Raw genomic sequence first — 57,671 nt, forward strand, 5'->3', positions numbered from 1 at the left:
TCATCCCAGTTTTGCCCTTGGTTGGCAGGGGCATTGATTAAAATAAACCAATTTTCTCCACCTGGAGGGGCATCCACAGGAGCTATTTTGCTGGAAATATGAAGGTATACCGTAGGGTCATCCAACAAGGTTTTGTCGGCAAATAGCGCTTTGAATTCTTCTTGATATTGCTCAGAAAAGAAGATATTATGGACGCCTAATTCATCCCATTGTTTGTTCATCCCCCAATAAAAAATAATGCCAGAACTCGATTTTTCTTGTTGAAGAAGCCTTTGGGGTTGAATTTGATCTGGGAGTAATTGTTGATAAGAGGGCCTTATATCCATGTTACTTGCCAGAATGTCAAATGGATATTTTCCTTTAGCCGTTTCTAAACCCACCGCTTGATTATTTTCACAAAGTATCCGATTGACCTTTTCATTGAAATGAAATTGTACACCTAGATCTTGGGCAAGTTGGTACAAGGATTGGGTAATGGAAATCATGCCTCCTTGAGGGAAAAAGGCTCCTATATTATATTCTAAATGAGGAATGATGGATAAAGTTGCAGGTGTTTGGTAAGGGTCTGAACCATTATACGTGGCATATCGGTCGAATAATTGAACCGTTTTAGGGTTTTTAAAGCGGTTTTTGTGCAATTGGTGCATGGTGGAAAACATGCCTAAACGAGGAATGTTCCAATACCCTTTCCAGGCCTTTTTACTGAGCCAGGTACTAGCTTGATGTAAGGAATTTTCGAGGAAAAGTTCGGAAATGATTTGGTATTTTTCTTGTAAACCTAAAATGAAATCATGTACGTTTTTCTCGTTTTCACCCAAATTTTTGGCGATTTCATGGGCTGTATCTGCGGGGTTTTCCAGGGTACAAAGGCGGGTATGGTCTTCCCAAAAATAGCGGCAAACTTCAGGTAATCGACTATAGTTAAAATAGTCTCTTGGGTCTTTATTGGCTAAGGTGAATAATTCATCCACCAGATGCGGAAGGGTAAATAAAGAAGGGCCCGCATCAAACCGAAAGCCTTTGATTTGGAATTCAGACAACTTCCCGCCAGGAAAGGAGTTAGCCTCAAATACTTGGACTTGATGACCTAAACAAGCCATGCGAATAGCAAAAGCCAACCCCCCAACCCCCGATCCTACAACCCCAGCTTGTTTCATAGTCATTATATTTCTGCAAATGGCCTAACTTATTAAAAGGACAAAATGTTTAAAACGGATATTTTCCGTAATTTTGCACAAATTTTTTTAATCTGAGAATAAACTATGCTACGCACTCATACGAATGGCGAATTACGATTGGATCATGTTGGGCAAGAAGTTACCTTATGTGGTTGGATACAGCGAACAAGGGATAAAGGGGGAATGATTTGGGTTGATTTACGTGATCGCTATGGTATCACGCAGCTGATGTTAGAGGAAGGTAAATCAAGTACAGAAGCTTTAGCCATGGCTCGTAATTTAGGTAGAGAGTTTGTTGTGGAGGCCAAAGGTGTCGTGGTGGAGAGATTAGCCAAAAATGATAAGTTAGCCACTGGGGATATAGAGATTAAGGTGAGTCAGATAAAAGTCCTTAATCCAGCTAAATTGCCTCCATTTTTGATTGAAGATGAGACAGATGGTGGGGAGGATATACGTATGAAATACCGTTACTTGGACCTTCGCCGTGCTCCTATTCGTGAAAGTTTGCGTTTACGCCATACGGTTGCCAAAGAAGTTCGTCGTTATTTGGATGACGCGGATTTCATTGAAGTGGAAACGCCTGTTTTGATTAAATCTACCCCAGAAGGAGCACGTGATTTCGTTGTGCCTTCACGTATGAACCCAGGTGAATTTTATGCTTTACCACAGTCTCCACAAACATTTAAGCAACTCTTGATGGTTTCGGGTTTTGACCGTTATTATCAATTAGTGAAGTGTTTTCGGGATGAGGATTTGCGAGCTGATAGACAGCCTGAATTTACGCAAATCGACTGCGAGATGTCTTTCGTGGAGCAAGAAGATATTTTAAACATGTTTGAAGGTTTGATCCGTCATTTGTTTTTACAAGTGAAAGGATTGGATATCGGAGAAGTATCTCGGATGACCTATGCCCATGCAATGAAATATTATGGTTCTGATAAACCAGATATCCGTTTTGATATGCATTTTGTGGAATTGAAAGGGGAAGAAAATGACCTGACATCGGGTAAAGATTTCCAAGTATTTGATTCGGCATCGCATGTGGTTGGTATTTGTGTGAAAGGTGCGGCTGAATATACGCGCAAGCAAGTAGATGAGTTAACGGATTTTGTTCGTCGCCCCCAGATTGGTGCAAAAGGATTAATTTATGTTCGTCATCAAGCAGATGGATTGAAATCATCCGTAGATAAATTTTATGGAGAAGAGGATTTGAAGAAATGGTCTGCGGCCTTTCAATCGGAGCCTGGAGATTTGATGTTGATTTTAAGTGGAGAAGGGGATAAGGTGCGAAAGCAATTGAATGAGTTGAGGTTAGAAATGGGGACTCGTATGGGATTGCGTGATCCAAATAATTATAAGGTACATTGGGTGGTTGATTTTCCTTTATTGGAATATAGTGAAGAAGAAAATCGCTGGTTTGCGATGCACCATCCATTTACAAGCCCTAAGCCAGAGGATATTTCATTGATGTTGGCAGGTGATTTGGGCAAAGTAAGAGCTAATGCCTATGATTTAGTGGTGAATGGAGTAGAAGTAGGTGGAGGATCTATTCGTATCTTTCAAAAAGAGCTTCAATCAACGATGTTTGAGGTTCTTGGATTTACAGAAGAAGAAGCTAAAGCGCAATTTGGCTTTTTATTAGATGCATTTGAGTATGGTGCCCCTCCTCATGGCGGATTAGCCTTTGGATTTGACCGCTTATGCTCTTTGTTTGGAGGTTCTGAATCGATTCGAGATTACATCGCATTCCCTAAAAATAATGCAGGTAGGGATGTGATGATAGACTCACCATCACCCCTTGCCCCTGCACAATTAAGGGAACTAAAAATTAAGACGGATTTATAATTCTTCGTCGAAATTGTAAGAGAACACTGAACTTTGCCATTCATTTGGATTAATGTTCAAGATTTCTTTAATCTCACCATGATGCATATCGAATACCCAGCCGTGAAGGTATGGGTATTCGAATTTTTTCCAAGCTTTCTGTACAATCGTCGTTTTCGCTAAGTTGAGCACTTGTTCTTTTACGTTCAATTCAACTAATCGATCAAACTGCTCTTTTTCGCTAGGGAGTTCCTGAATTTCAGTGAAATTCTTTTCATAAACTTCCTTGATGTTTCTAAGCCATTTATTGATTAGACCATAATCTTTATTGGTCATAGCTGCACGTACACCCCCGCAATTATAATGCCCGCATACAATCACATGTTTTACTTGTAATACCTCCACGGCATATTGTAACACAGAAAGCAAATTCATGTCGGTATGTACCACCATATTGGCCACATTTCTATGGACAAATATGTCGCCAGGGTTAGCATGGGTGATTTCCTCGGCAGGAACCCGACTGTCCGCACAGCCAATCCAAAGAAAAAGGGGTTTTTGGTCTTTGGAGAGGTTGTCAAAATAATGTTCATCAACGGCCAATCTTTCAGAGGCCCAAGCTTTATTACTTAATAGGAGTTTTTTATATTCTTTCATGTTTATTTTCTTTTGATTTCGGCCTCTATGCCTCTTTCGTGTGCTGTATTGATAAATTCTTGAATGAGTAATTTAATATCATGGTCCATGAAATGAACTTTTGTGGTGTCTATGTACACCTCAGAGCCCGATGGAATCTTTCGGAAAGTTTCTTTCAAAGCCATTTTATGTAAAAAGGTTACGTCTTTTTGGAATTTAATCAAAATTTCATTTTGACTAGTAAAAACCGAAAATACGGAGGAATAATTGGTTACAATGACAAAACCAATGCCCACGATTGTTCCAATAAAAATGCCCCATAGTAAGTCGACCAATACGACCACGATAATGGTTATTAAAAATGGTATCCATTGTTTCCAACCCTCAGAAATGACTTTTTGGAACTGGCTAGGATGGGCTAGTTTATATCCCGTGTAAAGTAATATGCTGGCTAAGCAAGCCAAAGGGATTTCATTCAAATATTGAGGCAATAGTAAAACCGCCAATAACAAGAGAATTCCATGAAAGAAACCTGACATTTTACTCTTTCCTCCGGCGTAGACATTGGTCGAAGAACGAACAATCACGGATGTAATAGGTAAACCTCCTAAAAAGCCAGAAAAGATGTTTCCCATCCCCTGAGCTAAAAGTTCCCGATCAGCAGAAGAAATTCTTTTGGCAGGATCTAGGGAGTCAGTGGCTTCTAATGATAATAGAGATTCTAAGCTGGCAACTAATGCTAATGTAATGGCTAGGCTATACACTTTAGGGTTGCTTAGAAATTCCCAATCCGGGAAAACCATGGCTTGTCCAATTTCGGCAAGATTAGAAAAAAGAGGTAAGCCCACCATGTGTTCTTTGGAATTACCTAAATACCAATCTGGCATCCAAACGGTATAGGCGCTATTGATGAGAACACCTAAGATAACCACAAATAAGGAAGCAGGCATTTGGCTGAGTAAGGGTATTTTTTTACTAAGGGGTGTCCATGAAAACAATAAAATTAATCCACCAAGAGCAATAATCAATGCCCCAGGATTGATGGATAAAAGCGAACCTACTAATTCACTAAAGGTATTTTGTCCATCAGCACTTTGGTTAAACTCAAACTCCCCAATGAAGTCTAAATCATCTCCAATGGCATGGGGAATCTGTTTTAAAATGATGACAATACCAATGGCCACAAGCATCCCACGGATGACAGATGAAGGGAAAAAACTCCCCAATTTGCCCATTTTGGCCAGCCCTAATACCATTTGGATGATACCTGCTAAAATAATAACGACTAAAAAACCAGCAAAAGAGCCAATATCTACAATGGCATTAGCCACAATGATGGTTAGACCTGCAGCTGGTCCACTGACAGATAATTGAGAACCGGAGACCCATGAAACGATGGTTCCACCAATGATACCAGCAATTAATCCGGCAAGTAAAGGTGCCCCAGAGGCCAAAGCAATACCTAGGCATAGTGGTAGAGCGACCAGAAAGACCGCAATTCCTGATTTCCAATCCCCTTCTGCGAAGGATTGAAGATAATTTTTGAATGACATATACGTGTGGTTTGATTAAAATCTACAATAAATAAAAATGGAGATTAACCACGCATATCTGGAGGAGGGGAAAAGCTTTGTAAATGAGGATGGGTCAACCTAAATGGTTGAAAAACATGGGGATCCTGAATGGATTCTGAGTAAAATGTGAATTTTGAATCTTCGTGTTTGGAGAAAATGGATAAGCCATGCTGCGAGTCACCTTCCTCTTCTTCTTCCTCTTCTTCGCAAAGCTCAACCCATGGGGCCATGAACATTTTTGATTCTAAATTGTCTGTTTTAATGGTTGTTTTTGAAACAGGTATAGTGGACACTGCCGTAATGGAATTAAGCTGCGAGTAAACCGTAGCTACCATCAAGAAGGCAAAGGCCAATAAAGTAAAACCTAGCTGTTTCATTAGTCAAATTTCTGGGTACTTTGAAAGATAATTTTAGCTTGATTATCTCTCTCTTGCACTAGAACTGGCACAAAGTTATCAAATTTATCCTTTCCATAGCGCCATTCTTTTTTTAATCTTCCGCCACTTCCTTTTTCATGATATTCTCTCCAGCGACCTACCTTGACACTATCATCTAATTTCCCCTCTTCCTTGAGGAGGCCATTGGGATAAAAAGACAAAAATTGCCCAGCTATTTTGCCATATACTTTAGGGATAACTTCTTTTATCTTTTTTTGTTCTTTATCATAATAGGAAATGATGGATTCAGCCGGAAAGCCTTTCTTGTAATATTGTTTATTCTCTAGCTCAAACTCTTGACCGTAATTTTCCCAGCGACCATCTTTCACTCCCATATAAAAATCCCCTTCTTCCACTAAATTTTCATGGATAAATTTTCGGTATGGACCATGACAAATTTGGGCATTTTTACTGTCTTTGATCGGGGAATTAACCACCCTGGATTGAGCAGGATCATACCACCATATTTCCTGGCTATAAGGACTTACAGCTTCATCTTCTACGTATTTTACTACATTTAACTCTTCCACCGTAGCTCTATTGCCACTACCGTAAGTTCCTATTCGGCGTTCGGTTTTGACGCCAAGGTATTCATCTTTAATCTCAACTTTTTTCTTTTTCTGGCTATTTTTTGATTTCGAACCTATGTTTTGTATCCCCAATTCAGATAAAATGGCCTTACTTTCTTTTTTCCAATTGGCACTCTCATCTTTGGTTTTACCCACCAAATCGGAAATACTTTGCACCGTACTTTTATTGCTTTGGCTACTATCGATGGCAGGCTTTTTACTTGTTTGCAAGGCACTATTTTGTGCCCAACTTGGAAAAAATCCAAGTAATAATACACTCACGCCTAGAAGTAGGTAAGATTTAATCATGTGAAATGGAACGATAGCACTGCAAAATTATTTCGCAAATTAAGAATTTAAATAATTAGAACCTGCTTTTATGTATTTTTGCACTCTTATGCAGCTTGTATTATTTAAATATTGAATGAATTGGAAAAAGTAGCTAAAATATATGTTGCCGGGCATCGAGGCATGGTGGGTTCGTCCATCGTTCGTCAACTAATTTTACAAGGATATACGAATTTGATTCTGCGTACTTCTGCCGAGTTAGATTTGCGGAATCAAGCGGCCGTGGATGCTTTTTTTGCTCAAGAAAAACCTGATTATGTTTTTTTGGCTGCTGCCAAAGTAGGAGGAATTGTTGCTAACAATACCTATCGTGCTGATTTTTTATATGAAAACCTAGCCATCCAAAATCACGTCATTCACGCTTCTTTTGTTCAAAAGGTTAAAAAATTAATGTTTTTGGGTTCTTCTTGTATTTATCCTAAAATGGCCCCACAGCCTTTGAAAGAATCCTACTTATTGAGTGGTTTTTTAGAGCCTACTAATGAACCCTATGCCATTGCTAAAATTGCCGGAATTAAAATGTGTGAAGCTTATCGAGCTCAATATGGATGTCAGTTTATTTCCGTTATGCCTACCAATTTATATGGCATGAATGATAATTATGAGTTAGAGAATTCACATGTTTTACCCGCCATGATTCGGAAGTTTCATGAGGCGAAAGAACGGGGGGATAGTTCCATTACACTCTGGGGTACAGGTTCACCCAAAAGAGAGTTTTTATACGCAGATGACCTGGCCAAGGCTTGTTTGTATTTAATGGAAAATTACAATCAATCGGAATTTATTAATATAGGTACCGGTGAAGATGTCAGTATTTTGGAATTAGCGGAGATGGTTAAAAAAATCACGGGCTATCAAGGAACAATTCACTGGGATACCTCTAGGCCGGATGGTACTCCTAGAAAACTCATGGATGTATCCAAATTGCATGACTTAGGCTGGAAACATGAAGTAGAGTTAGCTGATGGGATTCAATTAGCCTATCAAGATTTTTTACAAAACCCTAAATCGAGGAAATAGGAAGGATGCACGTGAAAGAGTGGTTTAGTACCTGGTTTGATTCCCCTTATTACCATATTTTATATGCCCAACGAGATGAGGTGGAGGCTGCGGCATTTATTAGCTCGCTACAAACAAAATTAAAGCTTCAACCAGGCGCCCAAGTACTGGATGTTGCTTGTGGAAAAGGCAGACATGCCATTACACTGCATGATTTAGGATTAGATGTTAAAGCGTTTGATCTATCACCTTCCAATATTGAGCAAGCTCAAGCATTTGCTACCGACAACCTTTCATTTTTTGTTCATGATCTAAGGAATGCCTTGCCACCCACATGGCAGTATGATGCCATCTTTAATTTCTTTACCAGCTTTGGGTATTTTGATTCACAAGAAGAGAATCAACAAGCATTCAAGGTACTGAGTGATGTTCTGAAAACTCAAGGGGTTTTTGTCTTGGATTTTTTCAATCCAAGCTACGTCATTGCCCATTTGATAGAAGAGGAAAGCTTGGTCAGAGGAGGTATTCATTTTCAGATTAGACGTTGGGAATCTGAGGGATATTTATTTAAATCCATCGATTTTGAAGATCAAGGGGAGGCTTATCATTTTGAGGAGCGGGTGGAGTTGATATCCAAAAATGATTTTATAGCCTATGCTGCCAAAGCCGGATTACATTTGGTGGATTTGCTTGGAGATTATAAATTAGGTTCTTTTGATGAAAAGAACTCTACCCGTATGATTTTCGTCTGGGTGAAAAAATAGGCCCCATGGATTTTTTTAATGCATTATGGACTTCCGAAATGCCTGATGGGCATTTTGAAACAAGCCTTCAGGCTATTCCTTTTCATACCCTTCGATCGGATAGAGTACTTATCCAAGTTAGCTATTCATCGCTCAATTACAAGGATGCGCTATCGGCAAATGGACACAAAGGAATCACTCGAGATTTTCCCCATATTCCTGGTATTGATGCCGTAGGGAAAGTGATTCAAGATCCAAGCCAAACGTATGCTCCTGGACAAGAAGTGATTGTTACGGGATTTGATTTAGGCATGAATACCCATGGAGGTTTAGCCGAATATATAGCTGTGCCTGCCAACTGGATAATACCCTTACCTCATGGAATGTCTGCTCTCAAAGCCATGCAATGGGGCACGGCTGGTTTAACAGCTGGCATGGCTCTTGCTGCTCTTTGGCATCATGGAGTTCGACCTAATCAGGGTGAAATAGGGGTAACAGGTGCAACAGGCGGGCTAGGATTAATTTCCATTTTATTGCTGAAACACCTTGGTTTTCAAGTGGCGGCTATTACAGGCAAAATGGACCAATATGAGTTTTTGAAGCAAATGGGAGTAGATCGAATTATCGATCGGGAGGAATTTTTATCCGAAAAACCTCGCGCACTTTATCCCATGCAATTTGCAGGTGCAATTGATGTTGTTGGAGGAGAAGTCCTTAGTAAGATTATCAAAAGTTTACATTTTGGTGGTGCAGTTTCTGCATGCGGCATGGCATCAAGTGTCGAATTACCTATGCAGATATATCCATTTATATTACGAGGAGCCAATTTACTAGGCATCTATTCGGCAGATTCTCCTTTGGAAAAGAAACAAGAAATTTGGGATAAATTAGCCAATGACTGGAATATCCCATTGGAAGCTATTTCCCGTACGATTACATTGAAAGAAGCCCCTGCTTTTTTGACTAAAATTCGAGAAGGTAATCACATTGGTCGAACAGTCGTTCGAATCAAGCCCTAATATTTCATGAATTTTACGGGAGATTGAGTAGGGTAATCCGCCATTCTCAATAAATATGATCCGGAAGGTAAACTTCTAACATCAAGGCTAAAACTATTGTCTGAAATAACAGAAGAACTAATGATTTTTTCCAGAACTTTTTTGCCCTGTAAATCCCAAATCTCAATATGGTATTCATCAGGTATTGGTTGATCAGGCAAGCCTAGTTGGATATATTCTTTCGTCGGATTAGGGAAAAGCGTTAATTGTTGATAAGGGCTCTCCTTTTTAGTGGCTAATATGACCACGTTGATATAATCAGAAACCGCTAAACAACCATTAATATCCGTTACTTGTACTTGATATGCCCCTGATTGAACTGGAATATAGCTAGCTTGACTGGCTCCGGTTATCGCTGTAATGCCATAATACCACTGATAGACACTGGCATTGGTAGGAGCTTGTAAAATACCTGTATTATAAGTGACTGCAGGAGTAGGTACTGTGCCAATATTAATGGTTAAGGCCTGAGTGGTGACAGGGCAAGATCCTCCATAACTTGCTACCATGTCAAATTTCCCTTTTGTGGTAGCTTTATAGGTTAAACTTGTCGCACCTGTTATCGCTTTTCCATTTAAATACCATTGAATCAGGGTGTTGTCTGAAGCCTTTCCTTGAATAGTAACATTAGCACCTTGACAAACGGTCAGGTCACCAAATGGACTAATTGAAGCTATAGGGGCATCTTTGACACTAACGACCACATTGGCCCTTGGGCTTGGACAGCCGAGCGATTTGAATTTCATGTCATAGAAATAGTAATAACCAGACGTAATGATGCCATTATTAAATAAGGCACCTGGAATAGTTAAGATATTGGGAATCGCATAGGGGAATCCGATATTGGCTGGCGCATCTACGGTGTCTGACTTACTGCGGTTACTGCGATAAATGGAGGCCCCATCTAAGCAGGTTTGACTTAGGTAATAGGTCCCAGCATTTGGAATTTGTAAATTAAGAGTAACAAGGACTCCCTCGTCTTTTTTATCATCTACCAGCTGCCCTGTACTTCCGCCACTGCTAATCGTCCTAGAAGCTTTAACTGATTTGGTAATGCTAGAGACAACATTTCCAGTTTCTTTATGGATGACTTCAAAGGTGATTCTACCAGGGGTTCCTACATAAATGCGGGCACTTTCAAAGATAATGGGCACTTTAGCTTCAACAATAACGGTCGGCCCAAATGTGGTATAATAGGTACCTCCTCCAAATTCTGATTTTGTTTTAGGACCAATTCCTCCACTGAAATCATTATAGGCAGCAGTATATTTACTGTTACCAGGCACCTTGATGCTTAATCCTGAACCTATTAAAGAATTGTCACTGTTATACCAAAGCGGTGTCCCAGAAGTGGCTGACAATGTCAATTCGGTTAATCCTGCACATTGGATTCCACTCACAACAGGTGCATTAGGATTTTCTATGGTTTTATTGACCGTATACGTGTTATTTGCCGTATTTTGATCCGTAGCTAATAAAGTATTTAATTCAAAAGAATAAGTTTGTCCTGCCTGTAAATTGAAGTTTCCACTAATGGTTTCCTCCACGTCTTTACCAGATATAATTTCGGTAATTGTCCCTGAAAATATGCCTACTTGAATTCCATTTTGTAGAATTTTTAATTCATAAGGAACATTCATTTGATCTTTCAGGCCTTGGTTTTTGATAACAATACTTAGGCTACTGCTAGAGGAAGAAGCACAAAAACTACCTGTGGGTGAGGTAATGGCTAATGCACTGATGTCATTGGAAGCATTGGCAGTTAGAATGACATATTCTTCGCTTTCTCCGCTACTAATGTTTCCACATGAAGCCGCTAGAGTAGAGTTGTTGCCTAATTCAGTAACTACTCTCATACGATAATATTGGCCAGTTTCAGTGGCCGGGAAATTTGTGGCATTGCCTGAAAATGAAGTTGCCGTAAGTATACCACTATCCAAAATCATTTCTCCAATATCATCAAAGTCTCCATCTTGGTTCCAATCCACAAAAACCTTAGTTTGCTTGGATTGAGAAGTACTGTATTTTAATTCAATGGGAATTTTTGATCCAATTTCAACAGGAATTGCATTTTGTGTAAAATCCTGGCTGCTTGAAACACTGTTGCTAAAAGTTCCTACGGTGAATTTTTCTAAGGTATTGCTTTTGTTTTGGACCGTGATAGCACAATAGGCTTTGCCACCCATTCCTGAAATTAATAGGGCATAATCTTGCTTGGTGTTTTTCAATGTGCCTTTATGCGACACAGTTAAACTATAAGTCTTACCAGGCACCACATTATTGACCAAAATCTGCTCAATATTATCTCGGATATTATCACCGGCCACTGCAGCTTTGGTGGGATTATCTGGATCTAATATAAAAGGCAATAATTGGCCATCTTCTGCCTGTAAACGAATATCCAAGTCATTCATTAACATGGGAATTCGAGAGTTAAGACTTGAAGGGATAATGGGTAACACTTTTCCATTACTACCTTCATAGGCCGGGTCTGTCCAGGCAATGCTTACGTGAAGCTGGCCTTTCCCAGAAGCAATTAAATCCATTTTTCTAGTAGCGCCGTTGGCGAGGGTCTCTTCGGAGATTATATAGGATTTGTCTTTGTTTTGAAGCATTTTTCCCGCTTTCTCCATATCCAACAATCCCCATCCACTGGTATAATCTGGACCAGATTGTCCTACATCAAATGCCGTATGTGTTACTAAACCTCGTAAAGTAGAGGCCCACATGAATTTTTTATTCAATTGTAGGTAGAGTTGTTGCAATAAGAACAAAGAACCAGACACCTGAGGAGTGGCCATGGATGTGCCGCTCATTCGTTCATAGTCTGTATTGCTTAAAAATCCAGTGGAGAACAAATCTTTGCCAATTCCGATGATTTCGGGTTTTATTCTCCCGTCATCTGTTGGGCCACGACTAGAAAAGCTGGTGATGGTAACATCACTAGCTTTGACCGGGGGGGAGGCGAGGGGTTCTGCTGCTCCCACGGAAAGCATATTTTTAGCTGTAGCTGGACTAGCCACGGTATTAAATCCTGTATTTGTGGCTCTTACCACATTGGAAGAGTCTTTTGTGCCACCTATGAGGTAATATTGCCCCACGGGAGGGCCATTTTCATCAGCACTATTGCCTGCGGCTGCTACCATCAAATAATAAGGGGAATTAAAGGCAATTTTATCTTTGGCCTGGGCATCATCATCATAAAATCCAAACACATAATCTTCGGATACACTCATTTTATCATCTCCATACCAGCGGTATTTATTCACATCTGAATCAAAACTCCAACCGGCTATGGCACCATAGGAATGATTACTAATGAGGAGGTTAGGTGATGCCGCACTGATTTTGGCATCATCATTTTGAAAGTCCCAGGATTTTAAAGTCGCTTCAAAAGCCATTCCTCTAGCCTCTGGATTAAAGATTCCGGAGGCAATCATCGTACCACCTACGTGGGTGGAGTGCTCACCGTACGTGATGGTCTTTTCTTGAGCTAAAACCCTTCCTGTTAATTCTTGATGGGTCAATCGAACGGTTTGTTCATCCCAAACGGCTAATTTGCCATATAAGCTATCTGATTTTCCTGTCAAGTTGAGCCCTAATGAGCCTCCTGAATAAAATTGATTGGTTTTCGTAGCGATGGAAGCCATTTTATTAGAAAAAACGCCTTTGTAAATAGGTCTTCCATTTGGATTGATGCTCTGAAGATAAATGGATCTTTTTCCAATTTTCGCTGAAGTAGCAATGCCTTTTTCAGCAGCTAGTTTTTGAACTTTGAGATATAAACTATCCTTTTGAGAACTGAATTGATTGGCAAAGTTTAATATGGCTTTTCTTCTTTCTATTGGATATAATTCACCTTGCCCAAAAATCATGTGAGATGCACCAAGAAAAAGAATGATTGCCGAAAAAAACGTTAATAAAGGTTTCGTTCTCAAATTGTTAGTGGATATGAATTCCGAAAATACTATAAATTATTTGATTTGCACTCGAAAGGTTTTCCGATGAAAATGACACGGGCCATGGGCTAATATCGCTTTCCTATGCTGTATGGTAGGATAGCCGGCATTTCTCTCCCAACCATACTCTGGATATTCTAATGACAGTTTTTCCATTAATGCATCTCGATAAGTTTTGGCTAAAATGGACGCAGCTGCTATAGAGAAAAACGTAGAATCACCTTTTACGATGCAAGTATGAGGGATTAATGGGTAGCTGATAAACCGATTTCCGTCGACCAAAAGATGGTCTGGACGATGTTTTAATTGATCAATAGCTAGGTGCATGGCCAAAACACTAGCTTTGTAAATATTGATCTTGTCGATGGTTGGAGCATCCACTTCCGCAACAGCAAAGTCAATGGCGGCACTTTCAACATCCTTTTTAAGTTGTATTCTTTGTCGGGCATTCAATTGCTTGGAATCAGTTAAAAGGGGATGGTGAAAATCCAAAGGTAAAATAACGGCAGCTGCTACGACAGGGCCAGCTAAACAGCCTCGACCAGCCTCATCAAGACCAGCTTCAAAACCTATATTTGAAAAATAGGGAAGAAGTGTCGACATTTGTTAGTAAAATTAAATTAGTGTTCTTTAAAACGTTCTTAGTACACAAAATTGATGAATAATTCTCTAAGCTATTTCATTCGCCCCAAAATTTATCTTTTGGCGATTTTTTTATTGGCTTTGAACCATCCTGGTATGGCTCAAGTGGATAAAACAAAAAAAATATTTCATCTGGCCGTTAAATCTGTTCGATTTAGTGGAGATGTGGCTAGTAAGGAGGCGTTTTTGTTTAAGCCTTCCATTGAAGTGGGATTTGGTATACAATTACCCATCAATAAGCATTTGAGTTTTAATCCAGAAATTAATTTGGCTCAACGGGGACATCACGGAAAAATGAGTTTTTCTGACTCAACTTATTCGGAAAGAACCATCACCTTGAATTATTTAGATTTGAATCCCAACTTTGAATTGACTTTAGGAAGGGTTTCCGAATTTTCCAGTAATTTTTCTATTTGGGGTGGACCCTATTTTGGAATAGGGCTCTGGGATAACACTTTTGTCGAAAACCGAATAATCAATCCTGCTAAACCGAATAGTTATATCACTGTTTCTAACTCCAGCGAAAGTTTTTCCAGTGATTTTCGTCGTATTGATGCGGGGATTAAGTTCGGAATAGGAATCGTATCTAAGCGTTTTGTGGCAGCAGGTTTTACCTATCAAGCAGGTTTGGCTAATATTACTGCTTCACCCATTAAAACCTACAATCAATCATTAGGCTTTTATTTTAGGGTCTTTTTCGACGATATGTTTTAATCTCGGTCAAAAAGTAGGCGTTTACCTAATTGACTTTCATTGAACTTCCCTTGAGTAAAAGCTAAATGGCCAGATACAAACGTATGGGCAATGCTTGCACCAAAAGTATGGCCTTCCATCGGGGACCATTGACATTGGTAATGGAGATTGGATTTTTCTACTTTTTGGGGAGTATTGAAATCTACAATGGCCAAATCTGCCCAGTATCCTTCTCTGATGAATCCTCTATCTTGAATTTGGAAAATTTCAGCCACAGTATGAGCCGTCTTTTCCGCAATTTGTTCAAGAGAAAGTACACCTTCTGTTGCTAAGTCAAACAACATCAATAAAGGATGTTGAACCAAGGGTAAGCCTGATGGCGACTTCCAATAACCTTGTTGTTTTTCCTCCCAAGTATGTGGCGCATGATCCGTAGCGATAATGTCCAAACTTCCCATTTGTAAAGCTTTTCTAAGGGCATTTTTATGCCTTGAATCTTTGATAGCAGGATTACATTTAATTTGATTTCCCAGCTTTTCATAGTCAGAGGCATCAAACCAAAGATGATGTACACACACTTCAGAGGTAATGCGTTTTTCTTTAGAAGCTTTGTTTGTTTCAAATAATGCCAATTCTTCTTCCGTACTAATATGAAGAATATGCAAGCGAGTATTCCACTTTTTGGCCAAATCGACAGCCATAGATGAAGATAAGTAACATGCCTCCTCATTTCTAATCAATGGATGAATAAAGGCAGGAGCTTCATCAGGGTATTTTTCACGAAATAATTGAGTTCGCGCTTTTACCGTTGCTTCATCCTCACAATGTGTCGCAATCAATAATTCGCTCTTGGAAAAAATATTTTCCAAAGTAAGGCTATTGTCGACTAACATATTGCCTGTGGATGAGCCCATAAAGATTTTTATACCGCAGACATCCTGTTTATTCGTTTTTAATACTTCTTCCAAATTGTCATTTCCCGCACCCATAAAAAAGGAATAATTGGCTAAGGAGGAACGATGTGCTATAGCATATTTGTCCGCTAAAATCTCTTGAGATAAAGCATTAGGAACGGTATTAGGCATTTCCATAAAACTAGTAACTCCTCCTGCTACAGCGGCTCTAGCTTCACTGGCAATATGTGCTTTATGGGTTAAACCAGGCTCTCTAAAATGCACTTGATCATCAATCATACCTGGAAAAATATGCTTTCCAGATAAATCCATGATTTGCTCATTTCCTAGTGGACTAATAGAACTGGCAATTTTGTCAATTCGGCCATTAGAAATGCGTAAATCCCCTTCTACAATCTGCCCTTCATTGACTATTTTAGCATTTTTTAATAGGTAATTTGACATATTACTCCGCTTTAATTTCTGTAATTTTAAATTCCGTTCTTCTATTTTGTTGGTGCATCTCTTCGCTACATTCAACACCATCGGCACATTCATTAACTAACTGACTTTCTCCATATCCTTTAGCTTTGATTCTTTTTTGATCAATGCCTCGCAGAACAATGTAACGAACAGCGGACTCGGCTCTTCGTTGAGACAATTTTTGGTTGTAAGGGACACTACCTCGTGAGTCAGTATGCGAACCTAGTTCAATCGAAACATTGGTGTTGTCCCGTAAGAATTGAACAATTTTTTCTAATTCTTCTGAGGCATCATTTCTAATTTCAGAGCGATCCAAATTGTAATAGATAGGGTTGATCTGATATAATTGGGTGATTTCTTTCCCCACTTCGGCCTTATCCATGACTATTTGCCAAACAAATGTAGTGTCAGTAAGTTCCTTTTTTAATAACCTTGCTGGAATTTCTCTTCCTTCCATGGAGAAAGCGGATCGTTTGGTTAAATAATCTTCTTTTTCACAAACAAAATCAATCTGGTCACTTTCTCCCAAATCCAAGATTTCTAAACGGCCTCTCTTATTACTATATCCAGGATCGATGCTTTGTCCATTTCTACGTATACTGACTTTAACTGAATCAATGGGCTTACCCGAAGGATCAATGATTTCTGTTTGTAAAAAGTATTGAACAATCTTGTTTTCCGTAGCGGCTATCACCGGCGGGGCCTCATTGGTCCACCATCTTTCTGGATTGCGAGAAGGAGATTTAAAATAATAAAGGTCATCATCACCTTTTCCGCCAGCTCGATTGGAACTAAAATACCCAGAAACGGAATCAACTAAACTGATACCAAAATCATCTGAAATGGAATTCATCGGAACACCTAAATGCTCAATGATAATATCATTTTCATTGCGGGATGCGACAAATAAATCGAGCCCTCCTAAACTAGGATGGCCATCTGATGAAAAATACAATTTACCGTCGTCACTTACAAAGGGAAAAATTTCATCGCCGGGAGTATTAATAGCTGAACCTAAATTGATCGGTCTGCCAAATCTCCCAGAGTTATCCATAGGTGAACGGTAAATATCCAGCCCGCCTTTGCCGCCCCTTCTATTAGAACTAAAATATAGGGTTTTGCCATCCGATGAAAAAGCTGGGCTACCATCCCAAGCAATGGAGTCAGAAATGGCTAATCTTTCAGGAAGCGACCAATCATTTCCATTCCTCCGACTGATATATAAGTCAACGTCAGGTGATAAATCCTTGTTTTTCCCGGTATTTCCTCGAGCAAAAACAAGGGTATTGCCATCTTTTGAAAAGGCAGGTGTGCCTTCGTTGGCATTTTCCTTGTCAATCATTGGACTAAATAAGTTCAACGTGCCTATTTCCACAGGACTTTTTAAGGCAGCTTTGTATAATCCTAAATAGGGGAGACCATTGTTCTTATAGATACTTTGTTTACGGGAGCTAGTTATAATTAACTCATCACCAAGTTTTCTAGCAGAGAATTCTGCCATAGGTGTATTACCTTGAACAGCTTGGACTCCAACAGGGCTATTTTTTTTCTGTAATTCACTTACTTGAGGCAGATTTTCTAATTCAATTTCAGCCTTGAGTTTAAAGGATTTACTTGGTTTGTTTTGAAGAAAATCGGTTAAAGCAGATTGGGCTAAAGAATAATTCCCCGTGGCTTTAGCGGCAAAGGCTAAATTGAAACGAATCGTATTATCGGTGTTTCCTTTCGCTAAGGCAGTTTGATAATAGGGTAAAGCGGAGGAAATTCGATTGGATAAGCGATAGGATTCTGCAATAAAATAACTGGTTTGGTCAAGTTGATAGCCTTTTTCAGCTAAGGGTTTTAATTGTTGAATGACCAGTTCATATTCCCCTTTATCAAACGAATTTAACGCTTTTTTAAGCTTAAATTCATCTCCTTGGCAAGCAAAAAGGCATAGCGCAAAACTGATTCCTAAGAAGGAATTCACTATCAAGCGCAATGTTGACTTCGGTTTGGCGTATTTCATGGAGTGTAAAAGAAATTCAAATGTAACAACCTAAGCTCATTTATTTCATGTACCTTTGTATAAATTTCGAAAATCGAAATAATTACAAGACAAAAGAGTCTTGCTCCTTACAGCAGTGATGTTGCAAATTTATTATTATGAGAAAAAGAATTGATAAGAACGACGGCCGTCGTTCAGATTCAAACCCAAAGTCTTCGGACGACCGCCGATCAAGTAGAGGCGGAGAAAGAGCACCTTACGCAGGTCCTCGTTCCAATTCAGAAGGACGTCCTTATTCAGGCCCACGTTCAGATAGCCCAAGAAGTTTTTCTGGCCCAAGAAGAGATTCAGGAGATTCTCATCGCCCATCTGGTGATGGAGAAAGAAGACCTTATTCCGGACCAAGAGGAGATTCAGACCGCAAACCTTACGAAGGAAATCGTGATGGTGGCGAACGCCGTTCATTCTCAGGGCCAAGAAGAGATTCAGGAGACTCCCGTCGCCCATCGGGTGATGGAGAAAGAAGACCATATTCTGGACCAAGAGGAGATTCAGACCGCAAACCTTACGAAGGAAATCGTGATGGCGGTGAGCGTCGTTCATTCTCAGGCCCAAGAAGAGATTCAGGAGACTCCCGTCGCCCATCGGGTGATGGAGAAAGAAGACCATATTCTGGACCAAGAGGAGATTCAGACCGCAAGCCTTACGAAGGAAATCGTGATGGCGGTGAGCGTCGTTCATTCTCAGGCCCAAGAAGAGATTCAGGAGACTCCCGTCGCCCATCAGGTGATGGAGAAAGAAGACCATATTCTGGACCAAGAGGAGATTCAGACCGCAAGCCTTACGAAGGAAATCGTGATGGCGGTGAGCGTCGTTCATTCTCAGGCCCAAGAAGAGATTCAGGAGATTCCCGTCGCCCATCAGGTGATGGAGAAAGAAGACCTTACTCCGGACCAAGAGGAGATTCAGACCGTAAGCCTTACGAAGGAAATCGTGACGGTGGCGAACGTCGTTCATTCTCAGGCCCAAGAAGAGATTCAGGAGACTCCCGTCGCCCATCAGATGATGGAGAAAGAAGACCTTACTCCGGACCAAGAGGTGATTCAGACCGTAAGCCTTACGAAGGAAATCGTGACGGTGGCGAACGCCGTTCATTCTCAGGCCCAAGAAGAGATTCAGGAGATTCCCGTCGCCCGTTTGGTGATAGAGAAAGAAGACCTTATGATGCGAACCAAGAATTTTCCGAAGATAAGCCATTTGTGCCTAAAGAAGAGTTTCGTTCTGAGCCAGGTAACGACCAGGGGAATAATGAAGAAGTAAAGCCAAGAGCTTATAGCAGTGAGCGTACTCATTCTAATTCAAGAAGAGAAGATGCTCCAGAAAGCAGAGACTTTTCTGAAGGAAGAAATGCGAAATTTTCTAAGCGAGATACTTTTAAAAGTAGAAATCGCTATGAAGAAAAACCTGCATTCACACCTCAGTATAAATTAGATCGATTTAGAGAAAAAGCACCTGCACGTGTTCAGAAGAAATTCATTCAAGAAGAACGCAAAAATGATTCCATTCGTTTGAATCGATATATTGCCAATGCGGGTATTTGTTCTCGTCGTGATGCGGATAAGCTGATTGAAGCAGGTGAAATCAAAGTAAATAATAAAGTGATTACGGAAATGGGCTATCAAGTTCAGCCAACGGATATTGTAAAATATGGTAACCGTAAACTGAACAGAGAAAAGCCAGTTTATGTGCTTTTAAATAAACCCAAAGATTTCCTTACGACCACGGAAGATCCTAATGATCGCAAAACCGTGATGGAGTTGGTGAAAAATGCTGGAGATGCCAGGATTTATCCGGTGGGTCGTTTAGATAGAAATACAACAGGGTTGATTTTATTGACCAATGATGGAGAGTTAGCAGATAAATTAACGCACCCTTCCAATGAAATTGAGAAGATCTATCAAGCTGAATTGGATAAACCCTTGACAGATGAAGATTTGGAGAAAATCAAAGCAGGTTTGACTTTAGAAGATGGAGAAATCAAAGTAGATGACATTGCTAAAGTTACGCCAGATGGATATGTTGTTGGAGTGAAAATCCACTCAGGTAAAAACCGCATTGTTCGTCGTATTTTCGAACATGTAGGTTATGAGGTAACTAAGTTGGACAGAACCACTTTCGCAGGATTAAATAAGAAAGATTTGCCAAGAGGCAACTGGAGATATTTATCCGAAAGGGAATTGGTTAAGTTGAAATATTTAATGTAGTATCAAAACAAAAGGCCCATGAAAATGGGCCTTTTGTTTGAATGATTTGGCAGGTTGTTGGTTCAACAAACCTTGCGAAGAATTATATATTCATCAATGATTCTCTTCTTCTCATTTTTCCAGCAGGAATGCCGAACATCATTTTGAAACGACGGCAGAAATAGGCGGTATCTTTATAGCCCACTTCCGACCCAATGGCACGGATGGATTTTTTCGTTGTTCTCAATAATCCTACAGCTGCTTCCATGCGTTGGTATTCAATATAATCCTGTGGATTAATTCCTGTAAGCATTTTGAAATACTGTCCAACATAATCTTCGGATACGTTAGCCACGTTAGCTAAAACTTTGTTAGAAAGATCTCCTCCCAAATTATCTTTGATATATGCAAAGATGTCAATTAAGCGTGGGTCTTTGAAATAAGTACTATTGGTAGCTAATTGCTCCACAAATAAACGGTTGCGAATGATGTATCGAATCACTTCAATAACGATTTCTTCCGTTTTGATTTTGATGATGCGGCCCTTGCCAATTTCCTCTGACATATCTTCCAATAAGATTTCCTTAATGGATTGTGCTAGGTCATCATCTTTTTTAATTAAAAATGGAGGGATGTCTAAGGAAGTAAAGAAGTTGACTGAGTCAAATACCTTGGCTTCAAAAGCCACCATACCAAACGAATTATCTGCTTTACCGATAGTATTAGGATCCATGTTTTGATCAAAATACAATTCACGGTGCGTCATGAATTCCTCATTGTTGACCGCTTTTGGTTTTTCTGAATTACCATAGGTCACGCTGACCATTTTCCCACCTGGGATAAAGAGCATATCCCCCTCTTCTACAGGAGTGTCTTCTTCACCAAATGAAACCTCCCCTTTGTACAAAATCAAGAGAGAGTTTTCCACATCATAATAATTTTTGATGCGGATTGGTTGTAATATTCTAATGTTTCTAGCCTTAATGAATTTAACACCAAGGGATTCGATAATTTTGTTATAATCTTCCATTTTTTTGCTCGTTTACAAACATTCAGAACATTTGTAGGATTAAACTTGGACAAAACTAATAAAACAGATAATAATTCCAAATTATTTAAACCAATTTTTTCCTTAAATTGACAAATAAATTATTGTAATAAACCTATAATTGACCGCTTATGGGTAGGAAAGTATTTAAAGCGTAGTTTAGATTGACTTTTATAATTATTTCGAGGATATTCCATTTTTTGATTTAATTTAAATAATTAGCTCGTTTTTTATTGGTAAATTTGTTTTTTAGCTTTAGTTCAGCCACACGACTGGGGTATATTTTAGCAATCAATTATGGGAATTTTTAATTTTCTAACCAAGGATATTGCCATCGACTTAGGTACGGCCAATACCCTGATTATTCACAAAAATCAAGTAGTGGTAGATGAGCCATCCATCATCGCATTGGATCGTACCACCAATAAAGTGTTAGCCGTTGGTAGACAAGCCATGATGATGCATGAAAAGACTAACGATAACATCAAAACCATTCGTCCATTGAAAGATGGAGTTATTGCAGACTTTACTGCAGCGGAGTTAATGATGCGTGGCTTGATTAAAATGATGGACAAAGGAAATTCATTTTTCTCACCCGCCTTGCGTATGGTTATCTGTATTCCATCCGGTATCACTGAGGTGGAAAAAAGAGCGGTAAAGGACTCGGCAGAGCATGCCGGTGCACGTGAAGTATACATGGTTCATGAGCCGATTGCTGCGGCGATTGGAATTGGAATAGATATCGAACAACCTAACGGTTCTTTGGTAGTAGATATTGGAGGAGGTACCACCGAAGTGGCCATTATTTCTTTAAGTGGCATTGTTGTGGAGAACTCCATCCGTGTTGCGGGGGATGAATTCACCCGAGATATCAAAGATTATTTATTAAGAGAGCACAAGTTGATTATCGGAGAACGTTCGGCAGAACAAATCAAAATTCAGGTAGGCGCAGCCTTACCCGAACTTGAAAATCCACCTGCTGATTTTGAAATTCGTGGTCGTGATCAAATGACTGGAATTCCGAAAGAAATTTTAATCAACTATTCTGAAATAGCGTATGCTTTGGATTCTTCCATTACCAAAATAGAAGTTGCCATCATGGAGACACTACAGCGGGCTCCAGCCGAGTTATCAGGTGATATTTTCCACAATGGTATTCATTTAGCTGGTGGAGGTGCGATGTTACATGGTTTAGATAAGCGGATTGAAAAGAAAACGCAATTGAAAGTCCATGTGGCAGATGATCCATTGAAGGCCGTGGTACGTGGAACAGGAGAAATCTTGAAAAATCTAGAGAAATATAAGCCAGTTTTAATCACCTAGTCACCCAAAATTTTGGTATGAATCAATTGTTTCAATTCCTCTTACGACAAAGGAACTTCCTATTGTTTTTCGTATTGGAATTGATCAGTTTATGGTCTGTATTTAAATACAATGACTACCAAAGGACACTTTATTTTAATACGACGAATCAGTGGGTGGCCTCCTTATTGGCTCAAAAACAAGAAGTACAGAATTACTATCAATTAAGGGAGATCAATCGGGATTTGGCGACTGAAAATGCGCAATTGAGGCATGAGGTTTTTCGTTTGAAAGCCCAGAAAGCCCCCGATTTAAAATTACCTTATTACATTAATGAGGCGGTGCTGAATCGATATCAACCTGTGGCATGTAAGGTGATTGATTTGACGACCCAGCAATCTCAAAATTATTTAACGATTGATAAAGGAACCAAGGATGGTCTTCATCCTGGAATGGCGGTTATTTCCTCCACGGGTGTGGTAGGAAAGATTCTCTCTTGCACTGAAAATTTATCCATGGTAATTTCCATTCTGCACATCAATAATACGGTTTCCGCAAAATTGAAATCCAGTGGAGAGTTAGGTTATGTCAAATGGGCTGGTTGGCAGCCCGAGGTGGCGGAAATGATGGATGTGTCTAAATACAAAAAAGTAGTCAAAGGAGATACCGTGGTAACCTCTGATTACAATGCCGTCTTTCCTCCCAATGTCCCTATTGGTATAGTTGCTAAACTGGGTTTGAAGAAAGATGGGAATTTTCATGATATTAAAATCATGTTGTTAACCCATTTTTCTACTTTACAATATGTCTATGTGATTAAAAATCGTTTGGCATGGCAGCAAGCTAAATTGGAACAATCTAAACCTAAGCCGGAATAAGATGGGATCAAGTAGCACCTTTCGTTGGATATTGACGGTAATTTTCACCTTATTCATTCAAGTTCTATTTTTAAGGGATTTAACTATCGCCTATTTTGCTTTTTGTTTTTTATATGTTTGGCCATTAATCAAGGCCCCCATTGATACTCCTCCAGCATACTTAATGTTGGGCGCCTTTGTACTAGGCTGGGTCGTGGATGTATTTTATAATACCCATGGCATGCATGCCTTTGCTTCAGTTTTAATGGCTTCCTTACGATCCCCCATTTTCCGATTGTTAACTCCCGCCAATGGCTACGACGAACGTTCGAGTGTAAGTTTGCAAGAGATGAGGCCATTGTGGTTTTTTTCTTATTTGTTTTTGATGCTTTTTTGTCATCACAGTGTATTATTTCTTTTGGAAGCAAGTGATCTGGAATTGGTAGGAATCAGTATATTGAGAGCGTTTTCTAGCTGCTTGTTGGGAATCTTGGTATTTGGTATTTTGGAACTTTTTAATTTGAACAAATAAGCCTTTTTGTCATATTTCCCCCTTCTTTTTTCTTGGGCATAAAATTGTAGGAGGGGAATGTACGTTATCAGAAAATGATACTGCCTTAATATAATGACTATGGACGTCCAAGTAGAAAATGAAATCGATCCTTCGCCACATGCGAGACAGATTTTTGAAAAAGAATTTATGCCGCATTTAGATGCGATGTATAATTTTGCTTTGAGATTGACGAATGATGAGGATGATGCTCAAGATTTAGTGCAAGATACCTGCTTAAAAGCATATCGTTTTATCAATTCCTTCGAGCCGGGTACTTACGCCAAAGCTTGGTTATTTCGCATTTTAAAGAATAATTTCATCAATGATTACCGCAAAAAATCTCGCGGACCATCCAAAGTGGAATTTGAATGGGTAGAGCAATCTTTTGCAGGCGATGATGATTCTGAGCCATCCCATCAAGCGGATTTACACGCAGAAACAGTCAATGAAATGTTGGGTGACGAGATCACCAAAGCTATCCAGGCCCTGCCAGTTGATTTTCGTATGATTATTATTTTATGTGATTTGGAAGAATTTAGCTACGAAGAAATGGCTAAAATTTTAAATATTCCTATTGGTACTGTACGTTCCCGCCTACACCGTGCCAGAGCATTATTGAAAGACTCCTTAGCGGCTTATGCTAAATCTAAAGGATATGGAGCTGACACTTTGTCAGATTTGGATTGAACTTTTACACCAAGGCTTGCGTTAGCCCAAACAGAATGAATTAATTAATGAGCATGAAGAAGAGCTGTGAACATCAGAAAGATTGCATGAAGCTAATCCAGCGAATATTGGATAAAGAAGCAAGTCCAGAAGAGGAGGCCGCCTTTTTGGCTAATAAAGATCAATGTATTCCATGTCAAGAAGGATATGAACTGGAGACTTCTTTAAAAAAAGCTATTAAAGAAAAATGTACGGCAAAATGTCCAGATGAACTTTTTGCCCGGATCAAAGAGAAACTTTTTCTATTAATTATCCTTATTTCCATCTTAATTCCCTTATTTTGTTAGCTTAAACAAACAACAATTTTTTGGAAGGGAAATTAATTATTTTTTCAGCACCTTCGGGTTCAGGTAAGACGACCATCGTTAAAGAACTCATCAAAAATAATTCCAATTTGGGGTTTTCTATTTCAGCATGTACCAGAGATAAGCGTGGGAGATCAGAGGAGAATGGTAAAGATTATTATTTTTTAACACCGGACGAGTTTCGTCAAAAAATCAACGAAGAGGCTTTTGTTGAATGGGAAGAGGTATATCCTGGGGCCTATTATGGTACCTTAAAATCAGAAATTGAACGGATTTGGGCATCTGGCAAACATGTCATTTTTGATGTGGATGTTAAAGGTGGGCTAGCTCTCAAGAAATATTACGGAGATCGCGCTTTAGCTATATTTGTGAAGGTTCCAACCTTAGAAGTTTTGGAGGAAAGATTGCGTTCTAGAGGTACAGAAAGTGAGGAAGCCTTATCCAAACGCGTCTTTAAGATGAAATTTGAATGGTCTTTCCAAAGTCAATTTGATGTCATTTTGGTGAATGATAAATTAGAGGAAGCAATCGAAAAAGCACAATCCCTTTTCGATGATTTTACCCAATAATCCATGAAAATTGCTTTGTTTTTTGGTTCGTTTAATCCCATTCATCATGGTCACCTGATGATTGCCCAAGCGGTATTGAATCAAACCGATGTTCAGCAGATTTGGTTTGTGGTATCTCCTCAAAATCCACATAAAAAAAGTAAAAGTCTCCTACACGAGTTTGATCGCTTGGATTTAGTGGAAAGAGCCATAGCGGATAATTTTCAATTCAAAAGCTGTGACATAGAGTTTAGCTTAAAAAAGCCTTCTTATACCATTGATACCCTAATTCATTTGTCGGAGAAATTTCCACAGCATGAATTTGAATTGATTTTGGGGGGAGATAATTTGGAGCAATTTAAGAGCTGGAAAAACTACGATAAGATTCTTGATTATTTTGGTCTTTACGTATATCCACGTGGGGAAGAGCCAATCAGCGAGCTATGGAGCCATCCCAAGGTAAAAAAGGTGAATGCGCCTGTTTTACATATTTCAGCCACTTACATCAGGGAATGCATTCAAAAAAATCAGTCGATCAAATATCTAGTTCCTGATACTGTAGAGCAGTTAATCGCTCAGAAAAAATTCTACATTTAAGCCTTAGCGCTTAAACATTGTTTTCATTTTTCAGTACATTTCCTTTTTTGCGACTTTGCCTTTGGTGGGCTTTAGGCGTTATTTTGGTTCCTGAAAATCGCCAGGAATTAGGTTATGATTTACTTTTTTGTCTGTTTTTACTTGGTTTATTATTCCTAATCATTTGGATAAAAAATAGACCTATTTTCAACGCTTATTTATTATCCTTAGCCTGTTTTTGTGCAGGATACTTGCGCACGCTAGACGTAAAAAATCTATATCAAAAGCTGCCAAGCGATGTTATTGCTTTTCGATTTCAACTCGTAAGTTCTCCTATTAAAAAACCCAAAACCTATGCATTTGTTGGAGAAATTTCAAATTATTTGAATTCAAAAGGGGAATGGAGAGCTATACAGACTCGAAGTCAATTCTACTTAGAGCACACTGCAGACATTCCAAAATTGGGAGATATTTACCTCTCTAAGGCTCATCTTCAAGCCATTCGACCAGCAGCGTTTCCTTTTGGTCAAAACTGGCCAGCCTATTTTGCCAGAAAAGGAATATATTCTACGGCTTTTTTGCCCGCAAAATGGACGAAAAGACTTCAGTATAACGAAAGGGATTTCGTTTTTAAGGCGTTTTTTGAACGTGTGCAACAAGATTTGTTGCAACATCTTCATCGGGCGCTTCCTGGAGAAAGGAATAGGGCTGTAGGAGGTGCTATGTTATTGGGAGGACATGAAAGTATCGACTTTGAAACTAGAAAGAGTTATGCAGCTTTAGGGGCCATTCATATTTTGTCGGTTTCAGGGATGCATGTGGGAATCCTTTTTTTGTGTATTCAGTTTTTTCTCACATTCATTCCAAGAAGAAATCGAATTACATCCATAGGTGTTTTTTTACTACCCTTTCTACTTATTTGGATGTATGCTGGAATTACCGGATTTTCTGCACCAGTATTACGCGCGAGTTGGATGTTTTCGGTGGTACTTTTTGCTCAAACATTTCGATATTCCCTGAATTCAATCAATCTGTTGGCATTTACTGGGTTTGTGATGTTGGTTTGGGATCCTATGCAAGTATACGACGCGGGGTTTCAATTGTCGTTTTTAGCTGTATTGGGAATACTTATATATCAACCCTCTCTAAGTGTTATCTGGGAACCGAATATAAAGAATCCCATAGGTCAATATATAGTTAAACAAGCCTGGTCATTAACTACTGTAGCTGTTGCTGCTCAAGCTTTGACTTTCCCTTGGATCTTGTATTACTTTCATCAGTTCCCCCATGTGGGCATCATGTTATTAGCAAATCCGCTACTTGTCTTACTCTCATCTGTCTCGTTGATTTTAGGATTGGTATTCCTACTGATAGCACCCATTTTATATGCATGGGACATCATTTATTTGTACATTATTATGGGTCAAGTTTTGAATGCTAGTTTCACGCTTCTGCACGAAGTGATGTTTTGGATTGATGGCGTATTTCAACCAACCATTCCTTTTTTACATTGGGAAAATTGGATGTTTGTTTCGTATTATTTGATGCTAATCCTAGTGAAATACTGGTGGGATATCCGGCACGGGGCTATTTTAGCTTTCTTTGGTTTAGTGCTTTTATGCAGTGTTTCGTATGTTGAATGGGAGCAATGGAAAGCTCTGAAAAATCAGAAAATCGCCTATTTAGGCCAATATCGTGGTGAGCCAGTATGGCTTGAATTACAAGGGTTGAAAGCGAAATTGCTTGCCTCCAGAAGGATATTCCAGGATCCGGCTTGGATTCAATCCAATATTTCTCCTGTTTTGGCACATCATTTTATTGAGGATACAGTTCAAGTGAAATGGGAGGAAGAAAAGAATGTTTCTTGGCAATGGAAGGGTAAGCGATTTTATAGAGTTCAACAGCCTCAGGTGATGTTTTCAGCGAAAATCGATGTATTGATAATTGACAGTAAATTGAAAAAGCAGGGTTTTGATTGGTTGAAATCTAAGAGAGGGGGAGATTGGCTTTGGACTCAATCGCTTTCATCATATTATTTGAAGAAATTAGCCCAGTTTGATCCATTGCCAGGTCATCAAATGGCATTGGATACCGTCATGGCCAGGGGATATTAAAAAAGGCTGTCGTTTCGGACAGCCTTTTTGTTTATTTATTTTTTTGCTCTTGACGTTTACGCTCGTTAGGATCTAAGAAGATCTTACGCATACGTAAAGACTTCGGAGTGATTTCTAAGTATTCATCTTTTTGGATGAATTCCATACACTCTTCTAGAGAGAAGTTTAATTTAGGTGCAATCTTGGTATTGGTGTCCGTACCTGAAGCACGCATGTTGGTTAATTGTTTTGCATTTTGCAAGTTAACCTCAATGTCGTTTTGGCGATTGTGTTCACCAACAACCATACCTGAGTAAATCTCTTCACCTGGATCGATGAAGAACACCCCTCTGTCTTGTAATTTATCAATGGCATATGGTGTAGCAACTCCTGTGTTCATGGAAATCAATGAACCGTTAATTCTACCTGGAATAGATCCTTTGAAGGACTCATATCCAATAAAACGGTGTGCCATGATAGCTTCACCAAAAGTAGCAGTTAACACTTTAGAACGTAGTCCAATCAAACCTCTCGAAGGAATGTTGAATTCTAAGTGTTGTAAGTCACCTTTAGGTTCCATAATCAATAACTCACCCTTTCCTTGAGTAGCTAATTCAATAACTTTACCTGCTACTTCTTCTGGTACGTCAACGACTAAAGATTCAATCGGCTCTAATTTTTCTCCATTATCGCCTTCTTTATAAATTACTTGCGGTTGACCAACTTGTAATTCATACCCTTCACGACGCATGGTTTCAATTAAAACAGACAAGTGAAGGATACCACGACCAAAAACCAAGAATTTATCTTCACTTTCGGTGGTCATAACTCTCAAAGCTAAGTTTTTCTCAGTTTCTTTGAATAGACGCTCACGAATATGACGAGAAGTTACCATTTTACCTTCTCTACCAAAGAAAGGAGAGTTGTTGATGGTAAATAACATGTTCATGGTTGGTTCATCAATAGCGATACGCTCCAATGCTTCTGGATTTTCTGGATCGGCCAAAGTATCTCCGATTTCAAAATCTTCAATACCTGTCACCGCACAAATTTCCCCGCATTCTACCGTATCTACACGTACTTTACCAAGACCTTCAAATACTTGAAGTTCCTTGATGCGCATTTTTTTAATTGAGCCATCCGATTTACAAAGTGCGATAGGCATATTTTCTTTCAATGTTCCACGCTCCAAACGTCCGATCGCGATACGACCTACAAATGAAGAATAGTCTAATGAAGTGATTTGCATTTGAGGTGTACCTTCCTGAACTTTAGAAGCAGGAATGTGCTCGATGATGGCATCTAACAATGGGATGATATTGTCTGTTGGAGTTTTCCAATCGGTATTCATCCATCCTTGTTTAGAAGAACCGTATAAGCAAGGGAAATCTAATTGCTCTTCTGAGGCATTCAAGTTAAACATTAAGTCAAATACGGACTCATGTACTTCGTCTGGGCGACAGTTTTCTTTATCTACTTTATTGACAACTACGATGGGTTTTAAACCTAAAGCGATGGCTTTAGATAAAACGAAACGTGTTTGAGGCATAGGACCTTCAAAGGCATCCACTAATAACAAAACACCATCAGCCATACGTAATACACGTTCAACTTCTCCTCCAAAGTCGGCGTGACCAGGAGTGTCAATGATGTTGATTTTCACGCCATTATAGCGAACGGATACGTTTTTGGAAACGATGGTAATGCCGCGCTCTCTTTCTAGGTCGTTGTTATCTAGGATAAGATCACCAAATTCTTGATTTTCTCTAAAAATCTTAGATGCATGAATGATTTTGTCGACTAGGGTAGTTTTACCGTGGTCAACGTGGGCAATAATGGCAATGTTGCGAATGCTTTGCATATAATAATGGCGCTTTGATGAAATCAAATCTCTCTGCCTGAGGAAATTTAAGGTGCAAAGGTAGGGATAATTTCTTAGAAAAGTACTAATTGAAGATAATGAAATCGTGAAATCTTAGTCTTGATTCACTTTCTGAGAAGTAGATTTGATTTTGTTCGGATAGAAATCGGCAATTTTTTTCAGGATATTCTCAGAATCAATTCCACATAATTGGTAAAGTTCATGCGGTTCACCGTGTTCAATAATATCATCAGGGACTCCTAAACGTAACATGGGTTTGTTATATCCATGATCCAGCATGAACTCGGCAATAGCAGAACCAAAGCCTCCTTGAATACAAGCATCTTCAACGGTAATGATCTGATTATAAGTTGAAAATACTTCATGAAGTATTTTTTCATCCAAGGGTTTCACGAATCGCATGTCATAAAGTGCTGGATTCATCCCGAGAGATCTTGCTTTTTGGCAGGCTAATTCAGCTTCATTTCCAACATGGCCAATACTTAAAATGGCAATATCTTCTCCATCTAGTACTTTTTGTCCTTGGCCAATGGTGATTTCTTCAAAACCAGTTCGCCATGCAGGCATAACACCTGCACCACGTGGATATCGGATGGTAATGGCCTTATGATGTTCTTTGAATTTATCCAATGAAGCCGTATACATGATATTTCGTAGTTCCTGTTCATTTTTCGGTGCTGCTACAATCATGTTAGGAATACAACGCATGTAGGCTAAATCATACAATCCGTGATGCGTTGGACCATCTGCCCCAGCTAGACCCGCTCGATCTAAACAGAAGATAACAGGTAGCTTTTGTAAGCAAACATCATGCACGACTTGGTCATAGGCTCTTTGCATGAAAGAACTGTAGATATTACAAAATACGGTTAGTCCTTGAGTAGCCATACCTGCCGAAAAGGTAACAGCATGTTGTTCGGCTATACCCACATCAAAAGCCCTGTCAGGCATGGCTCTCATCATGATATTCAATGAAGACCCTGATGGCATAGCTGGAGTGATTCCCATAATCTTGGGATTTTGTTCTGCCAACTCCAATATGGTATGACCAAAAACCTCCTGATATTTAGGTGGTTGTGGGTTATCAAATGTCTTTTTGTGGATCTCCCCAGTGATTTTATCAAATTTTCCAGGAGCATGCCAAAGTGTTTGATCTTTCTCTGCTAATGAATAGCCTTTTCCTTTGGTGGTAATACAATGTAAAATTTTTGGACCAGGAATATCTTTTAAGTCATTTAACACGGTGGTTAAATATTGTACATCATGTCCATCAATGGGGCCAAAATACCTTAAATTGAGGGATTCAAATAGATTACTTTGCTTGAGTAAGGTAGCCTTTAATCCATTTTCTATTTTCGAAACAATCTCTTGAGCAGATTTGCCAAACTTGGACATCTTACCTAAAAGGTTCCAAACATCGTCTTTCACTCGGTTGTACGTGTGAGAGGTGGTAATATCCGTTAAATATTCTTTTAATGCACCTACATTGGGGTCAATGGCCATGCAATTATCATTCAAGATGATCAGCATATTATTGGGAATATCACCCGCATGGTTCATGGCTTCAAAAGCCATTCCTGCAGTCATGGAACCATCTCCTATGACCGCAATGTGCTGTTTATGAAATTCTTTTTTATACCTAGAAGCTACAGCCATACCGAGTGCCGCAGAAATGGATGTAGATGAATGTCCTACTCCAAAGGCATCGTATTCACTTTCTGATCGCTTTGGGAAGCCACTAATTCCTCCAAATAATCGATTGGTATGGAATGAATCCTGGCGGCCCGTTAGAATCTTGTGACCATAGGCCTGATGTCCTACATCCCAAACAAGCTGGTCATCGGGAGTGTTGAATACATAATGCAAGGCTACGGTTAATTCTGTGACCCCCAAAGATGCCCCAAAATGCCCACCATTGACAGATACATTGTCGATGATAAATTGACGTAATTCATGGCAAACCGCAGGTAATTCTGCAGGGGACAACTTTCGCAAATCCGCAGGGGATTGGATTTTGCTTAAGATAGGTCCGGCTTGAAATTGCATCTTGGAGGGGTAATTTGGATGAAGGATTCTGATTTAACTATACAAAGGTAAAAATGTTTTCGGCTGACTAGTCATTTTTTTGACTTGCTTTAAACAATCGTTTCTTTTCGTGCTTGCTTAAACTTTCATATCCAGAAGTTGAAATTTTGTCCAAAATAGTATTCAATTCATCTTCTTCAATCTCCTCGGCATCATTTTGCTCCACAAAATCTTGTATTTTCTTTTGGAGGGTCATGGAGTAAGAATAAATTTTTTCTTCAGGAACGGGCCTCCGAGATTGCCTTTTTTGGTAGGAGTAGGCATATAAAAAACCTAATAAGGCTCCTCCTAAATGGGCTATATTACCTCCCGCGTTAGTTCCTGTGGTTTCAATCATGGACCACAGAATATAAAATGCCGCTACATATTTAATAGCAACTTCTCCAAAGATCAACAGATGAACTTTATAGTTAGGTTGTAAAGTTGCCGCACCTACTACTATGGCAAAAACACTAGCAGAGGCCCCATTGAGATAAATATGCCCTTTCATCACGAAATAGGAGAAGCTATTTAACAACAAAATGTAGGCAATAGCTCCAGCTAATCCACCCAAAAAATACAATTGTATCAGGCGTTTTTGGCCCACAAAGCTATGGATGATACTGCCAAACCAATACAGGAAAAGCATATTAAATACTAAGTGAAATATTTCAAAATGAGCAAAGAAATAGGTAAAGAAAGTCCAAGGTTTGTACAATACCACTTTGGGTTGAGAGGAAAGCGCTATTTGTTCTAATAGCTGGTTATACCAATCTTCCTTTCCTGCCAAGGATAAAAAAACATGGCTCAAGGAAACAAAAACAAAGACAAATACATTGGCCAATATAAGTCGCCACAACCCATTTTCTGGATTTTGAATGACGAGCTTGATGTCCTGCCAAATACTTTTCATCTCAATAGAAATTGTTTCTTTGTGTTTTCCATACTTTTAATAAAATCACCGCAAAAATCATTCCTCCAATATGGGCAAAATGAGCTACATTATCACCCTGACTTTGCTGTATACCCGCATAGAGTTCATAAAGTCCATAGAAGGTAACGAAATATTTGGCCTTGATGGGTATTGGGAAAGGAAACAAAAACATTTCCGAATTGGGGAATAAATAGCCAAAAGCCATGATGATACCAAAAATGGCACCTGATGCTCCACCTAAGGCTCCCATATTAATTAAAGCCTCATAATTGGCAATAACCCAATTGATGTTGATTTGTCCACCTGGTGCCGAAATCACCCCATAATGCTGGGCATAATCAATTAAGTTGTCTGAATTAGGATTGGATAAAACAAGTTCCGTAGCCCTTCTGATTTCGGCAAAATCGATGAAATGTTGGATACCCATATATAAGAGTCCCGCGCCAATTCCACAAAAAAAGTAAAAGAAAAGAAAGCGCTGTGCTCCCCAAATGCGTTCTAATAAGGAGCCAAACATATACAGTCCAAACATGTTTCCTAAGAGGTGCATGAAACTAGCATGTACGAACATATAGCTTACCACCTGAAAAAAACGAAAATCACTCGCGCCGAAATAATGTAACGTGAGCAGTTCTTGAGGAAAGCCAAAGCCCTTAATCAAGTAAAGCCCCACATTAATTAACAATAAAGTACGTACCGTAGGTGTTAAGTTTTGTAGCATTTTTTTATTCTTCGTAACCCCAATCAATGGAGGTTTTCATGTCTTTAATTAATAATCCCATGGATTTGAAGGTTGCCCTAATTTCATCCACTTTGTCGTATTGCTTACTTTGTTTGAATTCAGTATACAATTGAAGTAAGCCTTGAATCATGCTTTCCCAGTTATCAGGAAGCTCTTCTTTAATGCCTAATATATTTTCTAAGAATGAAATATAGCTAGTTTTTAATAAATCAAAAGATTTTTCTCCGATGGAATCTAAGGAAACCTGTGCGGTATATATTTGATTTATTTTTTTTAACAATGAAAATAAATTGGCTATAGTAACTGCGGTATTTAAATCATCATTCATGCCATCATAACACCCTTGTACTGCTGCTTGGATTTCATCTCCGTGTTTGGCGTCTATTGCTTCCAGGCTGGCATTAACAGGGAATGACATATTCTTCACTATTCGAAGACCATTCGCAATGCGCTTGTATCCTTTTTGAGCGGCTTTTAAGGCTTCATTGGAAAAGTCTAAGGTACTTCTGTACTGAGATTGCAGCATGAAAAAGCGAACGGTCATGGGGCTGTAGGCCTGTTCTAACAAGGGATGATTTCCACTAAATAATTCAGAAGGTAAAAAGGAATTACCTAATGACTTACTCATTTTTTGACCATTCACTGTGAGCATGTTGGTATGCATCCAATACCGAACGGGAGCTTTGCCATAGGTGGCTTTTGCTTGAGCAATTTCACATTCATGGTGAGGAAATTTTAAGTCCATTCCTCCTCCATGTATATCAAATGTATCGCCTAAGTATCTGTGACTCATGCAAGTACATTCCAAATGCCATCCAGGGAAACCTTCACCCCAAGGAGATGGCCAATGCATCAAATGTTCAGGAGCGGCTTTTTTCCACAAGGCAAAATCCAAAGGATTTCTTTTTTCTCCCACACCATCCAAATCTCTCGTTTCTGTTAGTAAATCCTCTAACACACGTCCAGAAAGTTTTCCGTAATCTCCTCCTTGCTTATTATAGGTTTCAATATCAAAGTAGACAGATCCATTGGATTCATAGGCTAATCCTTTGTCTAATAATATTTTAGTTGTTTCAATTTGTTCCATGATGTGCCCCGTTGCCGTAGGCTCAATGCTAGGTGGAAGTAAATTGAATTGTTCCAAAACCTGGTGGAAATTTTGGGTATAGCGATGTACAATCTCCATGGGCTCGAGCTTTTCTAGCTTAGCCATTTTACCTATTTTATCTTCTCCTTCATCTCCATCACCCACTAAGTGACCTACATCGGTGATATTTCTAACATAACGCACTTGGTAGCCTAGGTGACGTAAATAGCGGTGAAGGATGTCAAAAGAAGTGAAAGTCCTTAAATTACCCAAGTGGACATAATTATAGACCGTAGGCCCACATACGTATAAACCTACGTGTGGAGCATTAATGGCCGTGAATAATTCTTTTTCTCTACTAAGTGTATTGTATAATTTTAAGGCTTGCATGGTATAAAATTTCCTTTCGGAGGTGCTATTTATATAAGAACTAAAATTACTTTGATTCTTTTAAACCACCAAACGATATATAAACCTTGAATGTTTTATGGGAGGTCGGATTGCTCGCCTCATTCTATTATCTTTGTTAAATATTATCATTCCATTTCAAATCCAGCATGTATTTACGCGAAGTAGCTGAAGATAGCCTATTAAAAAAAGCTTTTTTAACCTTTCCTGTTAGCTTGTATACACATGATGCTAATTGGATTCGACCATTGGATTCCGACATTGAGTCTATTTTTGATCCTAAAAAAAATCCTCATTTTAAACACGGAGAGGCCATTCGTTGGATACTATTCAATGAAGAAAATCAAGTGATTGGTCGAGTAGCGGCATTTTATGATGGAAAACCAGCTAAAGAAGGCGAATTAGCTGCTGGGGGCATGGGATTTTTCGAGTGTATCGAAGATGAAAAAGCCGCATTTACTTTATTTGATGCATGTGCTGATTGGTTGAAATCCAAGGGATTAGAAGCCATGGACGGCCCTATCAATTTTGGAGAGCGGGATAGTTTTTGGGGTTTGATGGTGAAAGGCTGGGAATTTGAGCCAACCTATAAAATGCCTTGGACCAAAGAATATTACATTGCTTTTTTTGAGCGTTATGGTTTCAATGATTACTTCCAGCAATACGTGTTCGTTTCTCCCGTTTCTGCGGCGAATGTAGCCCCTTCCATTGAAGAAAAAGCACAAAGAATATACCAGAATCCGAACTATGTATTTCAGCATATTGAGAAATCAGATTTAAGTAAATATGCCGAAGATTTTAAAGTGATATTCAATGCTGCTTGGGCTAAATTCCCTGGTGTTACCGCCATGAGCTCGGAGCAAGCGCAGAAGTTAGTCAAGAAAATGAAGCCCATCATTGATGAGCAATTGTTGTGGTTTGCCTATACTTCAGAAGGAGATCCTGTGGCCTTTTTTATTGTGATCCCAGATTTGAATCAAATTGTCAAACACCTCAATGGTAAGATGAATGTTTGGGGAATGATTAAGTTTTTACTTTTAAAATGGAAAGGGACCTTGACTCGCTGCTGCGGGGTTATTTTTGGCGTAGTGCCTGAGCATCAGGGTAAAGGAGTGGAATCAGCCATAGCCTTACGTTTTCGTCAAGCGGCCCGAGACAATCCTTTTTATCCTTATGAAACGATGGACATGAACTGGGTGGGCGACTTTAATCCTAAAATGCTTCGATTTGTATCTCAGTTGGGAGCCAGCATCGATAAAACATACATTACCTATCGTTATTTATTTAATCCAAACCAGCCCTTTAGTCGTTGTCCTAAAGTAGGCTAAATAATTTAAAATGAGCTTATTATCAATTGGAACAGTGGCTTTTGATGCCCTGGAAACCCCTTACGGAAAAACGGATAAAATTATCGGTGGATCTTGTACGTATATTAGTTTATCTGCGGCATTTTTCTTGCCTAAAGTGAATGTGGTCGCAGTAGTTGGAGATGATTTTCCTAAAGAATACATGGAAACATTGGAAGATAAAGGAATCGATTTGACAGGTTTACAGATCAAAGAAGGAGAAAAGACTTTCTTTTGGGCGGGGAAGTATCATAATAACATGAATACGCGGGATACTTTGGTGACTGATCTAAATGTATTAGCCGATTTTCAGCCAACGATTCCTGCTGAATACCAAGATTGTGACTATTTAATGTTGGGTAATTTGACCCCACAAGTGCAAATCGATGCGATTCAAGGTTTAAACAAGCGTCCTAAGTTAATCGTGATGGATACGATGAATTTTTGGATGAATGTGGCCATGGACGATTTGAAACGTGTATTGAAAATGGTCGATGTTCTGTGCATCAATGATGAGGAGGCTCGTCAGTTATCAGAGCAATATTCTTTGAGAATAGCTGCCAAGATGATCATGGCTATGGGTCCTAAAACCTTGATTATAAAAAAAGGAGAACATGGCGCTTTGTTGTTTCAAGAAGATAAGATGTTTTATTGCCCAGCCTTGCCTTTGGAAGAAGTGTTTGATCCAACAGGAGCAGGGGATACCTTTGTCGGTGGTTTTATTGGTTATTTAGCTCAAAAAGATGATGTTTCTTTTGAAAGTATGCGCCAAGCCATTGTGTATGGTTCTGCCATGGCTTCTTTCTGCGTGGAGAAATTCGGCACAGAACGTTTATTTGAGATTAGTCCTGCTGACTTAGAGTCTCGGGTGAATGAGTTTAGAGAGCTAGCTAGATTTTAAGCTCCTACCATCACCACATGTAATTCATCCAGGTTCAAGTACTGATTCGCCATGTCGCGCAGTTCTTGAGCTTGGCATTGAATAATTTGGGTTTGAAATTGGTCATAGAAGTCAGGCGCTAAGTTTTCTAGCTGGATGACTTTGATTTTTTCAGCGATATCAAAGGCTTGAGTGAGTTCCCCTGTAAAGCTCCCCATCAAATAGTTTTTGACTAATTCTAATTCTTCTTTGGGAACCAATTCAGTTTGTAAAATTCGAATCTCTTTCTTTATTTCTTCTAAGGTTTGTGCACTATTTTCCCCATTGACATCGGTACCTGTAACCCAATAAGCGGACTCCTGTAGCGGAACTATGGAAGAAGATATACCATAGGTAAAACCTTTATCCTCGCGAATGTTATTTTGGAGTCTAGAACCAAAATATCCACCTAAAATGGTGTTCAAAATACTAAATTTAAAATAATCTGGATGATTTCTTCCAATGGCTAATTTGCCTGCACGGATGGAAGTTTGTAATGCTCCTTCTCGGCGTTCATGTTCGATTTGAGCTGATTGGGGCTTAACATTGGGCAAATGATCTGGCCAAGATTGATCAAAGCTTAAATGGCCAATAAAGCGGTCAAGCAACTGCAATTCTTGGTCAGAAACTTTTCCAGAAAGAAAAATAACCGGTTTGACATTTGCCCAAGTAGATGTGTAGAAATCAAATAAATCATTTCGACTTAAGTCCGATAAACTTTCGGGTGAGGAGTGGCGGCCATACACATGATTTCCGAAAATTTGACCACGGAATAATTGACTTGCTGCAAAAGAAGTCTTTTGCCAGTTTAGCTTATTTTTTTGTATTTCAATGGCGATTTCTTTCTCGTATTCCTCTTGACTAAAAGTAGCTTCTTTCAGCATATCTGCTACCCATGGAATAAGTGCTTCAAAGTGCTTATTTAAACCATATACCGAAAAATTAGCATAATCAAGATTGGCTTGAATATCCCAAAATGCGCCTAAAAAGTCAAAGGCCTCATGAATTACTTGTGCCGAGTGAGATTGAGTACCCCTTCTCATGAGGTTCGCCACCATATTTGCCAAGCCAGCTTTAGCTCCCGATTTAGCACCTGCAGGGCTTATAATTTCCAGTTTAAAAACGGGTTGCTCGCCAAGATTGATGGAATATACAGGAATTCCATTGCTTAGATGAAATACATCTACGCTAGGAAATTTCACTAATTCAATCGGAAAGGCAAGAGGAGGAGTAGAGCGGTCCAGCATGGTTTATTCGGGTAAAAAACAAATGACATTCCGAGGAATGTCATTTGAAATCAAAACATGTATGTTAGCTTATTTCTTAGAAGCACCGTTATTGATAGCAGCTAATAATGACACACGAAGTGTATTAGCTAATGGGCTACCAGAACCTGTTGGAACTAAGTAAGCAAAATCAAATCCGTATTTTTGGTCTAATTTAAAACCAACACCGAAAGTGAAATATTTACGATTACCTTTCATTTCGCTTTCATTGAAATAACCAGTTCTTAAAGCGAATGAATTGTTGAATAAGTATTCAGCACCAATCGAAGTTGTGATTTCTTTTAACTCTTCTCCGAATCCGTCTGGAGCGTCGAACAAGGAACTAAAGATACCACCAATAGCTGTTGCGTCATTTGGATCATTTCCAACCTTAGCACCATTAGCATCGATTGAATACGGTGTAGGTACCATTAACTTGTTGAAATCCAAAGTAAATGTTAAACGATTTCCTTCTGAAATATCTTTGGTCGTAGCCACTCCAAAACGTAAGTTAGTAGGAATGAAGTTTTTATCCACACCACCGTAAGAAACTTTACCAGAGATATTAGACAAAACTAAACCATATGTGTATTTCCATTCTTTAGCAGAAACGCTGTTCCAATACAAAGCTACGTCAGCAGCTACTGTTTGAGCAGGCTTCATTGCCACACCTGAACCATTGGTTCCTGTGTAGTTTCCTAATAAATTGGAGTTGATATATTTTAAATTAACACCTAAAGATAACGTGTTGGATAATTTACGAGCGTGAGTAGCAGTAATGGCATATTCTTTTGAATTGAAATTACCTGCACTTTGTCCTGTTGAAGTAGTTGCTTGGAACAAACCTTGATCAAAATAGTTGATCGAGAATCCAAATGCTTGATCTTTGCTAGTTTTTTTGTAACCAGCAATATTGTAAAGAGCCATGTCATTCACCAAGTTTCTTAACCAAGGTGTATATGAAATAGAGAATCCTAAGTCTTTCTCAGCCGTAGCCAATTTAGCTGGATTCCAATAAATGGCGTTTACATCCGATGAAATAGCGACACCAGCATCTCCCATCCCAGCCGAACGTGCATCTGGCGCAACATTCAAGAATAACATGGTTGGTGTAGGAATTCTTCCTGAATTTATTTGACCAGAAACTAATGCTTGTCCAAATGCATACGAACTAATCAAACCTGCTACCAAGGTTAATAATGCTTTTGGGAATAATGAATTGTTTGTCGTCATTGTTTAAAAAAATTAGAGAGTCTATTCAGCATAAAGCGAAGTCCAAAAATAGGCATTTTTACGCTAATTGTTGTTTTATAAGCTAAAATATTTGTCAAAATTTATTTTAAGGTAGCTATTTTGCCCTTGTACTTACGGAAACCTGAACCACTTATATCTTTCATTTCAAGCATATAATAAGCCCCCATTCCTATATTTCTTATCTCAACTTCATTGAATACGAAAGAAAGATCAATGTATTCAGTCCCACCACCGAGTAAATTTCCCGTTTTTTCCACAATTGTTTGTCCCAACAGGTTGATAATTTTGAAATTATACAGGTAATCCGACCAGAATTTATCTTGCCAAAGGCGAATAGTCAACTGATCTTGGAATGGATTTGGATAAACTAGGCAAAAACTAGCTGTAAGATTCTCTTGCGAAACTTGAAAACGAAACGATGACTCGCTCATGTTATTGTTTACATCGTAACATTTTACCTGAATCTTGTATTCGCCGGGTACCAGATTTTGGAATGGATACAACACCGTCCCCTCGTTGGCTAGACCTGATCGAGGTTTGAAATAATCCAAGAGAGGTACTTTTAAGGTGTCGTTTACCAAGAAGTAACTGATGTCCCCATTGACTTTTTGCCACAGAAATCCCACATCATCTTTTAATTGAATCGCTAATTGAGGTTTCGAGCTGGTAGCCCAGATATTGGGTTCATTAGCCAAGCTTATTTGGATGCTGGGAGCTTGCTTGTCAGCTAAAGCTTGATTGCTGGCTTTGAGATACATGGTTTTAGCTCCTGCCCACACCTTTCCAGCTTGGTCCTTGCCTATCACTTTAAGGGTCACATCGTGTAAGTTGTTCAAAGTTTGAGGAATACTTTTTGGCGAGAAAGAGAGTTTGCTGTCGTTGATTTTACTGGATATCTTCCAAAATATTTCTCCTTCCAATTCATAGGAAAAGACTGGAGTTTTGGTTCCTAAGGTTTTTTGAGCACGCTTAGGACTGATTAAATACAGCTCAACATCATCTAAACCAGCAGGTATAGTAAGTATGATGGGAATTTCAGATCCTGCCATGAGCGTATCTATTGGTAGGTTAATCGACTGATAGACCCAAGGCAATGCTAAGGATGGGTCTCCCATTAAACTGATATTTCGATTAATGACTCCCGCATGGCTTTGGTTTTTGGTATCGCGGAACAAATCCCCCATTCGGTAATTGCTGTCATGGCTATGTTCTTGGATAAGCCGATAAAAAGCTTGGCCAAAGACATAATTGCTGCTTTGAAATACGGGTCTAGTGGTACTGATTAAACCTATGGCTCCACCTTGATCTGAAACGAGGCTTAATTCGGCGCCTGATAATACATTGGGATCATCAAATCTCCCAAATTGGCAAGTGGCAGTTAGTATCCAAGGAAGATGTTGGGCATTGGTGATTTTCTGTATATCCTCCGTCGTCCATATTTTTTCATCCGTCCAAACAGTTTCCGCTCCATGTCCGATAAAATGGATGAAATCACCTTGCTTTTCCCAAGCCTTTTTCACCTGTAATTTAGTGGCAGAAGAAGTGTATATCCCATTACTTAATTCCATGGGATATTGATCCAAGTAAATTTTCTGTTTCGGAAAAATGGGATTGCCCTTGGCTAAACTAGTAGAAAAATCTTCGGCATCTTGAACATGTAAATTGGAATCACCATCATCGGCAATCCAGGTAAATTGAAATAAGGAAGCTCCAGCCAATTTTTGTTTTTCGCTATAATCTATGAGCTTATTGACCAATACCATGGCTTCCTGAGGGTTTCTGGCAGGTAATCTACCTACACCAATTGAAAGACTCTCATTGATAGGAGAATCTCCTTCTGTCCATTCCCCTTGACCAGGGGCTAGAAACCCATAATAGTCGTCTGAGGCATAGCTCAGTAAAGGATGATATGATTCTCGGCTTTCATATGTGGGGACATAACTGGCTTTTTCTGAGGTAGAGGCAACTGAATTTTTGTTTTTATAATCTAGCGAAGCGTCGCCCAAAAGTATCACATAACGTAGGTGAGCATCTGCTCTATTTTTTTGATCATATAAAAAATCCCGAATGGCAGTAACGTCTTGTTTGCCACTGGAATATTCGTGGTAAATTAATTCAGTAGTAATGACAGAGGTTTTGAGATTGGCCTTCGTATTTTTATATAGGGCAAGTTTTTCTGCGGCAATTCGTAAAGCTGGGCTTGTAATGATGATGAGTTCACTGGTAGCGCTTTGCTTGATATTCTGGGTTTCGATATGCTGAATAAAACTAGGAGTACTTAATTTGCCAGGATCAAAAAGCAATAATTGACTTCCTGGTTTGGTGGTGATTTTGCCTTTGGCAATGGAATTATTTAAACTAAGCCAATCTTGTTCCCCATTTTTAATCCAAATTTGATGTTGTTTGGCTAGGTTTTGAATGGAAATGGAAAAGGTAGAATCTTGAATGTTAGTGAAATAGTACAAGGGATTTTCATTCGTGGCATTCAACAGCCGGGGATAATTGAACGAAAGGTTATTGAGGTATCCCGTTCCAACTGAATTGGCGTAATTTATTTTCCAGGTCCATTGATTATTTTTAATGGCAGGAATGACCCATGTTGAGAATTCTTTGGTTTGAATTTTTTGATCATAACGGTCCCCTGATATGCTCCCTAAAATCCAAGGAGAAAGGCTGTTGTTTTCTATATTAAAAGTGAACGTTCCTACTTTAATCGAGCTGGAGGCCAATTGTCCAAATAGCTGGGCAGCTTTACCTTCTTTATAATCTTTGATAGGATATTGAATGATTTTTTCACTATTCCCATAAAAGGCATCACCGAGCCATTGTCTTCCTGATAGAATAGCATTCGTCAAGTCAGGTTGATAGTGAAAGTGTGACCAAGCAAAATCTACACTGGGTTCTTGGCCAGCTTCCCAGGTACCTTGTTTGATTCTTGTGATTTTGGGACTATCCCAACGAATAAAATAGAAGGCGGAATCACTGTAGGGGTGGGTGTTGGTTTTCCATTTTTTTTGTTCTTTATCCCAACTAGTCAAATGAGAAGATTCAGCAAAAAAGCAAATTTGATCACCATCATCCCAAATTCCATTTTCTTCTCCCAGAAATAAACTGGCTATTGGTTCTAAGTCGGAGGTTCTAGGACTAGTAGTTAGTTGGGGCAGTACCCCTCGTTGACCTTGATAGACTACTACTTTTTGGGGATTGATGCCGCTTGGATCTATCTTATTTTTACGGAGCCATTCTTTATTTATTTGATAGACGCCAGTTTGGCTAATGGCAATTTTAGTCCAAGTTCCTGCTGATAAGACAGAAAGGGTTTGTGTTAGGCTAATGAAGGGAATTAAGAAAATAAAAATGAAACCCAAGAAGAAATGTCCAGGATTAATCGGTGGATTGGTTTTCCAATAGGCTAACTTGGGCATTTTTGGCTACTAAATAGAGTTTTCCGCTAATCTGTTCTTTGCAAATGTAACGTGTTCTACGAAGTTTCCCTTTGACCAATCGGAGGTTTTTTAGAAAAAACAATTGATTTTCTTCTAATTCATGTAAACTGATTAAGGGAGTTTCTGGATCAAACGTTTTTAGTACTTCCACTAAGGGAGTATACATAGATGAAGATGCTGTCGGGTTTTTCAGGTAGGTCTGTAGTACAGAAACGAAACGTTCAGGGAGTAATTCAGGGTCAAGGATGGGTTCAAACAAGTTGTAAAATTCCTGTTTCCATTCTTTGCCGTGGGGAGACACGTTATTTTTAAAGGCTAAGTACGTGGTTAAATGAGCGACTTCATGAATGTAAGTAACCAAAAAAGCATAAGGATTGAGGTTATGGTTGACTGTAATCTGATGCCCTTTTTTGGGAGAAAAACGGTAGTCGCCTAATTTGGAACCTCGTTCTTTACTGACAATAAAGTCAAAGGAATAATCTTGCCAAAGCTGAAAACAATACTCAGCTACGCTGGCGGGGAAATGATCGAAAAAGGATTGTATTCGTTTACTTTTGACCATTTGGGGAAAGGGCATAAAAAAAGTCCTTCGCACGCGAAGGACCTTTCTCTCTTTTGCTTAGAAATTATTTCTTAGCAGCAGTGTCAGCAGCAGCAGTGTCAGCAGCAGCAGTATCAACAGCAGCAGCAGCAGCAGTATCAACAGCTACAGAATCAGCAGCAGCTTCAGTTTTTTTCTCACCACAAGATGCCAAAGTTACCATTGCAGCAACGAAAGCTAGAGCGAATACTTTTTTCATTTTTTTGATATTTAAGGTTTGAGCTACAAAACTAATGGATTGAATTGTATCTACCAATTATTTCGACAAAAATTTTAAGAAATTTTTAAGTATTGAGGATATGATAATTGAAAAAGCCTATTTAAATCAAAATAGGCCTATTGGGGGATCTTAAAAATATTAAGTAAATCTTAAGTATTTCTAAGAATTGAATAAAATTAGCGAATTAAATCCTTGAATCGGTCGTAAAAACCACTGCTTTTGAAGGTAAAAGATTTGTGTAAAACATAGTTTGATACAAAACTAAAGCCCATCCCATTGATGGTGGTAAGTACTTGAGTGAGGTTGATTTTTTTGACAGAATAGGGTATTTTCCAATAGAAATCACTCATGATTAAGTTCAATCCACGATAAGGAATCACGCTAAAAAACCAGGTGACGAAGCCCGAAAAGGAGGCTACCATTAAGAATTTGATCATTTCTCTTCTGGTTTGCTGAGACTGGCGTGCATTGAAGGCAAATAATTTGGTTAAAATAAAGCCGACAACCAGAGAAATATAATAAGCGGGTAAAATGGACTCTTCGTAACTTACTTTGAACCAATCTTTAATAAGGCCTCCAGCTACCAATTGAACAATAGCCCCAGTTCCTGCAATGAGGAAATAGGCTAATAGGTCTTTTTTATTAAATAGTTTAGAGTTCGATTTGCTCAAAATGGCTAATGATTAGAAAACGCTTTTTACTAAGCTAGGGTAAATGCCTAAAATAATGGTTCCCAATGTGCAGGTCCAAAGAGCTATTTTGAATAGCGCAGGAACCTCTATTTTTTCGATCTCACCTGCTTTTAAATAAACAGCTATGATGCCTTTGAAATAATAGTAAATACCTACAGCCGACATTAAGATGGCTAAAATGACTGGGTAGATGATATTTCTACTAAAGGTATCTGAGAAAATAAAAAATTTACCCCAGAAACCTGCAGTCAATGGAATACCAGCCAATGAAAGCATAGAAATACTAAAGCATAATGCTAATCCAGGGTTGTTTTTAGCTAATCCCTCAAATGAACTGAAGTTTTCAGGTTTCTCTACGCGCGCACTTTGGTATTCTGAAACTAAGATCAATACGGCAAATGCCACCACTGTCGCTAGCGTATACGAAAGTGAATAATATAGAATACTAGAGGTGGTGCTAATTTGCTTGGAACTAACAGTTAATAAAAGATAACCTGCATGAGAAATACTCGAAAAGGCAAGCATTCTTTTGACACTTTGCTGGTATACCGCTGAAATATTTCCTACGACCAGTGTTAACATACTGATGAAATATACGGGAAGTACCCATATGGTATAGAGACTTCCAAAGATGCCTGAAACTAAATGAAATAATGCCGCAAAACTGGCGGTCTTCACTATGGTTGACATAAACATGGTGAAGATGGTAGGTGCTCCTTCGTATACATCGGGAGTCCAAAAATGGAATGGCGCAGCAGAAACTTTAAATAATAATCCGACAATGATTAATAACACACCAATGAACAAGAAGCTAGGCATGGATTCAGGTGCCGTGCTAGTTAGTATGGTGCCGATGTTGGAAATATAAAAAGAACGGGTTGCGCCATACACTAGCGTAATCCCAAAAAGTAAGATACCCGTGGTGAATGAGCCCATTAAGAAATACTTGATAGCGGCTTCATTGGATCTCAGATTTCTTTTATCGCTACCTGTCAAAACATACATAGCTACCGACAAGATTTCTAATCCCACAAATAAGACAATCATATGGTCAAAAGAAACCATTAAAATAGCTCCTACAACAGAAAATAACATGATGGCATAATATTCTGCGGGATGAGTGTGTTCATCATCTTGACCAAATGCCTTAGAAAATGCGACGACAAAAAAGGCCGCTAATTGTATGATAAGGCTAAAATTAATGGAGGTATTGGTGGTACGAAACATGTTTCCAAACCACAATAATTCATGATTCCAGTCAGAAACTGTCAAAGCCATGGACACCACTAAAAATAATAGGGTGATCAATTGTATTGTTTTTCTTGGGAACCAAAATCCTAAGAATAAATTACTAATACCAAAAAGAGATAAAGCAATGATAGCCGTCATAATTGTATGCGATGCTGTTTATGTATTTTTGGGCTTCTATTTTAATAAAGAAACCAAAGCCTGAACACCTGGTTCAGTTAAATTTAAAATCCATGTAGGGTAAACTCCACCTCCAATAACTAAAGCACAAAGTGGAATTAATACCCATTTCTCGGCAGAACTCAAGTCTTCAAAGTCTTTGGTGATGCGAGAAAAGTTACCAAACATAGTCTTTTGAATCAAACGTAAGGTATAAACAGCACCTAAAATAATGGTGATACTTGCTACTATACCTAGGATCATGTCATGATCAAATACACTTTTTAATAGTAAAAATTCACCGATGAATCCGTTTGTCAAAGGCAAGGCTACGGAACCTAAACTTAGAATAACAAAAGCTACAGTTAATACGTAGGAGTATTGGGTAATACCTCCCATTTGAGCTATTTCTCTAGATTTTGTTCTTCTTTCAATGATTTCAATAATGAAGAATAGACCTACTATATTGATACCGTGGGATAACATTTGATATAAAGCCCCTTGAATACCTTCTAAACTTTGACTTAAAATACCTGCCGACATCAAGCCAACGTGAGCAAAAGATGAATAGGCCAATAAACGCTTGGCATCTTTTTGTTGAATGGCAATAACTGAACCATAAATGATTCCAATCACCGATAGGATGGTAGCGGTGTTTCCCCAAGTAATGATTCCCAATGGGAACATCGGTAAAACCAAACGAATAAGTCCGTAGGTACCCATTTTTAACATGATACCTGAAAGTAGCATGGTGGCTTGGGTAGGAGCTACTGTATAGGTATCTGGTTGCCATGTGTGGAATGGGAAAATAGGCATCTTGATGGCGAAAGCAATAAAAAAGGCTAAGAATAAATTCCCTTGAATATGCTCTGGCAACATGATGGCCGTTTGGTATAAGGTTTCAATATCCGATGAATGACTACCTGGTGTAACTAAATACACATAGATTAAACCAATCAATAAGAATAATGAGCCAAATAAAGTATACACAAAGAATTTGAAGGTGATAGCATTTTTGTTTTCTCCTCCATAAATGGCTGCTAGGAAATAGATTGGCAATAAAGAGGCCTCAAAGAAAAAGTAAAATAAGAAGGCATCTTTAGCTAAAAATGCTCCCATCAAAGCCGTTTGCATGGCCAACATTAAACCTTGGTATTGCGAGTTATTAGCTTTATCCGAATTTGCAGTAGTAGCAACAATGAATGGAACCATTAGGGCACAAAGAGCAATTAGAATACCATTGACTCCATCTACCCAAAGGGAAAATGAAATACCTGCTTCTTCAATCCAAGGTTTCGTGAATACTAAACCATTTTCAGCAGCAGCGGCATCTTGTAGGACCAGTACGGTGGCAACTAATTCAATGATGGACGCTATCAATGAGATAGCAAAAGCTTGTTTAGGCTTTGCAACCAAAAGAATGGCGCCTATAACAAGTGGGAAAAAGAGTATAAATAGTAAAGACATACCTTATTATTTCAAAGATGAATTATAATATTCGTGAGCGAAGCGTTAAAACTAAGATAAGCGCAATAGATACGACCATCATAAAAATATAGTAACCTACATTTCCAGTTTGAGCTTTTCTAATTTCATCTGAAGCCGTTTTAACCGTTTTACCAACACCTTCCACGATTAAGTCAATCACCAAGAAATCAATTACCTGTGCAAGGAAAGTAGATAATACTTGGATGGGACGTACGAATACGAAATCGTATATTTCATCAATATAGAATTTACGATAAATGACTTTTTGTATACCTTGAATCGACTCATCACTTCCTGGAACTGCTTTTTGAATTCCAAAATAATAGATGGCTAAAATAGCAGGTAAGAATGCCGCTAATAAAGGGGCTCCCATTTCTAAACTAAAGAAAGAAACCTCTCCCGCAGTATGTGGCTCGGGTAAGATAGGGGCTAACCAATGTGCTAGGAATTCATTCCCTCCTGCAAAGTGAGGCAAATTAATTAAACCACCGCTTACTGAGAATACCGCTAAGATGATTAATGGGATAGTCATGCTCCAGGGAGATTCATGCAAATGAGAAGCTTGTTTTTCTGTCCCTCTAAAATCACCCCAAAACGTTAGAATGAAAACGCGGAACATGTAAAAGGACGTCAAGGCTGAGCCTACTATCGCTAAACACCACATAGCAAAGTCGTGGTGATACAAAGCAGCTAAGATTTCATCTTTGGAAAAGAATCCTGCAAATGGAGGAATTCCAGAAATGGCAATAGTACCTAATAAGAAAGTCAAATAGGTAATAGGCATTTTACTTTTTAAACCTCCCATTTTACGAATGTCTTGTTCATCCGACATGGCATGTATCACCGATCCTGCTCCTAAGAACAACAAAGCTTTGAAAAAAGCGTGAGTCATCACATGGAAAAAAGAAGCTGTATAGGCGGAAGCACCAAGACCCATGAACATATATCCCAATTGAGATACAGTTGAGTAGGCCAATACTTTTTTAATGTCATTTTGGAATAGGCCAATGGCCGCACCTAATAAGGCTGTGGCTAAACCAATCCAACCGACAAAATGCAATACTTCTGGACTTAATTCAAATAAGGCATTGGCACGGATAACCATGTAAATACCGGCCGTTACCATGGTAGCAGCATGTATTAAAGCGGAAACCGGTGTTGGACCAGCCATCGCATCCGGTAACCAAGTAAATAAGGGTATTTGGGCAGACTTACCCATGGCACCAATGAACAAGCAGAAGGCGATTAGGCCAATATTACCTACTTCGGTTCCGTCTTTAATTGTTGAAAAAATCGTTTGATAATCCGTGGTTCCAAACTCTTGAATCAATAGGAATATACCTACCAAGAATCCTAAATCACCGATACGGTTCATAATGAAGGCCTTTCTGGCGGCATCCCCATAGCTGTTCTTCTGATTCCAGAATCCAATTAATAAATATGAGCACAAACCTACACCTTCCCAACCAATGAATAATACCGTGAAGTTGGCTCCTAAAACCAAGATCAACATGAAGAAGATAAAGAGGTTTAAAAAGGAGAAAAATTTGCCAAAACCAGCATCATGAGCCATATAGCCCATAGAATACAAGTGAATCAAGGTACCTACACCTGTGATGACCAATAGCATCATGATGGATAAGGCATCTATCTGGAAAGCAAAAGGAATACTTAAATCAGCTACTTTGATCCAATCAGCTAATTGAATGATTTGAGTCTGACCATCAAAGTTTAAAAATAGTTGAAGAGAGATCACAAAGGCTACTAATGGAGGGATAGTTCCCACGATTCCAGCGATTGATTTCGATAATTTCGGATAAGCCAAACCATTGATGGCAAAACCAATCAGTGGTAAAAGAGGAATTAATAGAAGTAATGACATAGTCGAATATGCGATGAAATTGTGCTGAAATTAATTTTTTAACTTATTAAGCACACCAATATCGATGCTTTGAATGTTACGATAAATCATAACGATAATCGCCAAGCCCACAGCCACTTCGGCGGCGGCTACGGCCATAATAAAAAAGACAAATATTTGTCCTGAAGGATCGGAGTAATACGAAGAAAATGCTGCTAGCAATAAATTTACCGCGTTAAGCATCAATTCAATGGCCATAAATACGATGATGGCATTTCGGCGAGTAAGTACACCCAATATTCCAATACAAAACAAGGCTGAACTCAGCATGATGTAATTGGTCAATGGAATGGTACGTATTATTTCGGGTATGGATTGCATGGTAAAAATGTAATGGTCAAATAAACAAATTGCCTATTCAAACGAATGCTTTTATGCGGGGCAAAAATAGGAAATAAACTGACAAAATAGAAATTATCTAGGGGGCTAACGCTGAAATCCTTTTAATTTAATTTCCGTCAATTTCCGTTTGGTGTCCATCGGAAAATCCCCTTTCATCATCCAATCGTAATACGAGGGATCCGATTTTAACACATCTGCTATCGGTCTTCCAATGTATTTGCCAAAGTTAAATACCGCTACTTGATCTTTATTATACACCATCCGATTGGCAAAATCAATGGAATTAGAAGCACTTAGTTGATGTAAAACAGTTACATCATTCTGAATAGGGTAATACTCATTTCCCTCGGCATCTTTCATAGCCGTATTTTCGTAATGCTTCACCTGGGCATTTAATACTTCCAAAGTAGCCAAAACATCCGCTTCAGCACCGTGAGCTCCTATCAGGTCTTTTTGGCAATAAAACTTATATGCTGCTGTTAAATTACGCGGTTCCATCATGTGGAATATCCGTTGAGCATCTACCAAGCGTCTGCTTTTTGTATCAAAATCAACGTCACTGCGCAGAAACTCCTCCACCAACATGGGTACATCGAAGCGGTTGGAATTAAATCCTGCTAAATCGCAACCCTCTAAAAATTGGGCCATGGATTTGGCAATTTGTTTGAAATTGGGCTCGTCTTTGATGTCCTCATCGTAAATTCCATGGACCAAAGAAGCTTCCAGCGGAATAGGAATTCCTGGATTTACTCGACGAGTTTTGATATCAATCGTGCCATCAATGTTTGCCTTGGCTATGGAAATTTCCACGATTCTATCTTTTTGTACCTGTATTCCGGTTGTTTCTAAATCAAAGAAGGCAAGCGGTTTGGTTAATTTCAGTTGATGCTCCATAGTATATTGCTCATAAAGGCTTCGCAAAGGTAAATGATTATTACCTTTGTTGGATGATATTTCAGCCTAAAGCCATTTTTTTTGATTGGGACCATACCTTATGGGACCATGACCGTAATTCCCAAGAAGTGATACTGGAACTAGTGGAAGAATTTGGCTTAGACAAACAAAGTCCGCTATCTGTCTCCTCTATTTGGGATACCTATCAACAAATCAATACGGCTTTATGGGATGATTATCAAATGGGCTTGATCTCTCAAAGTGAATTACGCGAATCTCGTTTTTTACGCTTTTTTGAAGCCATAAAAGTACAAGGGCCTGCCGATGAGTTTTCAGAGCATTTTTTATTTAGAACACCTCGTAAAACCCATTTGATGAAAGGTGCTCAGGAATTGGTGGAAGCCCTTTCTCCGCATTTCCCTTTGTATATTTTAACGAATGGATTTGAAGATATTCAACATATCAAAGTGGCATCTTCTGGTCTTGGGCATCATTTTAAGGAATTAATTACGTCTCAAGGAGTAGGCGCCAAAAAACCTGAAATCGCCTTTTTCGAACATGCGCTCCAACGAGCGAATTGTCAAGCTCATGAGGCCTTGATGGTAGGGGACAATTGGCATGCAGATATCCATGGGGCCAATCAAGCTGGGATTCCAGCTATACATTATAATTTGTCGCATGCTTCAGAAGCAATTTGGCAAATCTCCGACCTTCAACATGTGAAAAATCACCTGAAAATTTATTCGAATAAGGATAATTGATTGTCGTTTGCCTTGCGGTCAAATATCTTTTTATCTCGAATGAATTTTTTATTTTCCTCCAAAAAGGAAATGAAACCTTCTATTTGTTGGTATAATGGATTGAAGTCCACTGATTGTAAAAGGTAGGATTCGACATAGACATCCTTGAAATCAGTGATGACATAATCCAATTGCTCGATGCCATATTTCTGAAGTCCCAGTAAATAGAGATTTTGATGGTTTTTAGCGAAACGACCAGGCTCATAGAAAGAGGTACTTTTTAAATCAAAAGCTGTCTTATCACCCACGCCATCTACATAGCCATATACCATGGCATTTTTATAGCGAGACTCTACATAAAACTGGGTTTTATATTTATTGGGCAATAATTCCCTCGCTTTATCAATGACCCCTTCTTGGAATAATTCTTCCCCTTCACCCAGTGTAACTGCTCGTTCAAAATCCACCCCCTTTTTTTGTGCTACGGTAGTTGGCTTTTTAACCCGATTGATACGCTCAATCATTTCAATTTCATCGACAATAATTTTGCCGTTTCCATCGCGTGATTGATTTAGATATAAAGCGTAAGAATTGAGTAGGGTAGGGTATAAACGATACAGCATGATGCAATTTATCCAATTTCAAGGCGAGATACAATCTCGTTTCCAATTAAGTGTTTTTCGGTAATTTCTGCGACATCTTCTAATTGAACATTGCCATAAAATACCCCTTCTGGATATACGACCATGCTCGGGCTCTTACCACAGAAATCTAAACAACCTGCTTTTTGTATTCTGATTTTTTGATCACTTCCTGTTTCTGCCCATTGGGCTTTGAACGCTTCAACTAATGCCATACCATGTTCTGATCCACAACATTTTTTCGGAGCAGGCTTATCATTAGTACAAATAAATACGTGTTTTTCGTAATACATAGGTGTTAATTAAGATGTATAACCACTGGGCAGTGGTCGGAATGTTTAACTTCGGGTAAAATCTGGGCATGCGAAATACGATCACGTAAGGATTCGCTAACTAGATGATAATCAATACGCCAACCTAAATTCTTGCCTCTAGCCCCTGCTCGGTAACTCCACCAGCTGTAATGATGGGGTTCTGAATTGATATGTCGGAATGAGTCCACAAATCCCGAATGGATGAAACTTTCCATCCATTCTCTTTCTTCAGGCAAAAAGCCAGAGCTGTTCGCATTGGATTTTGGGTTATGAATGTCTATGGCTTTATGACAAATATTGTAGTCGCCTGAAATGATTAAGTGAGGAATTTCTTTTTTTAATTGCTCAATATATTGATAGAAATCCGATAGCCAAATCATTTTAAATCCTTGTCTTTCATCTCCACTGGACCCTGAAGGCATGTATACACTCATCACGGAAAAATCCTCAAAATCCGCTCGTATTACTCTTCCCTCCGCATCATATTTTTCAATGCCACATCCAATAGTGACGGCTTTTGGCGCAATTTTAGAAAAAATGGCAACTCCAGAATAACCTTTCTTTTGGGCAGAATGCCAATACACTTGATAGCCTAATGCCTCAATGGCTGAAGTATCCACTTGATCGATGTCCGCTTTCAATTCTTGCAAACAAAGCACATCAGGATTTTCTTCCTTCAGCCAATCAATAAAACCTTTTTGAATGGCGGCTCTAATACCATTAACGTTGTACGAAATAATTTTCATAAGCTTAAGCTTGTTCTGGGCTAAATACTTCTGATTTGAAATACTGAATGATATGGGCTTTTATGAGAATTTCCTGTTCCTTTAGGGGCATTTGAGGCACGGCCTGTACTAAATTCCAATGTGGCCATCCTTCGGCATCTAGACCTTCTAAAGTGTAAAATCCGCTGAAGCTCAATACTTTACAGGTTGCAATGTGCATTAAATCCTGTTTTTGCTCCTTACTGAAAGTAGCATGACCTTTCCCCAATTCTTGAACTCCAATCAAAAAAAGAACGGAGTCAACATCAGCGGGCCTTTTATTGAATTGAGTTTCAAGGAAATCAAGAACTTGATTCCATTCAGAAGTAACAATGCTAGGTTCAAAATCCATGGGTAAGCAGTAACAATTAGTTCTGCAAAGCTACTTTGAATTTGGCAGATTCAAGCACGGCTTGTTGACCTTTTGGATTATTGGCGATTAGAATTAATTCGCCCTCGACAAAATTCGACGTTATTTTTGTGATATTGACACGGCCTACGCCATTCTTAACTCCTTCTTTATTAGGCAAACTAGATTCGAAGAAATTATTTTTATCCTGGTAATTATCTAGGTTTTTAATCAAATTGCCGATGTTGGAAATTTCCCCATCTCCTGGGATAAAATAGGTTCCAGGGCCTTTAATCTTATAAATCTTTAAATAAACGGATTCAAGGTTTTTTTCCTGAGTGCAAGAAAGTGTTAGTACGGGATTTCCCATTTCATTTTTTACTAGAGCCTCAATATTCTTGGTTTCTATGCGGTGGTAATTTTCATCATCAAAAACTATTTTACCTGCAAAGAAGCCTGGTTCAACGGGTTTTTCCGAAAATGAAGATTGATAACTAAACATGAACACGATAATTCCTAAACCCGCATATAAAATGTTAATGGGGTATTTCACGAAAGAAATGAAGAAAACGCCAATAGGGTTTTTATCAATTTTCTGCCAAAATCGGACTTTCGATGAAGTAGATTTGTTCATACTTTTTTTGGCTTAACGGGTAGAAACAGGAATGTTGAGAAGAAAATCAGCTACAAAAATATTATAACTATACTGATTTGCCAAGATTTACTCGATTATTTAATACTTGATTTATTAAGTGGTTATTTTTTTAATAGTTAATAGAATTGTAAATCAATTGGTAAATTTGAAAACTGTTAATCCATTTATTAGTTATTAAGGTTGTGTAAATGAAAGAGGATCAAGATCAATCAGTTTTAAAGTATCGGTTCGCCAATGGTAGAACTGAAAAAAGAAATTTTAAGAAAATGAAGTCTTTTTCTATTCCTTCCTTATTTAAAAGTGAATTGATTAGTCGAGTCAAGGAAGTGCGTCGTTTAGGGGATAAGCTCAAAAAGAATTTTAAGCCTTCTGTATTTGATTTTGGCTCTGTGGAAATACTCCTTTCTCGGCATTTTGGCTTTTGTTATGGGGTGGAAAATGCGGTAGAAACAGCCTACAAGATTATAGAAGACAATCCTCAGAAGCGCATATTTTTACTTTCTGAAATGATTCATAATCCAGCCGTGAATGCAGATTTATTGGATTTAGGAGTGAAGTTCATTCAGGATACCTATGGCAATCAGTTGGTTGCTTGGGACACCTTGACCAAAGAAGATATTGTTATCATTCCGGCCTTTGGTACTACACTAGAAATCCATGCCATTTTAGATAAAATTGGAATTGATTTATATGCTTATGATACCACCTGTCCGTTTGTAGAAAAAGTATGGAATCGAGCCAATCAAATAGGACAAAATAAATACACGGTGGTGGTACATGGAAAACCTAGTCACGAGGAAACCAAAGCCACTTTTTCCCATTCCAAAGTGGTTACCCCCACCTTGATTGTGAAAGACCTGGAACAAGCTAAACGCTTGGCCTATTATATTCGAAAAGAAAAACCTTCCCAAGAGTTTTATGAGGAATTTGAGGGTCAGTTTTCGCAAGGTTTTGACCCAGAAAGAGATTTAGAGCGAATAGGCGTGGTTAATCAAACTACCATGTTAGCGATTGATACTCAAGAAATTGTAGAATATTTGAAAGCTGAAATTGTTCGTTTTTATCAATTGGAGCCACACCAAATTACTGCCCATTTTGCAGATACCCGAGATACATTATGCTATGCCACCAATGATAACCAAAGTGCGACCTATGGCTTAATAGCTGAGGAAGCGGATTTTGCCATCATCGCTGGTGGTTATAATTCATCGAATACCTCCCATTTAGTGGATTTGTGTCAGGAGAAATTACCTTCTTATTTCATCAAGTCAGCTGAAAAATTGATTTCAGAAAATGAAATTCTTCATTTTGATAATAAAAATAAAGAAGAGGTTTTAATCCAAGGGTTCGTTCCCCAAAAGCCTAAAGTTCGTGTTTTATTGACTTGTGGAGCATCCTGCCCTGATGCGGTCATTGAAGAAATTCTTCGAAAATTAGTTTCATTTTTCCCAGATGCAAAGGGTGTAGACGAGGTGGTAGAAAACTGGACCTTAGCTCAGGCTTAATTCAAATAGGAATCTAGTATTTTGTTTACGGCAGGTAAGTAACCTTCTCCAAACAAATTGACGTGTACCATTAATGGGTATAAATTGTAGAGGGGAATTCGCTCATGGAATCCTTTTAAAATCGGGAAAGCTTCATGATAAGCTTCATAAAATTCTTTTTCAAAGCCTCCAAACATGGTGGTGAAAGCAATTTCTGCTTCTCTCAAACCAAAATAACAAGAAGGATCCACCAAGCTCACTAAGCCGTGTTGATTGACCATGGCATTACCCGACCATAAATCTCCATGAATTAGAGCAGATTGTTCATTGGGAATGATGGATGGGATTTTGTTGTACAGTTTTTCAAATGCCTCATTCGTAGCACCATCAATTTTTCTGTGGTATAAGGCGGTATCTACTTGAAACTTTATGCGGTTTTGAATGAAAAAATCCACTCCTTGTAGGTTCCATGTGTTCACCTGTTTAGCTGCTCCTATGAAATTGTCATAGTCCAAGCCATGTCCTTGAGAGGAACTTGTTTGATGTAAATGCGCCAATTTAATTCCAAAATCACTCCAGTAATTTTCTTTTTTCTCCGCGGAAGAAATACACTCCATGACCAGGTATTCTTTTTCATCCAATTGTCCTACGCCCAATACCTGCGGAACAGGAATGGTGTTGGAGGAGGCTATCAAAGCCAAATTTTTTGATTCTGCTTGGAACAATCCTTGGTGATCACCTTGGTTCCATTTGATGAAAAATTCTCCTTGTGCTAACTTGACACGAACGGCTAGATTAAAATTACCTCCATAGAAAAATTGAAAGTCCTCAATGGTTCCAATTTCGCCTAAATTTTGGCGGAGTATACTTTCAATAAATTGATACTGTTCTTGTGATTGTTGTGACATGCTGGAGTCAATATTCTTCAAAAATACCAAAATAGAAACTCATGGGCAATTTTATTTTGTCTCATTCATGAATGGTATGCGTATGAAAATTCGTATTTTCAAGTTCTGACTAGTTCTGATTAGCAAAACCCGTGTACAATCCGCTTCAAAACCAATTACGAAACTATCACTGGCAACTTTCTCGAAAGGAGTTGTGGAAATCCTTGATACATGCTGCTATCTGGATATTATGCTTGGCATTTTTCTTGATTTTATGGGAATATTTAGCCTGGTTTTCATCGGCCATTCGGGGTATATTTTTATATGCATTTTTTATAGGTTCAGCAGGAATTCTCCTATTCTTTGTCCGAAAATCTGTTTGGGATTTAATGCGCCCATTGAATCAAGGAGATTATTATCAACTAGCCATTAGTTTAGGTAAATATTTGCCTACGCAGCATGCCGATGCCTTAATTAATGTACTTCAATTACAAAATCAAGAGCCAGAGCATTCCATAGCATTGTGGCAAGCAGCGATTGAAGAAAAACAATCCTTTTTGAAACAGTACCGCTGGGAGGATTTTATTCAGTTAAATGAGTTAAAAAAACCTTTTTTCTTGTTTTTGACCCTTTTTGCTTTGTTGGGAATGG

The 57,671-nt window shown here is 38.8% G+C and carries 51 protein-coding genes (2 of these 51 only partly in view); 19 read left to right on the forward strand and 32 right to left on the reverse strand.

The window, feature by feature from the left end:
- A protein-coding gene (gene crtD / locus EWU23_RS05470) for a 1-hydroxycarotenoid 3,4-desaturase CrtD (RefSeq protein WP_166229813.1) crosses the window boundary here: on the reverse strand, positions 1 to 1,157 show its 5' portion. Its footprint begins 313 nt before the window's first position; 1,157 of the gene's 1,470 nt are visible here — the first part of the coding sequence; its start codon is at positions 1,155 to 1,157; its stop codon lies off the left edge, out of view.
- A 105-nt stretch (positions 1,158 to 1,262) separates the two neighbouring features.
- Between crtD and aspS the strand changes: the two genes are divergently transcribed.
- Positions 1,263 to 3,023 (forward strand): aspartate--tRNA ligase, encoded by a 1,761-nt coding sequence (aspS, locus tag EWU23_RS05475; protein WP_166229630.1) that lies wholly within the window; start codon positions 1,263 to 1,265, stop codon positions 3,021 to 3,023.
- On the opposite strand, the gene EWU23_RS05480 is transcribed toward aspS, so the two are convergent.
- The 4 genes from EWU23_RS05480 to EWU23_RS05495 are packed head-to-tail and all read right to left on the reverse strand — an operon-like array spanning position 3,018 to position 6,527.
- Entirely contained in the window at positions 3,018 to 3,659 is a 642-nt protein-coding gene (locus tag EWU23_RS05480; protein WP_166229632.1) for a carbonic anhydrase, read from the reverse strand. The two genes, aspS and EWU23_RS05480, sit on opposite strands and share 6 nt — an antisense overlap.
- A 2-nt stretch (positions 3,660 to 3,661) precedes the next feature.
- Complete coding sequence (locus EWU23_RS05485) at positions 3,662 to 5,191, reverse strand: SulP family inorganic anion transporter (RefSeq protein WP_166229634.1); 1,530 nt, start codon at positions 5,189 to 5,191, stop codon at positions 3,662 to 3,664.
- A gap of 44 nt (positions 5,192 to 5,235) precedes the next feature.
- A complete protein-coding gene (locus tag EWU23_RS05490; RefSeq protein ID WP_166229636.1) occupies positions 5,236 to 5,589 on the reverse strand; it encodes a hypothetical protein in 354 nt (117 codons plus the stop codon).
- Positions 5,589 to 6,527 carry a toxin-antitoxin system YwqK family antitoxin gene (locus EWU23_RS05495; protein ID WP_166229638.1) on the reverse strand — a complete coding sequence of 313 codons (939 nt, stop codon included), beginning with the start codon at positions 6,525 to 6,527 and terminating at the stop codon, positions 5,589 to 5,591. The genes EWU23_RS05490 and EWU23_RS05495 overlap by 1 nt, the downstream gene beginning before the upstream one ends.
- A 120-nt stretch (positions 6,528 to 6,647) precedes the next feature.
- Here EWU23_RS05495 and fcl point away from each other — a divergent pair, with 120 nt between their 5' ends.
- From fcl to EWU23_RS05510, 3 genes are read left to right on the forward strand one after another with little or no spacing between them, the layout of a single operon-like run.
- Positions 6,648 to 7,586, forward strand: coding sequence for a GDP-L-fucose synthase (gene fcl, locus EWU23_RS05500; protein WP_166229640.1), 939 nt, complete (start codon positions 6,648 to 6,650; stop codon positions 7,584 to 7,586).
- Between the two features lie 11 nt (positions 7,587 to 7,597).
- Positions 7,598 to 8,329 (forward strand): class I SAM-dependent methyltransferase, encoded by a 732-nt coding sequence (locus EWU23_RS05505; RefSeq protein WP_166229642.1) that lies wholly within the window; start codon positions 7,598 to 7,600, stop codon positions 8,327 to 8,329.
- A 5-nt stretch (positions 8,330 to 8,334) separates the two neighbouring features.
- Entirely contained in the window at positions 8,335 to 9,327 is a 993-nt protein-coding gene (locus EWU23_RS05510) for a YhdH/YhfP family quinone oxidoreductase (RefSeq protein WP_166229644.1), read from the forward strand.
- On the opposite strand, the gene EWU23_RS05515 is transcribed toward EWU23_RS05510, so the two are convergent.
- Entirely contained in the window at positions 9,324 to 13,304 is a 3,981-nt protein-coding gene (locus EWU23_RS05515) for a S8 family serine peptidase (protein WP_205753086.1), read from the reverse strand. The genes EWU23_RS05510 and EWU23_RS05515 overlap by 4 nt on opposite strands.
- A gap of 36 nt (positions 13,305 to 13,340) precedes the next feature.
- Entirely contained in the window at positions 13,341 to 13,928 is a 588-nt protein-coding gene (locus EWU23_RS05520; RefSeq protein WP_166229648.1) for a ribonuclease HII, read from the reverse strand.
- A 54-nt stretch (positions 13,929 to 13,982) separates the two neighbouring features.
- Between EWU23_RS05520 and EWU23_RS05525 the strand changes: the two genes are divergently transcribed.
- Positions 13,983 to 14,681 (forward strand): porin family protein, encoded by a 699-nt coding sequence (locus tag EWU23_RS05525; protein ID WP_205753087.1) that lies wholly within the window; start codon positions 13,983 to 13,985, stop codon positions 14,679 to 14,681.
- On the opposite strand, the gene EWU23_RS05530 is transcribed toward EWU23_RS05525, so the two are convergent.
- Positions 14,678 to 16,018, reverse strand: a complete 1,341-nt coding sequence (locus EWU23_RS05530; protein ID WP_166229652.1) for a dihydroorotase — start codon at positions 16,016 to 16,018, stop codon at positions 14,678 to 14,680. The genes EWU23_RS05525 and EWU23_RS05530 overlap by 4 nt on opposite strands.
- A gap of 1 nt (position 16,019) precedes the next feature.
- Positions 16,020 to 18,044 (reverse strand): OmpA family protein, encoded by a 2,025-nt coding sequence (locus EWU23_RS05535; protein WP_166229654.1) that lies wholly within the window; start codon positions 18,042 to 18,044, stop codon positions 16,020 to 16,022.
- A gap of 137 nt (positions 18,045 to 18,181) precedes the next feature.
- On the opposite strand from EWU23_RS05535, the gene EWU23_RS05540 reads away from it, so the two are divergent.
- Entirely contained in the window at positions 18,182 to 20,287 is a 2,106-nt protein-coding gene (locus EWU23_RS05540) for a pseudouridine synthase (protein WP_166229656.1), read from the forward strand.
- An 82-nt stretch (positions 20,288 to 20,369) separates the two neighbouring features.
- Here the strand turns inward: EWU23_RS05540 and EWU23_RS05545 are convergent, their stop codons facing one another.
- Positions 20,370 to 21,296 carry an AraC family transcriptional regulator gene (locus EWU23_RS05545; RefSeq protein WP_109324300.1) on the reverse strand — a complete coding sequence of 309 codons (927 nt, stop codon included), beginning with the start codon at positions 21,294 to 21,296 and terminating at the stop codon, positions 20,370 to 20,372.
- Between the two features lie 315 nt (positions 21,297 to 21,611).
- On the opposite strand from EWU23_RS05545, the gene EWU23_RS05550 reads away from it, so the two are divergent.
- The 8 genes from EWU23_RS05550 (at position 21,612) to EWU23_RS05585 (ending at position 28,295) form a co-directional block, all read left to right on the forward strand.
- Positions 21,612 to 22,637: a rod shape-determining protein gene (locus EWU23_RS05550; protein ID WP_109324299.1), complete on the forward strand. Its 1,026-nt coding sequence runs from the start codon at positions 21,612 to 21,614 to the stop codon at positions 22,635 to 22,637.
- A 17-nt stretch (positions 22,638 to 22,654) separates the two neighbouring features.
- A complete protein-coding gene (mreC, locus tag EWU23_RS05555; protein WP_166229658.1) occupies positions 22,655 to 23,494 on the forward strand; it encodes a rod shape-determining protein MreC in 840 nt (279 codons plus the stop codon).
- A 1-nt stretch (position 23,495) separates the two neighbouring features.
- Complete coding sequence (locus EWU23_RS05560; RefSeq protein ID WP_166229660.1) at positions 23,496 to 24,005, forward strand: hypothetical protein; 510 nt, start codon at positions 23,496 to 23,498, stop codon at positions 24,003 to 24,005.
- Between the two features lie 99 nt (positions 24,006 to 24,104).
- The gene (locus EWU23_RS05565) at positions 24,105 to 24,713 is read left to right on the forward strand and encodes a sigma-70 family RNA polymerase sigma factor (RefSeq protein WP_166229662.1); all 609 of its coding nucleotides are present in this window, start codon (positions 24,105 to 24,107) and stop codon (positions 24,711 to 24,713) included.
- Between the two features lie 53 nt (positions 24,714 to 24,766).
- Entirely contained in the window at positions 24,767 to 25,039 is a 273-nt protein-coding gene (locus EWU23_RS05570) for a phosphohydrolase (RefSeq protein WP_166229664.1), read from the forward strand.
- Between the two features lie 20 nt (positions 25,040 to 25,059).
- Positions 25,060 to 25,626, forward strand: a complete 567-nt coding sequence (gene gmk / locus EWU23_RS05575) for a guanylate kinase (RefSeq protein WP_166229666.1) — start codon at positions 25,060 to 25,062, stop codon at positions 25,624 to 25,626.
- Positions 25,627 to 25,629: 3 nt separating this feature from the next.
- Positions 25,630 to 26,202 (forward strand): nicotinate (nicotinamide) nucleotide adenylyltransferase, encoded by a 573-nt coding sequence (gene nadD, locus EWU23_RS05580; protein ID WP_166229668.1) that lies wholly within the window; start codon positions 25,630 to 25,632, stop codon positions 26,200 to 26,202.
- A gap of 17 nt (positions 26,203 to 26,219) precedes the next feature.
- Entirely contained in the window at positions 26,220 to 28,295 is a 2,076-nt protein-coding gene (locus EWU23_RS05585) for a ComEC/Rec2 family competence protein (RefSeq protein ID WP_166229670.1), read from the forward strand.
- 31 nt (positions 28,296 to 28,326) lie between these two features.
- Here the strand turns inward: EWU23_RS05585 and typA are convergent, their stop codons facing one another.
- From typA to cysS, 5 genes are all read right to left on the reverse strand, one after another.
- Entirely contained in the window at positions 28,327 to 30,135 is a 1,809-nt protein-coding gene (gene typA / locus EWU23_RS05590) for a translational GTPase TypA (protein ID WP_166229672.1), read from the reverse strand.
- 114 nt (positions 30,136 to 30,249) lie between these two features.
- On the reverse strand, positions 30,250 to 32,202 hold the full coding sequence (gene dxs / locus EWU23_RS05595) for a 1-deoxy-D-xylulose-5-phosphate synthase (RefSeq protein ID WP_166229674.1): 1,953 nt from the start codon (positions 32,200 to 32,202) through the stop codon (positions 30,250 to 30,252).
- A gap of 67 nt (positions 32,203 to 32,269) precedes the next feature.
- The gene (locus tag EWU23_RS05600) at positions 32,270 to 33,133 is read right to left on the reverse strand and encodes a rhomboid family protein (RefSeq protein WP_166229676.1); all 864 of its coding nucleotides are present in this window, start codon (positions 33,131 to 33,133) and stop codon (positions 32,270 to 32,272) included.
- Position 33,134: 1 nt separating this feature from the next.
- Positions 33,135 to 33,875 carry a rhomboid family intramembrane serine protease gene (locus EWU23_RS05605; RefSeq protein ID WP_109324274.1) on the reverse strand — a complete coding sequence of 247 codons (741 nt, stop codon included), beginning with the start codon at positions 33,873 to 33,875 and terminating at the stop codon, positions 33,135 to 33,137.
- Between the two features lie 4 nt (positions 33,876 to 33,879).
- A complete protein-coding gene (cysS, locus tag EWU23_RS05610) occupies positions 33,880 to 35,373 on the reverse strand; it encodes a cysteine--tRNA ligase (RefSeq protein WP_166229678.1) in 1,494 nt (497 codons plus the stop codon).
- Between the two features lie 167 nt (positions 35,374 to 35,540).
- On the opposite strand from cysS, the gene EWU23_RS05615 reads away from it, so the two are divergent.
- On the forward strand, positions 35,541 to 36,719 hold the full coding sequence (locus tag EWU23_RS05615; protein WP_166229680.1) for a hypothetical protein: 1,179 nt from the start codon (positions 35,541 to 35,543) through the stop codon (positions 36,717 to 36,719).
- A gap of 10 nt (positions 36,720 to 36,729) precedes the next feature.
- Positions 36,730 to 37,638, forward strand: a complete 909-nt coding sequence (locus tag EWU23_RS05620; RefSeq protein ID WP_166229682.1) for a PfkB family carbohydrate kinase — start codon at positions 36,730 to 36,732, stop codon at positions 37,636 to 37,638.
- On the opposite strand, the gene EWU23_RS05625 is transcribed toward EWU23_RS05620, so the two are convergent.
- From EWU23_RS05625 to EWU23_RS05675, 11 genes are all read right to left on the reverse strand, one after another.
- Positions 37,635 to 38,903, reverse strand: coding sequence for a M16 family metallopeptidase (locus tag EWU23_RS05625; protein WP_166229685.1), 1,269 nt, complete (start codon positions 38,901 to 38,903; stop codon positions 37,635 to 37,637). The genes EWU23_RS05620 and EWU23_RS05625 overlap by 4 nt on opposite strands.
- A gap of 69 nt (positions 38,904 to 38,972) precedes the next feature.
- The gene (porV, locus tag EWU23_RS05630; RefSeq protein ID WP_166229687.1) at positions 38,973 to 40,154 is read right to left on the reverse strand and encodes a type IX secretion system outer membrane channel protein PorV; all 1,182 of its coding nucleotides are present in this window, start codon (positions 40,152 to 40,154) and stop codon (positions 38,973 to 38,975) included.
- A 101-nt stretch (positions 40,155 to 40,255) separates the two neighbouring features.
- Entirely contained in the window at positions 40,256 to 43,600 is a 3,345-nt protein-coding gene (porU, locus tag EWU23_RS05635; RefSeq protein WP_166229689.1) for a type IX secretion system sortase PorU, read from the reverse strand.
- Positions 43,560 to 44,198, reverse strand: a complete 639-nt coding sequence (locus tag EWU23_RS05640) for a SprT-like domain-containing protein (RefSeq protein ID WP_166229691.1) — start codon at positions 44,196 to 44,198, stop codon at positions 43,560 to 43,562. The genes porU and EWU23_RS05640 overlap by 41 nt, the downstream gene beginning before the upstream one ends.
- 49 nt (positions 44,199 to 44,247) lie before the next feature.
- A complete protein-coding gene (locus EWU23_RS05645) occupies positions 44,248 to 44,478 on the reverse strand; it encodes a hypothetical protein (protein WP_129027369.1) in 231 nt (76 codons plus the stop codon).
- Positions 44,479 to 44,618: 140 nt separating this feature from the next.
- Entirely contained in the window at positions 44,619 to 45,113 is a 495-nt protein-coding gene (locus EWU23_RS05650) for a GtrA family protein (protein WP_166229693.1), read from the reverse strand.
- Between the two features lie 12 nt (positions 45,114 to 45,125).
- A complete protein-coding gene (locus EWU23_RS05655) occupies positions 45,126 to 46,523 on the reverse strand; it encodes an NADH-quinone oxidoreductase subunit N (RefSeq protein ID WP_166229695.1) in 1,398 nt (465 codons plus the stop codon).
- 36 nt (positions 46,524 to 46,559) lie between these two features.
- Positions 46,560 to 48,008, reverse strand: a complete 1,449-nt coding sequence (locus EWU23_RS05660; RefSeq protein ID WP_166229697.1) for a complex I subunit 4 family protein — start codon at positions 48,006 to 48,008, stop codon at positions 46,560 to 46,562.
- Positions 48,009 to 48,030: 22 nt separating this feature from the next.
- Positions 48,031 to 49,911, reverse strand: coding sequence for an NADH-quinone oxidoreductase subunit L (gene nuoL, locus EWU23_RS05665; protein ID WP_166229699.1), 1,881 nt, complete (start codon positions 49,909 to 49,911; stop codon positions 48,031 to 48,033).
- Between the two features lie 30 nt (positions 49,912 to 49,941).
- Positions 49,942 to 50,271 (reverse strand): NADH-quinone oxidoreductase subunit NuoK, encoded by a 330-nt coding sequence (gene nuoK / locus EWU23_RS05670; RefSeq protein WP_109324234.1) that lies wholly within the window; start codon positions 50,269 to 50,271, stop codon positions 49,942 to 49,944.
- A 105-nt stretch (positions 50,272 to 50,376) separates the two neighbouring features.
- Positions 50,377 to 51,186 (reverse strand): 3'-5' exonuclease, encoded by an 810-nt coding sequence (locus tag EWU23_RS05675; protein WP_166229701.1) that lies wholly within the window; start codon positions 51,184 to 51,186, stop codon positions 50,377 to 50,379.
- Between the two features lie 53 nt (positions 51,187 to 51,239).
- Between EWU23_RS05675 and EWU23_RS05680 the strand changes: the two genes are divergently transcribed.
- A complete protein-coding gene (locus EWU23_RS05680) occupies positions 51,240 to 51,947 on the forward strand; it encodes a YjjG family noncanonical pyrimidine nucleotidase (protein ID WP_166229703.1) in 708 nt (235 codons plus the stop codon).
- Here EWU23_RS05680 and EWU23_RS05685 read toward each other — a convergent pair.
- Genes EWU23_RS05685 through EWU23_RS05705 form a run of 5 tightly spaced genes read right to left on the reverse strand, consistent with a single transcriptional unit; the run spans position 51,926 to position 54,628 of the window.
- The gene (locus EWU23_RS05685; protein WP_166229705.1) at positions 51,926 to 52,549 is read right to left on the reverse strand and encodes a hypothetical protein; all 624 of its coding nucleotides are present in this window, start codon (positions 52,547 to 52,549) and stop codon (positions 51,926 to 51,928) included. The two genes, EWU23_RS05680 and EWU23_RS05685, sit on opposite strands and share 22 nt — an antisense overlap.
- Before the next feature lie 8 nt (positions 52,550 to 52,557).
- Positions 52,558 to 52,860, reverse strand: coding sequence for a (2Fe-2S) ferredoxin domain-containing protein (locus EWU23_RS05690; RefSeq protein ID WP_166229707.1), 303 nt, complete (start codon positions 52,858 to 52,860; stop codon positions 52,558 to 52,560).
- Positions 52,861 to 52,865: 5 nt separating this feature from the next.
- The gene (locus EWU23_RS05695; protein WP_166229709.1) at positions 52,866 to 53,627 is read right to left on the reverse strand and encodes an exodeoxyribonuclease III; all 762 of its coding nucleotides are present in this window, start codon (positions 53,625 to 53,627) and stop codon (positions 52,866 to 52,868) included.
- A 4-nt stretch (positions 53,628 to 53,631) separates the two neighbouring features.
- Positions 53,632 to 53,997 (reverse strand): hypothetical protein, encoded by a 366-nt coding sequence (locus EWU23_RS05700; protein ID WP_166229711.1) that lies wholly within the window; start codon positions 53,995 to 53,997, stop codon positions 53,632 to 53,634.
- A 16-nt stretch (positions 53,998 to 54,013) separates the two neighbouring features.
- Entirely contained in the window at positions 54,014 to 54,628 is a 615-nt protein-coding gene (locus tag EWU23_RS05705; protein WP_166229713.1) for a hypothetical protein, read from the reverse strand.
- A 209-nt stretch (positions 54,629 to 54,837) separates the two neighbouring features.
- Here EWU23_RS05705 and EWU23_RS05710 point away from each other — a divergent pair, with 209 nt between their 5' ends.
- On the forward strand, positions 54,838 to 56,154 hold the full coding sequence (locus EWU23_RS05710) for a 4-hydroxy-3-methylbut-2-enyl diphosphate reductase (protein ID WP_166229715.1): 1,317 nt from the start codon (positions 54,838 to 54,840) through the stop codon (positions 56,152 to 56,154).
- Here EWU23_RS05710 and EWU23_RS05715 read toward each other — a convergent pair.
- Positions 56,151 to 57,041, reverse strand: coding sequence for a fructosamine kinase family protein (locus EWU23_RS05715; protein ID WP_166229717.1), 891 nt, complete (start codon positions 57,039 to 57,041; stop codon positions 56,151 to 56,153). The genes EWU23_RS05710 and EWU23_RS05715 overlap by 4 nt on opposite strands.
- Positions 57,042 to 57,172: 131 nt before the next feature.
- On the opposite strand from EWU23_RS05715, the gene EWU23_RS05720 reads away from it, so the two are divergent.
- On the forward strand, positions 57,173 to 57,671 hold the 5' portion of the coding sequence (locus EWU23_RS05720) for a hypothetical protein (RefSeq protein ID WP_166229718.1). The gene runs 2,795 nt beyond the window's last position; only the first 499 of its 3,294 coding nucleotides appear in the window; its start codon is at positions 57,173 to 57,175; its stop codon lies beyond the right edge, outside the window.

This window comes from Aquirufa beregesia (assembly GCF_011090385.1).
GTDB classification, from domain to species: Bacteria; Bacteroidota; Bacteroidia; order Cytophagales; family Spirosomataceae; genus Aquirufa; species Aquirufa beregesia.

Excerpts from the sequence above, each read along its gene's own strand:
- EWU23_RS05640 (WP_166229691.1), bottom strand. The coding sequence starts at position 44,198 with ATGCCCTTTCCCCAAATGGTCAAAAGTAAACGAATACAATCCTTTTTC.
- EWU23_RS05530 (WP_166229652.1), bottom strand. The coding sequence starts at position 16,018 with ATGTCAAATTACCTATTAAAAAATGCTAAAATAGTCAATGAAGGGCAG.
- EWU23_RS05485 (WP_166229634.1), bottom strand. The coding sequence starts at position 5,191 with ATGTCATTCAAAAATTATCTTCAATCCTTCGCAGAAGGGGATTGGAAA.
- aspS (WP_166229630.1), top strand. The coding sequence starts at position 1,263 with ATGCTACGCACTCATACGAATGGCGAATTACGATTGGATCATGTTGGG.
- EWU23_RS05570 (WP_166229664.1), top strand. The coding sequence starts at position 24,767 with ATGAAGAAGAGCTGTGAACATCAGAAAGATTGCATGAAGCTAATCCAG.
- EWU23_RS05625 (WP_166229685.1), bottom strand. The coding sequence starts at position 38,903 with ATGCTGGACCGCTCTACTCCTCCTCTTGCCTTTCCGATTGAATTAGTG.
- EWU23_RS05565 (WP_166229662.1), top strand. The coding sequence starts at position 24,105 with ATGGACGTCCAAGTAGAAAATGAAATCGATCCTTCGCCACATGCGAGA.
- EWU23_RS05490 (WP_166229636.1), bottom strand. The coding sequence starts at position 5,589 with ATGAAACAGCTAGGTTTTACTTTATTGGCCTTTGCCTTCTTGATGGTA.
- cysS (WP_166229678.1), bottom strand. The coding sequence starts at position 35,373 with ATGCAAGCCTTAAAATTATACAATACACTTAGTAGAGAAAAAGAATTA.
- mreC (WP_166229658.1), top strand. The coding sequence starts at position 22,655 with ATGAATCAATTGTTTCAATTCCTCTTACGACAAAGGAACTTCCTATTG.
- EWU23_RS05525 (WP_205753087.1), top strand. The coding sequence starts at position 13,983 with ATGAATAATTCTCTAAGCTATTTCATTCGCCCCAAAATTTATCTTTTG.
- EWU23_RS05695 (WP_166229709.1), bottom strand. The coding sequence starts at position 53,627 with ATGAAAATTATTTCGTACAACGTTAATGGTATTAGAGCCGCCATTCAA.
- EWU23_RS05540 (WP_166229656.1), top strand. The coding sequence starts at position 18,182 with ATGAGAAAAAGAATTGATAAGAACGACGGCCGTCGTTCAGATTCAAAC.
- EWU23_RS05715 (WP_166229717.1), bottom strand. The coding sequence starts at position 57,041 with ATGTCACAACAATCACAAGAACAGTATCAATTTATTGAAAGTATACTC.
- EWU23_RS05615 (WP_166229680.1), top strand. The coding sequence starts at position 35,541 with ATGTATTTACGCGAAGTAGCTGAAGATAGCCTATTAAAAAAAGCTTTT.
- nuoL (WP_166229699.1), bottom strand. The coding sequence starts at position 49,911 with ATGTCATTACTTCTATTAATTCCTCTTTTACCACTGATTGGTTTTGCC.
- EWU23_RS05535 (WP_166229654.1), bottom strand. The coding sequence starts at position 18,044 with ATGAAATACGCCAAACCGAAGTCAACATTGCGCTTGATAGTGAATTCC.
- EWU23_RS05685 (WP_166229705.1), bottom strand. The coding sequence starts at position 52,549 with ATGCTGTATCGTTTATACCCTACCCTACTCAATTCTTACGCTTTATAT.
- EWU23_RS05705 (WP_166229713.1), bottom strand. The coding sequence starts at position 54,628 with ATGAACAAATCTACTTCATCGAAAGTCCGATTTTGGCAGAAAATTGAT.
- EWU23_RS05680 (WP_166229703.1), top strand. The coding sequence starts at position 51,240 with ATGATATTTCAGCCTAAAGCCATTTTTTTTGATTGGGACCATACCTTA.
- EWU23_RS05690 (WP_166229707.1), bottom strand. The coding sequence starts at position 52,860 with ATGTATTACGAAAAACACGTATTTATTTGTACTAATGATAAGCCTGCT.
- EWU23_RS05480 (WP_166229632.1), bottom strand. The coding sequence starts at position 3,659 with ATGAAAGAATATAAAAAACTCCTATTAAGTAATAAAGCTTGGGCCTCT.
- EWU23_RS05620 (WP_166229682.1), top strand. The coding sequence starts at position 36,730 with ATGAGCTTATTATCAATTGGAACAGTGGCTTTTGATGCCCTGGAAACC.
- porU (WP_166229689.1), bottom strand. The coding sequence starts at position 43,600 with ATGCCCAAGTTAGCCTATTGGAAAACCAATCCACCGATTAATCCTGGA.
- dxs (WP_166229674.1), bottom strand. The coding sequence starts at position 32,202 with ATGCAATTTCAAGCCGGACCTATCTTAAGCAAAATCCAATCCCCTGCG.
- EWU23_RS05660 (WP_166229697.1), bottom strand. The coding sequence starts at position 48,008 with ATGTCTTTACTATTTATACTCTTTTTCCCACTTGTTATAGGCGCCATT.
- EWU23_RS05550 (WP_109324299.1), top strand. The coding sequence starts at position 21,612 with ATGGGAATTTTTAATTTTCTAACCAAGGATATTGCCATCGACTTAGGT.
- EWU23_RS05600 (WP_166229676.1), bottom strand. The coding sequence starts at position 33,133 with ATGAAAAGTATTTGGCAGGACATCAAGCTCGTCATTCAAAATCCAGAA.
- EWU23_RS05655 (WP_166229695.1), bottom strand. The coding sequence starts at position 46,523 with ATGACGGCTATCATTGCTTTATCTCTTTTTGGTATTAGTAATTTATTC.
- EWU23_RS05700 (WP_166229711.1), bottom strand. The coding sequence starts at position 53,997 with ATGGATTTTGAACCTAGCATTGTTACTTCTGAATGGAATCAAGTTCTT.
- EWU23_RS05560 (WP_166229660.1), top strand. The coding sequence starts at position 23,496 with ATGGGATCAAGTAGCACCTTTCGTTGGATATTGACGGTAATTTTCACC.
- EWU23_RS05710 (WP_166229715.1), top strand. The coding sequence starts at position 54,838 with ATGAAAGAGGATCAAGATCAATCAGTTTTAAAGTATCGGTTCGCCAAT.
- porV (WP_166229687.1), bottom strand. The coding sequence starts at position 40,154 with ATGACGACAAACAATTCATTATTCCCAAAAGCATTATTAACCTTGGTA.
- typA (WP_166229672.1), bottom strand. The coding sequence starts at position 30,135 with ATGCAAAGCATTCGCAACATTGCCATTATTGCCCACGTTGACCACGGT.
- EWU23_RS05545 (WP_109324300.1), bottom strand. The coding sequence starts at position 21,296 with ATGGAAGATTATAACAAAATTATCGAATCCCTTGGTGTTAAATTCATT.
- EWU23_RS05675 (WP_166229701.1), bottom strand. The coding sequence starts at position 51,186 with ATGGAGCATCAACTGAAATTAACCAAACCGCTTGCCTTCTTTGATTTA.
- EWU23_RS05520 (WP_166229648.1), bottom strand. The coding sequence starts at position 13,928 with ATGTCGACACTTCTTCCCTATTTTTCAAATATAGGTTTTGAAGCTGGT.
- nuoK (WP_109324234.1), bottom strand. The coding sequence starts at position 50,271 with ATGCAATCCATACCCGAAATAATACGTACCATTCCATTGACCAATTAC.
- nadD (WP_166229668.1), top strand. The coding sequence starts at position 25,630 with ATGAAAATTGCTTTGTTTTTTGGTTCGTTTAATCCCATTCATCATGGT.
- EWU23_RS05495 (WP_166229638.1), bottom strand. The coding sequence starts at position 6,527 with ATGATTAAATCTTACCTACTTCTAGGCGTGAGTGTATTATTACTTGGA.
- EWU23_RS05510 (WP_166229644.1), top strand. The coding sequence starts at position 8,335 with ATGGATTTTTTTAATGCATTATGGACTTCCGAAATGCCTGATGGGCAT.
- EWU23_RS05605 (WP_109324274.1), bottom strand. The coding sequence starts at position 33,875 with ATGCTACAAAACTTAACACCTACGGTACGTACTTTATTGTTAATTAAT.